51 protein-coding genes, 1 tRNA gene and 1 pseudogene (2 of these 53 cut by a window edge) are annotated in these 56,679 nt (G+C 70.3%); 21 read left to right on the forward strand and 32 right to left on the reverse strand.

Features of this window, described 5'->3' with window-relative positions; translation table 11 throughout:
• On the forward strand, positions 1 to 761 hold the end of the coding sequence (locus ABTX78_RS13690; RefSeq protein WP_352206975.1) for a S41 family peptidase. It extends 2,506 nt beyond the left edge of the window; 761 of the gene's 3,267 nt are visible here — the last part of the coding sequence; the start codon falls outside the window, past its left edge; it ends in the stop codon at positions 759 to 761.
• Positions 762 to 854: 93 nt separating this feature from the next.
• Here the strand turns inward: ABTX78_RS13690 and ABTX78_RS13695 are convergent, their stop codons facing one another.
• From ABTX78_RS13695 to ABTX78_RS13710, 4 genes are all read right to left on the reverse strand, one after another.
• The gene (locus ABTX78_RS13695; protein ID WP_352206976.1) at positions 855 to 1,133 is read right to left on the reverse strand and encodes a hypothetical protein; all 279 of its coding nucleotides are present in this window, start codon (positions 1,131 to 1,133) and stop codon (positions 855 to 857) included.
• A 98-nt stretch (positions 1,134 to 1,231) separates the two neighbouring features.
• Entirely contained in the window at positions 1,232 to 2,113 is an 882-nt protein-coding gene (locus ABTX78_RS13700; RefSeq protein ID WP_352206977.1) for an SDR family oxidoreductase, read from the reverse strand.
• Positions 2,110 to 3,045 carry an alpha/beta fold hydrolase gene (locus ABTX78_RS13705; protein ID WP_352206978.1) on the reverse strand — a complete coding sequence of 312 codons (936 nt, stop codon included), beginning with the start codon at positions 3,043 to 3,045 and terminating at the stop codon, positions 2,110 to 2,112. Before ABTX78_RS13705 ends, ABTX78_RS13700 begins: the two co-directional genes overlap by 4 nt.
• Positions 3,042 to 4,628 (reverse strand): flavin-containing monooxygenase, encoded by a 1,587-nt coding sequence (locus tag ABTX78_RS13710; protein WP_352206979.1) that lies wholly within the window; start codon positions 4,626 to 4,628, stop codon positions 3,042 to 3,044. Before ABTX78_RS13710 ends, ABTX78_RS13705 begins: the two co-directional genes overlap by 4 nt.
• 167 nt (positions 4,629 to 4,795) lie before the next feature.
• Between ABTX78_RS13710 and ABTX78_RS13715 the strand changes: the two genes are divergently transcribed.
• Entirely contained in the window at positions 4,796 to 5,431 is a 636-nt protein-coding gene (locus ABTX78_RS13715; RefSeq protein WP_352207069.1) for a MerR family transcriptional regulator, read from the forward strand.
• A gap of 265 nt (positions 5,432 to 5,696) precedes the next feature.
• Here the strand turns inward: ABTX78_RS13715 and ABTX78_RS13720 are convergent, their stop codons facing one another.
• A complete protein-coding gene (locus ABTX78_RS13720) occupies positions 5,697 to 6,503 on the reverse strand; it encodes an exodeoxyribonuclease III (RefSeq protein WP_352206980.1) in 807 nt (268 codons plus the stop codon).
• Between the two features lie 50 nt (positions 6,504 to 6,553).
• Here ABTX78_RS13720 and ABTX78_RS13725 point away from each other — a divergent pair, with 50 nt between their 5' ends.
• Positions 6,554 to 7,045: a GNAT family N-acetyltransferase gene (locus ABTX78_RS13725; RefSeq protein WP_352206981.1), complete on the forward strand. Its 492-nt coding sequence runs from the start codon at positions 6,554 to 6,556 to the stop codon at positions 7,043 to 7,045.
• Between the two features lie 109 nt (positions 7,046 to 7,154).
• Positions 7,155 to 8,126, forward strand: coding sequence for a trypsin-like serine peptidase (locus ABTX78_RS13730; RefSeq protein WP_352206982.1), 972 nt, complete (start codon positions 7,155 to 7,157; stop codon positions 8,124 to 8,126).
• Between the two features lie 195 nt (positions 8,127 to 8,321).
• Here ABTX78_RS13730 and ABTX78_RS13735 read toward each other — a convergent pair whose 3' ends face one another.
• A complete protein-coding gene (locus tag ABTX78_RS13735; protein ID WP_352206983.1) occupies positions 8,322 to 10,535 on the reverse strand; it encodes an MMPL family transporter in 2,214 nt (737 codons plus the stop codon).
• Positions 10,536 to 10,772: 237 nt separating this feature from the next.
• Between ABTX78_RS13735 and ABTX78_RS13740 the strand changes: the two genes are divergently transcribed.
• Both ABTX78_RS13740 and ABTX78_RS13745 read left to right on the forward strand, forming a co-directional pair.
• Positions 10,773 to 11,342: a hypothetical protein gene (locus ABTX78_RS13740; protein ID WP_352206984.1), complete on the forward strand. Its 570-nt coding sequence runs from the start codon at positions 10,773 to 10,775 to the stop codon at positions 11,340 to 11,342.
• A 15-nt stretch (positions 11,343 to 11,357) separates the two neighbouring features.
• Positions 11,358 to 11,930 (forward strand): hypothetical protein, encoded by a 573-nt coding sequence (locus ABTX78_RS13745; protein ID WP_352206985.1) that lies wholly within the window; start codon positions 11,358 to 11,360, stop codon positions 11,928 to 11,930.
• A 602-nt stretch (positions 11,931 to 12,532) separates the two neighbouring features.
• On the opposite strand, the gene ABTX78_RS13750 is transcribed toward ABTX78_RS13745, so the two are convergent.
• The 14 genes and pseudogenes from ABTX78_RS13750 to galU form a co-directional block, all read right to left on the reverse strand.
• A complete protein-coding gene (locus tag ABTX78_RS13750; protein WP_352206986.1) occupies positions 12,533 to 13,222 on the reverse strand; it encodes a contact-dependent growth inhibition system immunity protein in 690 nt (229 codons plus the stop codon).
• Positions 13,223 to 13,234: 12 nt separating this feature from the next.
• Complete coding sequence (locus ABTX78_RS13755; protein WP_352206987.1) at positions 13,235 to 13,540, reverse strand: RNase A-like domain-containing protein; 306 nt, start codon at positions 13,538 to 13,540, stop codon at positions 13,235 to 13,237.
• A gap of 30 nt (positions 13,541 to 13,570) precedes the next feature.
• The gene (locus tag ABTX78_RS13760; protein WP_352206988.1) at positions 13,571 to 14,242 is read right to left on the reverse strand and encodes a hypothetical protein; all 672 of its coding nucleotides are present in this window, start codon (positions 14,240 to 14,242) and stop codon (positions 13,571 to 13,573) included.
• A gap of 35 nt (positions 14,243 to 14,277) precedes the next feature.
• On the reverse strand, positions 14,278 to 16,014 hold the full coding sequence (locus tag ABTX78_RS13765) for an RNase A-like domain-containing protein (protein WP_352206989.1): 1,737 nt from the start codon (positions 16,012 to 16,014) through the stop codon (positions 14,278 to 14,280).
• Positions 16,014 to 16,316: a WXG100 family type VII secretion target gene (locus ABTX78_RS13770; protein ID WP_352206990.1), complete on the reverse strand. Its 303-nt coding sequence runs from the start codon at positions 16,314 to 16,316 to the stop codon at positions 16,014 to 16,016. The genes ABTX78_RS13765 and ABTX78_RS13770 overlap by 1 nt, the downstream gene beginning before the upstream one ends.
• Positions 16,317 to 16,331: 15 nt before the next feature.
• The gene (locus ABTX78_RS13775; protein ID WP_352206991.1) at positions 16,332 to 16,733 is read right to left on the reverse strand and encodes a WXG100 family type VII secretion target; all 402 of its coding nucleotides are present in this window, start codon (positions 16,731 to 16,733) and stop codon (positions 16,332 to 16,334) included.
• A gap of 165 nt (positions 16,734 to 16,898) precedes the next feature.
• Positions 16,899 to 18,694 (reverse strand): annotated as a pseudogene (locus tag ABTX78_RS13780) (UvrD-helicase domain-containing protein); the annotation flags it as partial.
• Between the two features lie 342 nt (positions 18,695 to 19,036).
• Positions 19,037 to 19,110 (reverse strand) — tRNA-Ala (locus ABTX78_RS13785).
• Positions 19,111 to 19,180: 70 nt separating this feature from the next.
• A complete protein-coding gene (sepX, locus tag ABTX78_RS13790) occupies positions 19,181 to 20,281 on the reverse strand; it encodes a divisome protein SepX/GlpR (RefSeq protein ID WP_352206992.1) in 1,101 nt (366 codons plus the stop codon).
• 136 nt (positions 20,282 to 20,417) lie between these two features.
• Positions 20,418 to 21,047: a GNAT family N-acetyltransferase gene (locus ABTX78_RS13795; protein ID WP_352207070.1), complete on the reverse strand. Its 630-nt coding sequence runs from the start codon at positions 21,045 to 21,047 to the stop codon at positions 20,418 to 20,420.
• Positions 21,044 to 21,571: a MogA/MoaB family molybdenum cofactor biosynthesis protein gene (locus ABTX78_RS13800; RefSeq protein WP_352206993.1), complete on the reverse strand. Its 528-nt coding sequence runs from the start codon at positions 21,569 to 21,571 to the stop codon at positions 21,044 to 21,046. Before ABTX78_RS13800 ends, ABTX78_RS13795 begins: the two co-directional genes overlap by 4 nt.
• 23 nt (positions 21,572 to 21,594) lie before the next feature.
• A complete protein-coding gene (moaC, locus tag ABTX78_RS13805; protein ID WP_352206994.1) occupies positions 21,595 to 22,074 on the reverse strand; it encodes a cyclic pyranopterin monophosphate synthase MoaC in 480 nt (159 codons plus the stop codon).
• Positions 22,075 to 22,145: 71 nt separating this feature from the next.
• Entirely contained in the window at positions 22,146 to 23,447 is a 1,302-nt protein-coding gene (gene glp / locus ABTX78_RS13810; RefSeq protein ID WP_352206995.1) for a molybdotransferase-like divisome protein Glp, read from the reverse strand.
• A 4-nt stretch (positions 23,448 to 23,451) separates the two neighbouring features.
• A complete protein-coding gene (galU, locus tag ABTX78_RS13815; protein WP_352206996.1) occupies positions 23,452 to 24,354 on the reverse strand; it encodes a UTP--glucose-1-phosphate uridylyltransferase GalU in 903 nt (300 codons plus the stop codon).
• Positions 24,355 to 24,448: 94 nt separating this feature from the next.
• Here galU and ABTX78_RS13820 point away from each other — a divergent pair, with 94 nt between their 5' ends.
• Positions 24,449 to 25,042: a 5-formyltetrahydrofolate cyclo-ligase gene (locus ABTX78_RS13820; protein WP_352206997.1), complete on the forward strand. Its 594-nt coding sequence runs from the start codon at positions 24,449 to 24,451 to the stop codon at positions 25,040 to 25,042.
• Here ABTX78_RS13820 and ABTX78_RS13825 read toward each other — a convergent pair.
• Complete coding sequence (locus ABTX78_RS13825) at positions 25,023 to 27,860, reverse strand: penicillin acylase family protein (protein WP_352206998.1); 2,838 nt, start codon at positions 27,858 to 27,860, stop codon at positions 25,023 to 25,025. The genes ABTX78_RS13820 and ABTX78_RS13825 overlap by 20 nt on opposite strands.
• Positions 27,861 to 28,126: 266 nt before the next feature.
• Here ABTX78_RS13825 and ABTX78_RS13830 point away from each other — a divergent pair, with 266 nt between their 5' ends.
• Complete coding sequence (locus ABTX78_RS13830) at positions 28,127 to 29,575, forward strand: potassium/proton antiporter (protein WP_352207071.1); 1,449 nt, start codon at positions 28,127 to 28,129, stop codon at positions 29,573 to 29,575.
• Positions 29,576 to 30,018: 443 nt separating this feature from the next.
• On the opposite strand, the gene ABTX78_RS13835 is transcribed toward ABTX78_RS13830, so the two are convergent.
• Positions 30,019 to 31,170 (reverse strand): baeRF10 domain-containing protein, encoded by a 1,152-nt coding sequence (locus ABTX78_RS13835; RefSeq protein WP_352206999.1) that lies wholly within the window; start codon positions 31,168 to 31,170, stop codon positions 30,019 to 30,021.
• A 622-nt stretch (positions 31,171 to 31,792) separates the two neighbouring features.
• On the opposite strand from ABTX78_RS13835, the gene ABTX78_RS13840 reads away from it, so the two are divergent.
• The 5 genes from ABTX78_RS13840 (at position 31,793) to mscL (ending at position 35,995) form a co-directional block, all read left to right on the forward strand.
• Positions 31,793 to 33,061: an MFS transporter gene (locus tag ABTX78_RS13840; protein WP_352207000.1), complete on the forward strand. Its 1,269-nt coding sequence runs from the start codon at positions 31,793 to 31,795 to the stop codon at positions 33,059 to 33,061.
• Between the two features lie 68 nt (positions 33,062 to 33,129).
• Positions 33,130 to 33,480: an FmdB family zinc ribbon protein gene (locus ABTX78_RS13845; RefSeq protein WP_352207001.1), complete on the forward strand. Its 351-nt coding sequence runs from the start codon at positions 33,130 to 33,132 to the stop codon at positions 33,478 to 33,480.
• A 148-nt stretch (positions 33,481 to 33,628) separates the two neighbouring features.
• Entirely contained in the window at positions 33,629 to 34,468 is an 840-nt protein-coding gene (locus tag ABTX78_RS13850; protein ID WP_352207002.1) for an S-methyl-5'-thioadenosine phosphorylase, read from the forward strand.
• A 678-nt stretch (positions 34,469 to 35,146) separates the two neighbouring features.
• Positions 35,147 to 35,359: a hypothetical protein gene (locus tag ABTX78_RS13855; protein ID WP_352207003.1), complete on the forward strand. Its 213-nt coding sequence runs from the start codon at positions 35,147 to 35,149 to the stop codon at positions 35,357 to 35,359.
• Positions 35,360 to 35,521: 162 nt separating this feature from the next.
• Positions 35,522 to 35,995, forward strand: a complete 474-nt coding sequence (mscL, locus tag ABTX78_RS13860; protein WP_352207004.1) for a large conductance mechanosensitive channel protein MscL — start codon at positions 35,522 to 35,524, stop codon at positions 35,993 to 35,995.
• Between the two features lie 73 nt (positions 35,996 to 36,068).
• Here the strand turns inward: mscL and ABTX78_RS13865 are convergent, their stop codons facing one another.
• Positions 36,069 to 36,275 carry a hypothetical protein gene (locus ABTX78_RS13865; protein ID WP_352207005.1) on the reverse strand — a complete coding sequence of 69 codons (207 nt, stop codon included), beginning with the start codon at positions 36,273 to 36,275 and terminating at the stop codon, positions 36,069 to 36,071.
• 443 nt (positions 36,276 to 36,718) lie between these two features.
• Between ABTX78_RS13865 and ABTX78_RS13870 the strand changes: the two genes are divergently transcribed.
• From ABTX78_RS13870 to ABTX78_RS13880, 3 genes are all read left to right on the forward strand, one after another.
• Positions 36,719 to 37,924, forward strand: a complete 1,206-nt coding sequence (locus ABTX78_RS13870) for a low temperature requirement protein A (protein WP_352207006.1) — start codon at positions 36,719 to 36,721, stop codon at positions 37,922 to 37,924.
• Positions 37,921 to 38,976, forward strand: a complete 1,056-nt coding sequence (locus ABTX78_RS13875) for a P1 family peptidase (protein WP_352207007.1) — start codon at positions 37,921 to 37,923, stop codon at positions 38,974 to 38,976. The genes ABTX78_RS13870 and ABTX78_RS13875 overlap by 4 nt, the downstream gene beginning before the upstream one ends.
• A gap of 133 nt (positions 38,977 to 39,109) precedes the next feature.
• Entirely contained in the window at positions 39,110 to 39,895 is a 786-nt protein-coding gene (locus ABTX78_RS13880; protein WP_352207008.1) for a DUF6227 family protein, read from the forward strand.
• Between the two features lie 33 nt (positions 39,896 to 39,928).
• Here ABTX78_RS13880 and ABTX78_RS13885 read toward each other — a convergent pair whose 3' ends face one another.
• From ABTX78_RS13885 to ABTX78_RS13900, 4 genes are all read right to left on the reverse strand, one after another.
• On the reverse strand, positions 39,929 to 42,046 hold the full coding sequence (locus ABTX78_RS13885) for a PTS fructose transporter subunit IIABC (protein WP_352207009.1): 2,118 nt from the start codon (positions 42,044 to 42,046) through the stop codon (positions 39,929 to 39,931).
• Positions 42,043 to 42,996, reverse strand: a complete 954-nt coding sequence (pfkB, locus tag ABTX78_RS13890; protein WP_352207010.1) for a 1-phosphofructokinase — start codon at positions 42,994 to 42,996, stop codon at positions 42,043 to 42,045. Before pfkB ends, ABTX78_RS13885 begins: the two co-directional genes overlap by 4 nt.
• On the reverse strand, positions 42,993 to 43,754 hold the full coding sequence (locus ABTX78_RS13895; RefSeq protein ID WP_352207011.1) for a DeoR/GlpR family DNA-binding transcription regulator: 762 nt from the start codon (positions 43,752 to 43,754) through the stop codon (positions 42,993 to 42,995). The genes pfkB and ABTX78_RS13895 overlap by 4 nt, the downstream gene beginning before the upstream one ends.
• 259 nt (positions 43,755 to 44,013) lie before the next feature.
• Positions 44,014 to 45,525, reverse strand: a complete 1,512-nt coding sequence (locus tag ABTX78_RS13900) for an MFS transporter (RefSeq protein WP_352207012.1) — start codon at positions 45,523 to 45,525, stop codon at positions 44,014 to 44,016.
• A 63-nt stretch (positions 45,526 to 45,588) separates the two neighbouring features.
• On the opposite strand from ABTX78_RS13900, the gene ABTX78_RS13905 reads away from it, so the two are divergent.
• A complete protein-coding gene (locus tag ABTX78_RS13905) occupies positions 45,589 to 46,548 on the forward strand; it encodes a helix-turn-helix transcriptional regulator (protein WP_352207013.1) in 960 nt (319 codons plus the stop codon).
• Between the two features lie 1,037 nt (positions 46,549 to 47,585).
• Here ABTX78_RS13905 and ABTX78_RS13910 read toward each other — a convergent pair.
• Positions 47,586 to 48,581 (reverse strand): sigma-70 family RNA polymerase sigma factor, encoded by a 996-nt coding sequence (locus ABTX78_RS13910; protein WP_352207014.1) that lies wholly within the window; start codon positions 48,579 to 48,581, stop codon positions 47,586 to 47,588.
• Positions 48,582 to 48,729: 148 nt separating this feature from the next.
• Here ABTX78_RS13910 and ABTX78_RS13915 point away from each other — a divergent pair, with 148 nt between their 5' ends.
• Both ABTX78_RS13915 and ABTX78_RS13920 read left to right on the forward strand, forming a co-directional pair.
• Positions 48,730 to 49,278 (forward strand): GNAT family N-acetyltransferase, encoded by a 549-nt coding sequence (locus ABTX78_RS13915; RefSeq protein WP_352207015.1) that lies wholly within the window; start codon positions 48,730 to 48,732, stop codon positions 49,276 to 49,278.
• Positions 49,279 to 49,326: 48 nt separating this feature from the next.
• Positions 49,327 to 50,367, forward strand: coding sequence for a questin oxidase family protein (locus ABTX78_RS13920; RefSeq protein WP_352207016.1), 1,041 nt, complete (start codon positions 49,327 to 49,329; stop codon positions 50,365 to 50,367).
• Between the two features lie 58 nt (positions 50,368 to 50,425).
• Here ABTX78_RS13920 and ABTX78_RS13925 read toward each other — a convergent pair whose 3' ends face one another.
• Positions 50,426 to 51,208, reverse strand: a complete 783-nt coding sequence (locus ABTX78_RS13925; protein WP_352207017.1) for a dioxygenase family protein — start codon at positions 51,206 to 51,208, stop codon at positions 50,426 to 50,428.
• Between the two features lie 93 nt (positions 51,209 to 51,301).
• Between ABTX78_RS13925 and ABTX78_RS13930 the strand changes: the two genes are divergently transcribed.
• Complete coding sequence (locus ABTX78_RS13930; protein ID WP_352207018.1) at positions 51,302 to 51,826, forward strand: MarR family winged helix-turn-helix transcriptional regulator; 525 nt, start codon at positions 51,302 to 51,304, stop codon at positions 51,824 to 51,826.
• Positions 51,827 to 51,904: 78 nt separating this feature from the next.
• Here the strand turns inward: ABTX78_RS13930 and ABTX78_RS13935 are convergent, their stop codons facing one another.
• Complete coding sequence (locus ABTX78_RS13935) at positions 51,905 to 53,422, reverse strand: MFS transporter (protein ID WP_352207019.1); 1,518 nt, start codon at positions 53,420 to 53,422, stop codon at positions 51,905 to 51,907.
• 280 nt (positions 53,423 to 53,702) lie between these two features.
• Complete coding sequence (locus ABTX78_RS13940) at positions 53,703 to 54,353, reverse strand: TetR/AcrR family transcriptional regulator (RefSeq protein ID WP_502993866.1); 651 nt, start codon at positions 54,351 to 54,353, stop codon at positions 53,703 to 53,705.
• Between the two features lie 297 nt (positions 54,354 to 54,650).
• Here ABTX78_RS13940 and ABTX78_RS13945 point away from each other — a divergent pair, with 297 nt between their 5' ends.
• Complete coding sequence (locus ABTX78_RS13945) at positions 54,651 to 55,937, forward strand: M6 family metalloprotease domain-containing protein (protein WP_352207021.1); 1,287 nt, start codon at positions 54,651 to 54,653, stop codon at positions 55,935 to 55,937.
• Between the two features lie 23 nt (positions 55,938 to 55,960).
• Here the strand turns inward: ABTX78_RS13945 and ABTX78_RS13950 are convergent, their stop codons facing one another.
• Positions 55,961 to 56,679, reverse strand: the end of a protein-coding gene (locus tag ABTX78_RS13950; protein ID WP_352207022.1) for a class I adenylate-forming enzyme family protein. The gene runs 961 nt beyond the window's last position; the window shows 719 of its 1,680 coding nt (coding positions 962–1,680); the start codon falls outside the window, past its right edge; it ends in the stop codon at positions 55,961 to 55,963.

Genomic DNA, 56,679 nt, shown 5'->3' on the forward strand with positions numbered 1-56,679 from the left:
AGCTGACGTTCTGCCCGGCCCACAACGAGGAACGCTCGCGCCGGGTGGCGATCGTGCCGCTGATCGACGAACGCCCGCTGCGATACCAGTACTGGGTGGCCAAACGCCGTGAAGTCGTACGCGAGTTGAGCGGCGACAAGTGCGGCTACCTCCACATCCCCGACATGGGCGGCTCCGGCTGGGCGCAGTTCAACCGCGATCTGCGCCTGGAGGTCTCCCGGCCCGCGCTGATCGTGGACGTCCGCGGCAACGCCGGCGGGCACATCAGCGAGCTGGTGGTGGAGAAGCTGACCCGGAAGATCATCGGCTGGGACCTGACACGGGACGCTCAGCCGGTCTCGTACGCCTCCAACGCGCCGCGTGGCCCCGTGGTCGCGCTGGCCGACGAGGCGACCTCTTCGGACGGCGACATGATCACGGCGGCTTTCAAACTGCTCGACCTGGGCCCGGTGGTGGGCAGCCGTACCTGGGGCGGGGTGGTCGGCATGACCGGCCGCCACCGGCTGGGAGACGGCACGGTGATCACGGTGCCGATGAACGCGGCCTGGTTCGACGCCTACGGCTGGTCGGTCGAGAACCACGGGGTGGAACCGGACCTGGACGCCTTGCGCTCGCCGCTGGACTGGGCGGAGGGCCGCCATGTCCAGCTGGACGACGCCGTGCAGCTGGCGCTGGAGATGCTGACCCGCCGGCCGGCGGCGGAACCTCCCGGCTACGACACCGTGCCGGACCTCCGCCGCCCCAAGCTCCCGCCCCGCTGAGGCAGTTGGACACCGGGGCGCGGGTGAGGGCGGGCACGGCACGCAAGAGGCGCATCCACTCGCGCGGATGCGCCTCTTCAGTCACGCGCAGCGTCAGGCGTCGTCGTCCTGACCGAACTTCTGCTGCTCACGCATGGGCTCCTCGCGGGGCGTCCGCTCGCGCATGGGCTCCTCACGGGAGGTCCGCTCGCGCGGCTCCTCGTTGCCCTGCGGCCGACGACGCTCCTGCGGCTGCTGCTGACCCTGCGGGCGCCGGCGCTCCTGACCCTGCTGACCGCGCTGGGACGCCTCGTCCTTCGCGCCGGCCGGGGCCTGCTTGGCCTGGTTCTTGAGCTCCTGCGCCTTGTCCTTGAACTGGTCCTGAATGCCCATGCTTGTTCACTCCTAGAGGGGTGTGAGGGAGAGCGGGGACTGGTGTGCCCCCTGGGCCTCGACCAGCGTGGCACGCACGGACACGCTGCGCATTTCGATCAACTACGCTGCGTACGCGCCGCCTCGTCGGCCGCCCCTCCGGCACCCACAAGGCCCTTGGCAACACTGGCCAGACGCGGTTCGAAGCGCTTCATCTCCCGCTGTCCCACGAGCCCGATCACCGGCGGGAGATACCCGCGCAGCGACTGCATTCCGCGCAGCCACCACTGTCCGTAGACATGCGCGGAGCGCCGTTCGATCCCGGCCACGATGCGGTCGACCGCGGGGCCCAGCGGATAGGTGCGGTTGGAGGGCCACGGCAGTCGCTGCCGCAGTTCGCGCATCACGTCGTCCTGGTCCGCACCGCGTACGAGATCGGTGTCCGTCCAGGACAGATACGCGACGCCGACCCGCACCCCGCGGTAGCCGACCTCGGCCCGCAGGCTGTGTGCGAACGCCTCCACGCCGGACTTCGACGCGCAGTACGCCGTCATCATCGGCGCGGGTGTGACGGCCGCCAGCGACGCGATCTGGAGGAGGTAGCCGCGACTCTCCACGAGGACCGGCAGAAATGCCCGCGCGGTGACGGCACTTCCGATCAGATTGACCTCGATGACCCGGCGCCAGGCGACGGGGTCGGAGTCCATGAACGGCCCGCCCGCGGCGACCCCGGCGTTGGCGACGACGATGTCGACCTTGCCGAAGCGCTCCTTGACCTCCCGCGCGACCCGCGCCATCGCCTCGTGGTCGGTGACGTCCGCGTACCAGTGGTCGCTCTCGCTGTGGAGCCGCGCCGAGACCTTCTTCAACTCGTCGGGCTCCAGGCCCACCAGGGCGACCTTCGCGCCGCGCGCCGACAGCTTGCGGGCCAGCAGCTCACCCACGCCGCGGGCGGCGCCGGTGACGACGGCGACCTGTCCCTCCAGGCTCGTCCTGCTCATGCGACCTCCTCCTTCGCGCTCTTGATGTCCCCGGACGCGCTCTGGGCGTCCGCGGAGGAGTCGCTGACCCCATGGGCACCGGCCAGTTCACGGATCTTCGCGGTGACGGCCGCCGGGGCCTCCACCGGTGTCATGTGGCCCGTGCCGTCGAGCTCCACCAGCTCACGGCAGTCGGGCAGATTGGCGGCGATCCGCCGGGCGTGCACCATCGGCGTGAGCCGGTCGGCGGTGCCCGCCAGCACGACGGTGGGGACGGACAACTGCCGTACGCCGTCGTCGAGGTCGAGGCCGGCAAGCACCTGCGACCAGGCCACCCGTGCGGCCCGCGCGCAGGCGTGGACGATCCGGGCGCACTCCTTGACCTGCCCGGGAGTGGCGCCCGGCCCCATGGTCCCGTACTTGAGGAGCCGCCGGGACAGGGGCGTCACCGGCCCGAGCGGGGCGCGCGCGCCGAGCACCATGCCGGTGAGCCGGGTCCGCAGCGGACCGCGGCGCATCGGCAGCACGAGCGACTCCTCGACCAGCCGGGAACTGCCCGTGCTGCACAGCAGGACCGCGGCGGCGTGCTCCGCGAAGGCGGCCCGTCCCGCCGCCGCCATCAGCGTCATCCCGCCCATCGAGTGCCCGACGAGGACGGCCTTCTCGCCGGGAGCCAGCGCGGCCGTGAGCACCGCCTCCAGATCGTCGGCCAGTACGTCCGTGCTCACGGCGGCGGCAGCGGTACGGCCGTGGCCGCGCTGGTCGTAGACGACGACCCGGAAGTCACCGGCCAGCTCCCGGATCTGCGCGGACCAGAACTCGGTCGAACACGTCCAGCCGTGGGCGAGGACGACGGCGGGCGCGCCGTCGGGGCCGTACAGCTCGGCGTGGATGCGCGATCCGTCGGCCGAGACGGCGGTCAGGGTGCGGCTCGCGGTCGGTATGCGGCTCATCGCACGGCCTCCGGCTGCTCGGTCACGACGTCACCGGCGGACCCGGACACGCCGGTCGCCGCGGTTTCGCCGGCGGGCGCCGGCGCACCGGCGGGCACAGGCGCCCGCAGGATCTCGTACTCGGCGAGGTCCACCTCCCGCGTCGCCTGCCGGAACTCACGTGTCGTCCCGGGCCAGATGGTGGTGTTGCGCCCGCTCGCGTCGAGGTACCAGCTGGTGCAGCCGCCGGTGTTCCACACGGTGCGCTTCATCCGCTCCTGCACCCGGCGGTTCCAGGCGCCGACCGCGGACGCCCGCGGGGTGAGCGCCTTGCGTCCGCCGAGGATGTGCAACTGCCGCAGATAGTCGGCCATGTAGGAGAGCTGGGACTCGATCATCAGAATCATCGAGGAGTTCCCGAGGCCCGTGTTGGGGCCGATGATCGTCATCCAGTTGGGGAAACCGGCGGCGGTGGCGCCGCGCAGCGACTGCATGCCGTCCTTCCACGCCTCCGCGAGCGTGATGCCGTCCGCCCCGACGACCCGTTCGGCGATCGGCAGGTCGGTGACATGGAATCCGGTACCGAAGATGATCACGTCGGCCTCGGTCTCGGTGCCGTCGGCCGCCACCAGAGTCGAGCCGCGCACCTCCGCGAGCCCGGACGCCACGACCTCCACATTGGGCCGGGCCAGGGCCGGGTAGTACGTGCTCGACAGCAGGATCCGCTTGCAGCCGATGCGGTACGACGGGGTGAGCCGGGCCCGCAGCGCCGGATCCTTGATGGACCTGGCGATGTTCGCCTTGGCCAGGGACTCGACGAGCCCCAGCTCGTTCGGCCGCTTGGTGAACGCCTGGACCTGCAACTCCCGGATGCCCCACAGCAGTCCGCGCCGCGCGGACCCGGTGAACGGCAGCTGCCGGTGCAGCCAGCGCTCGGCCCCGGTGATCTTCCGGTCGACACGCGGCATCACCCACGGCGGGGTCCGCTGGAAGAGCGTCAGCTTTCCGGCCTCCGGCTGGATGGCGGGGACGATCTGGATCGCGGACGCCCCGGTCCCGATCACCGCCACGCGCTTGCCGCGCAGGTCGTGGTCGTGGTCCCAGCGGGCGGAGTGGAATACCTGGCCGGGGAAGCCGGCGAGCCCCGGGATGTCGGGGACCTTCGGGTCGGACAGCGGTCCGGTCGCGGAGACGACGACGTCCGCCGTGAAAGTGCCCTGCGACGTCTCGATCGTCCAGTGCAGCTTCTCGTTGTCCCACGTCATCATCCGCACTTCGTGGCCGAGGCGGAGGTGGGGACGCAGGTGGAAGGTGTCCGCGACGTGTTCGAGGTAGGCGCGGATGTGCTCCTGGCCGGAGAAGGTGCGCGGCCACTCGGGGTTGGGCGCGAAGGAGAACGAGTACAGATGCGAGGGCACGTCACAGGCACAGCCCGGATAGCTGTTGTCCCGCCAGGTCCCGCCGACGGAGTCCGCCCGCTCCAGGACCACGAAGTCGGTGATCCCCTCGCGGCGCAGCCGGACAGCGGCTCCCAGGCCGCCGAACCCGGATCCGATCACCGCCACCCGCACATGTGCGTGCGCTGCCTGCTTCCCCTGGCCCATGCCGCCGCCTCTCGCTTTACGTCACAACCCGCCCCGAACCGCGCCAGCAATCACTGGCACAGTTGGGAGAGTAGAGCAGCGGCATACCGAGCGGTAGGGGTACGGCGCGACAAGTTACCGGCGGTACAACATAGGCTTCCCCTGTGGCTGAAGTACGCGAGTACCGCATGGAGGAGCTGGCCTCGGAGGCCGGCATCACGGTGCGCACCCTGCGCTTCTACCGCGAGCGCGGGCTGATCCAGCCGCCTCGCCGGGAGGGCCGTATCGCCTGGTACGACGAACACCACCTGGCCAGACTGCGCACGATCGCCGCGCTCCTGGAACGCGGACACACCCTGAACGGGATAGCCGACCTCGCCACCGCCTTCGAGAGCGGACGGGACGTCGGGGAGGTGCTCGGTCTCGGCGAACCCACCGAGGAGACACCGGTGCGGCTGAGCCCCGAGGAACTGGCCGACTACTTCGAGGGCGAGGTCACCCCGGAGAACCTCGCCGCGGCCCTGGACCTCGGCTATCTCGCCACGGACGGCGACGAGATCGTCCACATCAGCCGCCGCCTGCTGGATGTGTCGGCGGCGCTGGTACGGGAGGGCGTACCACTGGCGGCGGTGCTGGACGCCGGCCGCCGGGTGCGGACGCACGCCGAGGCGCTGGCGGAGCTGTTCGTGGAGGTCCTCAGCGCGCACACGGCCGCGTCGGACGTGGAGAAACTGCGCCCGCTGGCCAAGAGCGTGGTGGATGCGGAACTGTCGATGGCCCTGGACCGGCGGCTGCGCGAGACACCGGGTCCGGCGGCGGGCTGAGGCGAGGCGACGGGGCGGCGCGCAGGCCGGGCCGGAACGAGCCGAGCGAGCCGAGCCGCCGGCGCGCCGGGCCCGATCCGCCCGCCCCGCTGAGGAGTTCGAGCCGGGCGGCGCGCAGAGCACCTTGAGCCGGGCCGCGCGCAGAGCACCTTGAGCCGGGCCGCGCTGAGCCGAACAGCCTGGGCGCGCCGAACCGGACCGACCCGAGCCGGACCGACCCTGGCGGCCTGAGCGCTCAGCCCTGGTCCGGCCGGCAGAACCCCCGCTACCCGAGCGCCGACTCGTACGCCACGCTCACCGGCGCGTGGTCGCTCCACCGCTCCCCGTGCGACGACGCCCGCTCCACCCACGCCTTCACCGCACGCCCCGCCAGCCCCTGCGTCGCCACCTGGTAGTCGATGCGCCAGCCGGAGTCGTTGTCGAACGCCCGCCCGCGGTAGGACCACCATGTGTACGGCCCCTCCTGGTCGGGGTGCAGCGCCCGCATCACGTCCACGTACTCCGCCTCGTCGAAGACGCGGGACATCCAGGCCCGCTCCTCGGGCAGGAAGCCGGAGTTCTTCCGGTTGCCGCGCCAGTTCTTGAGGTCGGCCTCGCGGTGCGCGATGTTCCAGTCACCGCACACGACGACCTCGCGCCCGTCCGCCGCGGCCCGTTCCTTCAGTCCGGCCAGATACGGCAGGAACTCGTCCATGAAGCGCGTCTTCTCGTCCTGCTTCGCGGTCCCCACCTCGCCGGACGGCAGATAGAGGCTGGCGACCGTGACACCGGGCAGATCCGCCTCGACGTAGCGTCCGCTGCCGTCGAACTCCTCCGACCCGAATCCGATCCGCACCCGGTCCGGCTCCCGGCGCGTGTAGAGGGAGACGCCGGCGCGGCCCTTCGCGGCGGCCGGGGCGTGCACCGTGTACCAGCCGTCCGGCTGCCGCACCTCCGCCGGAAGCTGCTCCGGCTCGGCCCGCACCTCCTGCAGACAGATCACGTCGGCGGCGGTGCCGGCCAGCCACTCCACGAAGCCTTTTCTGGCGGCGGCGCGGAGCCCATTCACATTCACGGAGGTCACGGTGAGCATCCGGGCACCTTACCCACGACCGCGAAACGGCTGCACGTACGCTCGGTGCCATGCATGTGCGCCCGGTTGCCTTCGACCACCCCGATGCCGCCAAACTCAACGACCAGGTCCAGCTCGAGTACGCCGAGCGGTACGGGGACGAGGGTGATGTGACACCCCTCGACGCATCGATGTTCACCCCGCCGCGCGGTCTGTATCTGATCGCGTACGACGACCGGGACCGCCCGGTCGCCACCGGCGGCTGGCGGTCCCAGGACGCCGTCGGCGGCGAGGGGTACGAGGACGGCGACGCCGAGCTCAAGCGGATGTTCGTGATCCGCGAGGCGCGCGGCCTGGGCGTCGCCCGCAGGATTCTCGCGGCCCTGGAGGCGGACGCCCTGGCCGCCGGCCGGACCAGGATGGTGCTGGAGACGGGCATCGCGCAGCCCGAGGCGATCGCGCTCTACGTCTCCAGCGGCTACACGCCCGCGCCGCAGAAATTCGGCCACTACCGCGAGTACGACAGCAGCCGCTGCTTCGCCAAGGTCTTGTCGCGCTCCTGACAACACACGCTTCCCGTGGCACTCTGCCTCACGCACGCCGATCCGCACCGGCTCATCCCCCACCCTGCCCGCGCGGCCTCACGCGCGGGCACGGCAGAAGGAGACATGCGTGAGACGCCATCGCACCGCCGCCGGGATCCTGTTGACCGTCGGCACCCTGCTCGCAGGCGCCCTCTCGGCCGCCACCGCGCACGCCGCCCCCGCCCCCACGCCCACCGCCTTCACCCAGCAGCACACGAAGGGGTTCTGGACCGCGGAACGGATGCGCGGCGCCACACCGCTCGACCTGCTGCCGCGTGAGCGACGCAGCACGCTCGCGGCCCCGGCCCCGGCCGGCACGCCGACCGTGATCCCGCCGACCCTGCCCACCGGCACGGCATCCGGCGCGTCCGTCCTGTCCTTCCCGCAGCCCGGCGGCCCCTGGACGAGCGGCGGCGCCGTCGTCAAGACGTCCGGCCGCGTCTTCTTCACCCTCCAGGGCCGTACGGCATCCTGCTCCGGCAACTCGGTCACCAGCCAGAACGGCAGCACGGTGATCACCGCGGGCCACTGCGTGAAGTACCAGGGCACCTGGCACACCAACTGGGTCTTCGTCCCCGGCTACGACAACGGCCAGGCGCCGTACGGCCAGTGGTCCGCCAGCCAGACGTTCTCGACACCGCAGTGGGTGGCGCGCGAGGACATCAACTACGACGTGGGCGCGGCGGTCGTCGCCCCGCTGAACGGCAAGACGCTCGCGGCGACGGTCGGCGCGCAGGGCCTGAACTTCAACGGCGGCTACAACAAGCCGATGTACGCCTTCGGCTTCCCGGCGGCGGCCCCGTACGACGGCAGCAGGCTGATCCACTGCAGCGGCAACTCCTCCCGCGACTTCCTCTTCTCGCAGGACCACAGCCTCGGCTGCAACATGACCGGCGGCTCCAGCGGCGGCCCCTGGTTCACGTCCTTCGACGAGGCCACCGGCACCGGACTCCAGGCGTCGGTGAACAGCTTCGGCTATGTCTTCCTGCCGAACCGGATGTTCGGCCCGTACTTCGGCAACGACGCCAAGGCGGTGTACGACAAGGCACAGGTGGCCTGACGGACACGAGCCCCTGCCGGAACTCCCGGCAGGGGCTCTCCCCTGGTACACCGCGTCGGGCGAGGGCTGCCTCGCCCGACGCCGGCGGTCACTCGCGGTCGAGGGCGCCGAGCGGGATGCGGTGCCGGAAGACGGATGTGGACGACCTGTGTCACACCGCCATCATGGCTGCACCCGCAGCAATCCGACTCGGCGTCAGTGCGGTGCCTTGCTCCTGTCCGCATGCTCTCCCTCGGTGTCCACGTGCGGCAGGATCCGGTCCAGCCAACGCGGCGTCCACCAGGCCGCGTTGCCCAGGAGTGTCATCACCGCGGGCACCAGCAGCAGCCGCACCACGGTCGCGTCGATGAGCACGCTCACCGCCAGCCCGAGGCCCATCATCTTGATCACGATGCTGTCGCTGACGATGAAGGCGGCGAAGACGCTCACCATGATCAGCGCCGCACAGGTGATCACCCGGGCGGTGATCTCCAGCGCGTGCGCCACGCCGGCCTTCGCATCGCCCGTGCGCACCCAGGCCTCGTGGACGCGCGAGAGCAGGAAGATCTCGTAGTCCATGCTCAGCCCGAAGACGATCGCGAACATCATCATCGGCACATAGCTCTCGATGGGCACCGTGCCCGACACCCCGAGCGCCGGGCCGCCCCAGCCCCACTGGAAGACCGCCACGACCACCCCGTACGAGGCGGCGATGGACAGAACGTTCAGCACGGCCGCCTTCACCGCGACCAGCACGCCGCGGAAGACGATCAGGATGATGAGGAACGCGAGAGCGACCACCACGGCGATGATCACCGGCAGCCGGCTGGAGACGATGTCGAGGAAGTCGACCTGGGCGGCCGTCGTGCCGGCGACATAGCCCTTGGCCGAGGTGCCCGCGACCGCCTCGGGCAGGACGTCGTCCACGAGGTGGTTGGTCAGCTCGGTGGTCCGCTCGTCCTGCGGCGCTTGCGTCGAGTAGGCCGTGCCGACGAGTACGCCACCGTCCTGCGTCGGCTTCAGCGGAGTGATCAGCGCGGCGTTCGGGACATCCGTGAGCGCCTTCTGCGCCTGGCTCGCGAGCGCCGGCCGGTCGGCCGCGGCGACCGAGGTCTGGTCGATCACGATGGTGAGCGGCCCGTTGGAGCCGGGCCCGAAGGCGTCCGACATCAGATCGAACGCACGCCGGTCCGTGAACGACTTCGGATCCGCGCCGTCCCCGATGTGTCCGAGCTGGATGGAGAAGACCGGGACGGCGAGGACGGCGATGGCGATCACTCCCCCGGCGAGGAACCACCAGGGCCGCCGCTCCACGCGCATCGCGTAGCGGTGCCAGGTGCCGTGCGCCTCCTGACCGGGCTCCGCGTCCGTCTCCGCGATCGGCTTGCGCACGTGGTACTTGTCGATCGCCCGCCCGATGAGTCCCAGCAGCGCGGGCACCAGGGTGAGCGCGCCCAGGACGGCCGAGACGACCGTGACCGCGGCGGCCACACCGAGCAGTGAGATGAAGCTGATCCCGGAGACCGACAGACCCATCAGGGCGATGATGACCGTGCAGCCGGAGACGAGCACCGCCCGTCCGCTGGTGGCGACCGCCCTGCCGGCCGAGGCGACCGGATCGAGACCGTCCATGAGGTTCTGCCGGTGCCGCGTGATCAGGAAGAGCGCGTAGTCGATCCCGACACCGATGCCGATCATGGTGGCAAGCGTCGGCGAGACCGTGGCGAAGGTGAACGCGGCGGCAAGCAGCCCCAGCGCGGCGAGCCCGAAGATCACCCCGACCAGGGCCGTGACCAGGGGCAGTACGGCGGCCAGCACGCTGCCGAACCCGATCAGCAGCACCACGATCGCGACCCCGAAGCCGATCAGCTCACTGGTCCGGTCGTTGGCCTCGGGCCGTGCCAGCTCGCCGAGCTGCCCGCCGTACTCGACTTCCACGCCGGCGGCCCGCAGCGGCTCAACTGCCTCGTCGACATCGTCCAGGTACGACTCCTGCAACGTCGAGGGCTGCACGGCGAAACGGACGGTGATGTAGCCGGTCTCACCGTCCGTGGACAGCGGGCCGACGTTCGGTCCGGGCGGCGGGGGCGGTGGCGTGCTGCCGGCCGGCGGCAACGGGTTCTGGGCGGAGAGCACGTCCGGCAGCTTCTGCAGATTGCCGATCACCGTGGACATCTGCGAGCTGGAGTCGGTGAGCGGTTTCGCGGGGTCGTGCAGCACGATCTGGCTGCCGTACCCGCCGGCCGCGGGATCGTGCGCCTTGAGTACGTCCAGCCCCTCCGCCGACTGGACGCCCGGCAGCGCGAAGTTGTCGGAGTAGTCGCCGCCGTAGGCGTGGTTGAGCGCCTGGAGCCCCGCCAGGCCGGCCAGCCAGATCACGATGACCCAGATACAGCGCCGCGCACACCATTCACCGAGCCGACGCAGCATGGCTTCTCCCGACCGAGCGAGATCAAAGGGACATCAGGCATTAAATAGCCGATTCCGCCGAGAGTGTGGGCGCAACGACGAGGCCCGCCGGATCGCCACGACCGCCCTCCGGGCTGCCCGGACGGCGCCGGTCCGGAGCGATTCAGGAGTAATGGACAGAATTGTGCATTTTGCTCCAAGAACGTGGAACCCGATGGGTAAAGCGGTCCCCCTGGCTGCTCATGAGCGGAGAGTGCCATGGATACGGTGTGGTTGATCGTCATCATTGTGGTTGCCGTGATCGTCGTCGCGCTGCTCGTCATGACCGCGCAGCAGACCGCGCGACGCCGACGCCTCCAGGAGCGTTTCGGCCCCGAGTACGACCGGGCGGTACAGAAGGGCGAGAGCCGTCGAGACGCCGAGCGCGACCTCGCCTCACGGGAACAGCGCCATGAGGACCTGCAGATCAGACCGTTGCCGCCGGCGACCCGGGACCGGTACGCGCGGGATTGGAACGCGGTGCAGGAACGGTTCGTGGACAGCCCCGACCAGGCGGTGGGCGAGGCGGACCGGCTGGTGATCCTGCTGATGGGCGAACGCGGATACCCGACCGAGGGCTACGAGCAGCAGACCCGGGACCTGTCGGTCGATCATGCCCGCACGCTGGAGCACTACCGGACCGCCCATGAGATCAACAGCCGTGTCGGCGTCGGCAACACCTCCACCGAAGAACTACGGAGCGCGATGGTCCACTACCGCGCGTTGTTCGACGAGCTGTTGAGGGACGAGACCGACAGCTCACCCGACACCGGCCGACGACAGCCGTGAGCAAGGGAGAGTGACATGCAGCGAGAAGGCGGACTCGGGCGAGAGAACCCCGGTCGCTTCGCACCGGGCGAGGAGAAGCTGTCCACCGAGGACATAGCGAAGAGGGACACGGAACCGGCGGAGCCGACCCGGCTCGCGGCGCCCTCAGCACCGGTGACTCCCCCGGCGAAGCCGCCGATGCAACCTTCGGCCGAGGAGATGACCGACGCGGGGCCCGCGGAACCCGGCGAGCGCACCGAGCCGGCCACGGAGGACATCAAGGCGTCGGCCACCGAGGAGACCCCGCGGAAGTCGGACACCCCGAGCCATGACGAAGAAGCCGTTCCGCTTCTGGACTCCGGCACGGAAGACGACATGCGCTCCCGCTGGGGTGACATCCAGCAGGGCTTCGTGGACGACCCGCAGGCGGCCGTACGGTCCGCGGACGCTCTGGTCGCCGAGGTCATGCAACTGCTCGCCACGACCTTCGCCGCGCACAAGGAAGGTCTGGAGAAGCAGTGGCACCAGGGCAACGAGGTCGCCACCGAGGACCTGCGGATCGCGCTGCGCCAGTACCGGTCCTTCTTCGACCGGCTGCTGACGACGTGACCCGGCCGGCGCGCGGCCCAGACAGGACCACCGGCCGCCGGGCGGAGGCGAGTTGAGCCGGGCGGGGACTTCGCCGCCGGACAACAAGAGAGAGCCCCAACCGGATCACTCCGGTTGGGGCTCTCAGCTGCGGTGGACCGTTCGCGGGTGGGTCTGACCTGCACATACGGAGGCTATGCGCGAGCCCTTCCCAAGCGTTCGAAGATCATTTCCCAGCCATTTGCATGACACACCTACAAAGGTCCACCCGCTCGTCGGCACGGCGGCGCCCAAGATCCGCAGCGCCCACGGCGCCCTGTTCGGCAAGGGCGCGCACCACCCTGCTCACCGCTGCGTCGATGACCTCGCGTTCTCAGATCCGTAAAGCCGGTGGCCGGCGCTGAAGAGGCACCGAGGAGAAGAGGGACGCCGCAACGGGCCGTCAGCCGCTGGCCGGCCTACGCTGCCGCACGGTCGAACCGCGGACCGACTCCTTCACCGGGGCACTTTTGCCACTCCAGCGGATCCACCGCCCCGGGGACCGCCGGGCCTCGGCCGTGCAACAGGCGGGGTGGTGGGGAGAACTGCCACTCAGGGCGAAGGCCGCGGAAACGGGCATGCGGTCAGCTCGCGGCCGGTCCGGGTCCGTAGTCCGCCGTGAATCCGCCCAGACCGTCCGCGAGGTGGGCCAGCCAGCCGCTCGGGGAGTACGGCTGGGGCGGGTCGACCTCCATGCCCAGCTCCGCCACCGCGAGGGCGTATTCGGACTCTTCGAGGCCGAGGGCGAGCAGTTCGTGGAGCTCGCCCGTGAGGCGGGCAACCAGCCGCGGGTCCGTGGTGGCGGTGTAGTCGCGTACGGCCGCGTCGTGGTCCGGGAACTCGTCCGGCATGTCCTGCGAGAACCAGCCGCCGAGGAACTGGCCGAGCTCGGCGAATCGGGCGTGCCACTCCCAGTGGGTACGAGGGGTGGACGTGGGTGGGACCTCGCCCTCCTCGATGGACCTCTTCAGGTAGTCCGCGATCACGAACAGCCAGTCCTGGATGGCAGATTCGGGCAGTCCGACGTCCGGAACCGGGTAGAATTCGCCGAGGCTGAGGCGCAGCCGGCCCGGTGGGTTGCGGGCGTATTCGCGGAGCTGCTGTTCGGCCGTGGCCAGGGCCCAGGGGCGGGTGTGCCAGGTGTGGCGGAGGTAGGCCTGGAGAGCTTCGCTCGGGTTGTCCGGCTCATCGTCGGCCGACATGCCGGTGTACGCGCTCATCACCTGGTTCAACTCACCGTAGCGGCGGTCGAATTCGAGCGGCTTCATGGACACGGCGCTGGACCTCTACAGGTAGATCGGGACGGTGGTCAGCACGACGAAGCCGTGCGGGCTGTTCGGATCACGCTTGAGGACGACGCGTGCCGCGCGCACATCGACGGGCTCGCGCCCGGCGAGCATCATCGCCTGCAGCAGTACGCGGCCGACGGGCGCCTCGCGGGAGGGCCAAGCGGCCTCGATGGCGAGACGGGCGCGGGTGCCCTGGGCGAGCCAGCGGTGAATGTTCTGCTCGTTGCCGTTCACCACCTGCTGGGTGGCCCAGTGGGCGGTTTCTCGGTCGGGGTAGGTAGCCGAACGGGTCCGCACGGTCATGCGCAGAACCTCCTGTGGGCGGTGCGTGCTTCAGGAACCGGAATGCTCGGTCCGCATGTGGTCGTCGATTCTTCGCGTGATCTGACGCAGTGCGTCGTGCGAAGCCCAGGGAATCCATCGTGTCACGTTGGCGGACAGCGCTGCGGGCTTCGGAAAAAGCACGAGTACTGATTGGGCATCGGCTGCCAGTCGGGAGAACGTCTCGCTGCAGAACGGATGCTCCGCATCGATGAACGCCGCGATCGAGTCGGACAGCAAAGGGTACTCGCCGTCATAAATCCAGTTGGCGCCGAACCCGAAAAGCTCCGGGAAACGGGCTGCCGCCTCCCAGTCCGCCAGGGGGAGATGGGAGAATCCGGCATCCGGCTCCTGGTCGACCATCCTGATCAGGCTGGCCAGCGTGCGCAGGTACTCGTCCCCCGGAACACCGTCTCGCGCCTTGTCCAGCCGTTCGGTGAACGCACGCGGGAAGAATGCCGCGCCCTCCGACCGAAACAGGTCGGCCGTGTGGTCGAGCAGGGCGGCAACGGACGCGACGGGAAACAGCCAGCGCGATGTGTCGGCGGCACACATGGTGCGGACGAAGCGCCTGAGCTCGTCGTCCAGGCCGAGGGCCCCCTGCGACTCCTGGGCACGCAGTGCTGTCTCGACCACGCGTCTGACCGGTCCGTCGTTGAAGAGGGTGCCGGTGTGCGAGATCACGTCGCGATCATCTCCATGAAGAGCGTCCGAAGGTTTCAGGGGGACACGGGGTATGACGTGATCACCACGAAGGGAGGGTCCAAGCCCTTCCTGTACTTCAGGGCGACCTGTGCGGAGTGCACCTCGCTCGCGGTCGCCCCCATACCGTGCGCATCATAGTCGGCGCGCTCAACGGTGCGGCCGGTGACATCCGGGAAGGTGAGGGTCAGCGGCGGGGATATCTTGGAATTGTTCGGGTCCCAGGCGGGGTTGTTCCTTTCCCGCTGCTGCACCCGCTCGATCCACTTCTCGATACGGTCCGCGTTGTCGATGTCGTCGAGCGCGGTCTGGGTGAACCGCTGGGCGGAGCCGAGATCCTTGTACGCCGAAGCGGACGGCGCGTTGTTCTGGTCGCGCAGCCGTTGAGTCAGCTGGTCGTCGGTGAGCCCTATGTGCTTGTCCACACCGTGGCTTCCCCCGATCCCTTCCTGACTCGCGAGGTCGAGCGGATAGAAATGGTCCTTCGGGTTCTCACCCGGAACCATGTATTTGTGCTCGTTCTTGAAGTCGTTCAGTGCCCTGGCGCCGAACGACTCGGCCCGGGCCTCCTCCGCGTGGAACGTGGGCGCGCTCCGGTGCGCCTCGTCCAGCGGCCCCGTCAGCGCGTCCAGCTTCGGCACCAGTGCGTTGACGCGGGAGTTGTACTCGGTGACGATCGCGTTCAGTTTCGCGGTATCGATGTTGAGGACGATGCCCGCACTGAGCTGGGCGGCGCCCTTGGCGACGCCCTTCCCCAGGCCCTTGATGAGCCCCTTGACGTCGTCCATGCCAACGCCGTCCTTGAGGTTCACGTCGATCTTGGGAATAGCCTCCTCGACGGCGTCCCAGTACACGTCCCAGACCTCGCCGTTGAGGTACACGGCCGCCTCGGCGAACTGGTACAGCAGATCGCTGACCTTCTGAGCAGTGTCGAACAGCACCGTCATCACCGGATGCGTGGCGGTGGGCGAGGAGGCCGAGTCATGCTTCCACTCGTAGCCCGCCGTGCTTGTTCCCCACGCCGTCGTGCCCCACAGCGAGCTGCAGAACCGGCGCATGGCATCGTGCCATTCGCTGTTGCTCTGCTGCGTGATGCTGCTCACGTTGCCCGTCAGGCCGCTCTCGGCCATAGAGAGCGTCATGGTCGTCGCCATCCAGGCCTTGGACAGCGCGTTGAGGTAATGCTGCTGCGGGTACGGGTAGACCTCGGCGACCTTGCCCATCCGGAAGGCGTGCTTCACGACCGGACGCAGCACCTCGCGGATCGGCTCCGGCACCCATTCGAGCAGCGAACGGATCCAGCCGTCGCCGCCGTCGTCGTCACCCCACTTCAGGTTTGGTACGGAGCCGTAGTCCGGCACTTTCTCGATGACCTTCGGGAGCGGTTGGGTGACCGCCGTCGTGCGGCCCGTGACGTCGTTGGCCGCCTCGGCCTTGGCGTAGTTGTTGGCCGTGGAGGTAAAGCCGACCGCGGCGCCGCCGATGCTGACCACGCTCTTCGCCCACACCTCAAGGAAGCGGTCGCCCACCTTCACGTAAGAGGTGGCGAAGGCCTGGGGAGCGGTGCCGTAGCCGCCGGCGTCCGGGTACTCCCTCAACTTGTCCAGGAAGTCCTTGGCGCCTCTGTCCATCGGCGTCTGCTGCATCGCCACGCCGCCCGAGACCCGGAACAGGTCCGACGGCTTGACGTCGATGGTGCCGTTCTGGCCCGGACGCTGCGTGCCCTGCTGCGGCCCGGAGTTCGGTCCCGCCATCAGCCGGCACTCCAGCCTCGCAGCACTGCCTGGTGTGCCGCCGCGTAGTTGATGTGCCCCTTGGTGACGACCTCGTGCAGCCACTTCTGCGCCGCCCGCAGGTCCTGGGCGGAGTGGTCCCACTTGTCGAGCTCGTCGACGAAGACCTCGCGGGCCTCGCCTTCCCAGGTGAGGACGATCTTCTCCGCCCGTCCGTACAGCAGATCCAGTTGCTCGTTGAGGTTCTTGAGGATGTCCTCGAGCTCGCCGGACAGACTCTGCAGCGTCGCAAAGTCGACCGTTATGTGTTCGTCGTCCACCATCCTTCTCCCCCGTACTCAGAAATCGGCGATGCTGCTCCGCGGCGCGGCGGCGGCCGGGTTCGGCGTCGAGAGCTCGGCGGCCTCGGCCTTCACATCAGTCCCGGTCTGGATCTTCCGCAGCTGCTCCATGACGTCGAGGTCCTGCTCCGAGAACCCGTCCCTGCTCAGCCGTACACCCTGTTCGAGGCGCTGGATGACCAGGCGGATGCGCACGGCGTCCTCGGCCGCGCCCCGGTGCAGGGCCCGGTACGCCTTGGCCGCGGGCCCGCGCCAGCCCGCCTCGATGCTGTCGACGACGGCGTCCATTCGCTTGACCTGTTTATCCAGGTAAGCCTGCATCGCGTCGAGGTCGTCGGCGAGAGCGGTCAGCCGATCGCCCTTGACCCGCAGTCTGGTCCGTCCGCTTTCACCACTCATGGCAGCCCCCGGTTCGTGGTGGTCAACAGCGCTTTCTCCGCTGCCACTTCCGATATACGCAGCACCCTAGCAATACCGCTTCAGGGCGCGGCAGCGGCGGATTGTCCACCGGCACGGGTCCGCTCACCCGTGGATCGCGGTTGCGCGACCCTGTACCCCCTTGCGTCAGCCAGTCACTTTCGCCTCCGCCAAGAACCGGCTCGGCTCCCCCGTCCACGACACATACAGCCCGTCCCGCGCCCGTGTGCAAGCCACGAACAGCAGGCAGCGCTCGGACAGGAGGTCCGCTTCGTGCTGGAGGCGGTCCACCTCGACAGGTGTCATCGCCTTCGGCGCGGGCAGGGCGTCCGCGTTCACGCCGGTCACGGCGACGCAGCGGAATTCCAGGCCCTTGCACGAGTGCATGGTGCCGACGCGAACGGCGTCCGCCCCTTCCGGTGCGTCGGCCCTCAACCTCTCCGCCGGGATACCGGCGACCGCCAGCTTGGCGAGCGCCTTCTCTACGCCTTTGTTGAAACGGGAGATGACGCAGATCTCGCCCGGAGCCACGCCGTTCTCCGTCCACCCACTGACGCGGTCGACGAGCGCGTCGAATTCGGCTTCCTCCGACGCGGCTGCGTGGATCTCGGGGCCGTTGCCGTGCAGGGCCGAACGATAGCCGAGGAGGGTCTCGTTGCGGGCGTCGTCCTCCAGTTGCTCGAAGGGACGGCCGACGAGGAGGGCGGTGGACCAACTAAGGATCTCGTGTGTGGAGCGGTAGTTCTTCCGCATCTTGGTGGATCGTCCGGCGACCCTGATGCCGAGGGCCCGCAGAGAGACCTTCGTGTCGTAGATGCGCTGATGAGGATCGCCGGCGATGAACAGGTCGTCAGGTCGCGCCGGGACGGCCGCGCGCAACAGCCGCCATTGGGCCGGGTGCAGATCCTGTGCCTCGTCGATGACAATGTGCCGGTACAGCGGACCGTTCGCCCGGAGCAGGTCGGCCGCCTCCGTGCACGTCCCCAGGTAGGTGCGCCGGCCGTCCGCCGCGAGACGGTCGGTGAACTCCCGGACTGTCCGCCACACCAGGGGGCGTTCGGCGGCGGGGAGGCGGCTACCCCGCCCACGCCGGTCGGCGGCCTCGTACTCCCCCTCACTCCGCAGATCCTGGGCCAGGATGACGTGCTTGTACTCCTGCCCCAGGAACTGAGCCGTTCCGGTGAACCCGTGGCCTGGGCGGCCTGCTTCCAGCGGCTCTCTTCTTCGCCACCGCCCAGCGGGCGGCGCGCGGTGGAAACGACGCGGCTGGCGAAGGCGTCGACGGTGGTGATGTCCACGCGGGCGCGCAGTTCCTCATCCTCGATGAGCGTGGCGAGTCCGGTGCGCAATGCGGCGACGAGAGCGTTGGTGTACGTCGTCAGCAGGACGCGGTCGCCGTCGCGGCAGGTGTTTGACGCGGTGCAGGGCGACGACAGTCTTGCCGGTGCCGGGGCCGCCGCTCACCTGGGCCGGTCCCGAGTAGCTGGCCCGGTAGGCGACCTTGTGCTGGGAGGGGTGGAGGTAGACCCGCCAGGCGGCAAACGGGCTGTCGAGGATGTCGCGCAGTTCGTCGGAGGCGGTGACGAGGGCGATGCGGGTGTGGGTGTGGCTGATGGCGGTCGCGTAGTCGGTCGTGTCCACCGGGTCGGACGCGGAGGTGGGGAGGTTGGCGGATACCAGGTCGCGCCAGACGTCCTCCACAGTGAAGCCCTCGGCGAGGTACTCCAGGACTTCCCTCTGGTCCTGCGGAAAGTAGGGGGCGAAGGCCTCCAGTGCTCTTTGCTGGTGAGGACACGGGCCTGGCGCAGGGTGGTCTCGTCGATGCCGAGCGCGGCCAGGTCACCGTCAGAGACCTTGGCGAAAAGCCGCTCGTCGTCCACAACATCAAGGAACTCGAGCAGTACCTGGCCGCCAGCAAGCAGAGCGCGATCACCGGCCTCGACCTCGAGCCGAACGATGTCCTTCTCCCCTACCCGACGATCCACTTGACGATCGCGGCCCGCTCTCAGGTGCTGAGCCGTAGCCCCTGAGTGGGCACGTTCTGGGTAATTGAAGATCGACACGTCGCGAGACCGCAGGAGTCTGACTCCACGCCTGCGGTCCACGCGGCATGTCCGCATCCCAACTCCCGGTCTGTTCCGACGCGGACCGCCGCGCTTCCCGGCGGCCGGCAGGCTGACTTTCACACAAGTAGGAGCTCAAACGCCGAGATCCCGGTCAGACGATGACCGTCTGACCGGGATCTCGTGAACAGTTCGCGAGCTAACCCGCGAACGGCCCTGCGGTGGACCTGTGGGGATTTGAACCCCAGACCCCCTCGATGCGAACGAGGTGCGCTACCAGACTGCGCCACAGGCCCTTGCAACGAGTGAAACTCTAGCATCCCCATCGGGGTGCTTGGAAATCCGTTCCTTCGCTGGTCACGAGGGTCACTCGTTGGCGGCGCGGGGCCGGTCCTCGTCCGCGTACTGGTCGAACAGGGGGGTGCGGCCGCGGTCGCGGGAGGAGCGGCGGGGCTGCGGTGCGCGGCGGCTCGGGGCGGGGTCCGCCTCCTCCGCATGCTCGGCAGCGGGCTCCGCCGTCGAGGAGCGTGCGGAGCTCCAGGTCTCCGGGTCGCTCATGTCCACGCCACTCGTCGCCCGCGGGGCGACGGGCGCGGTGACATACGTCGGCAGGGGCACCGGGACCGGGTCCCAGCTGTCGCCCGTCGCCGGGCCGCGGTCACGCTGCTGGTCCACCCACTCAGCGTGGTCGGTCTGCTCGACCAGCGCCCGGCGGCCCGCCTCCTGCGGCGAGAGCCTGGCGGCGTCGGGCTCCGGGCGGGCTTCGAGGTCCTCGCCCGGCGGGGCGGAGGACGCCGCAGCGGCCTGGTGCCGGCGGGGCCGGTTCTCCCGCAGCCGCTGCGCGGCGATCTCCGCACGGCGCCGGTCCATGACCACCACGAAGCGCCGCCGCTCCTGCGCGCGCAGATGCACGATGTAGGCGCTGAGGAGGACGGCGGGAACACCGGGCGCCCACAGGAAGCCGAGTCCGCCGACAGCCGCCACCACCGCGCCCACCGTGAAGGCCAGGAACAGCATCACGGTGGTGCGTCTGCGACGGGCCAGCACCTTGCTCCGCCGCGCGCGCTCGGCGGCCGGGCCGCTCTGGCGCGGACGGCGGGCACGGGGTGCGGGGACCGGGATCCGGGCTTCGGTGCGGGGCGCGGCGAAGGCCCGGACGTCCACGGAACTCATCGGGTCCGTGGCGACATCCGGGGCCGCGTCGGGTTCGTTGCGCCCTTCGCCCGGCCGCCTTGCCTCATCGGCGTCGCCGTGTGACGACTCCGCCGATTCGGCGGTGCGTTCCCGCAGCTCCCTGGCGTACCGGCGCTCCATCGCCCCGCGTCCGGACAGCAGCCGGATGGCGGTGGAGAAGCGTTCCGTCGGACGGGCTTCGTTCAGCTCGTCCTGCCTGCGGAGCCACATCGGCACCAAGTAGGCGGCCCAGGCCCCGACGATGACTGCGTAGATGAGGCCGCTGCTGCTCACGCATCACACCGTAGAGGGATTCGCGCAAGGGCATCCGCCAATTGGCCCGGTGTGTCGCACGATCCGGCTGATATCACTGACTTTTTTTGCGATTGTTCAGATCAACGCATGGTCGACACCGATCAATTTCGAACGTTTATTTTATTTCTCGCGGTGTTCCCGGTCGCGCCCGGTGCCAGCGGCGGAGCAGTCCGTCGGGCACCTCCTCGGCCGTCAGCGCGAAGACCAGATGGTCCCGCCACGCTCCGTCGATGTGCAAATATCGGGGGCGCAGACCCTCTTCCCGGAAACCGAGTTTCTCCACGACGCGGCGGCTCGGCACGTTCTCCGGCCGAATGCAGACTTCCATACGGTGCAGCCCGACCGAGCGGAAACAGTGATCCACGGCGAGCGCCACGGCGGTCGGCATCACCCCGCGGCCGGCCACCTCACGGTCGACCCAGTACCCGACGTGGCCCGAGCACATCGACCCCCAGGTGATGCCGGCGACCGTCAACTGGCCGACCAGCCTGCCCCGGTACTCGATGACGAACGGCAGCATCCGGCCCGCGTTGGCCTCCGCCCGCAGATGCCGGACCATCTGCCGGTACGTGGGCCGTTGCGTGAGCGGTGCGCCGGGCCCGGGCGGCGGGATCGTCGCCTCCCAGGGCCGCAGCCAGTCACGGTTGCGCCGGTTGACCTCGCGCCAGTTCCGCTGGTCGCGCAGCTTTATCGGGCGGAGAGCGATGTCGCCGTCCGTCAGGATGACCGGCCAGGGCGCGTTCAGGTCGGGCTCCCCGAATGCGGATGGTCCCCGCCGCGGAGCTGGTCGACGGCGTGCGGCAGCAGCGGCTTCAGCACCGCGAGCCCGTCCCGCACCCCGCCGGTCGAGCCGGGCAGATTGACGATCAGGGTGCGGCCGGCGACACCGGCGAGACCACGGGAGAGGGCAGCCGTCGGCACCTTCTCGCGCCCGTACGCGCGGATCGCCTCCGGGATGCCGGGGACCTCGTGATCGATGACGGGCCGGGTGACGTCGGGGGTGCGGTCGGTGGGCGAGATGCCGGTGCCGCCGGTGGTGAGGATGACGTCGTAGCCGGCGGCCACGCCCTCGCGCAGGGCCCGCTCGACCGGTTCGCCGTCCGGGACCACACGCGGGCCGTCGACCCGGAAGCCGAGCGCGGTCAGTCCCTCGACGAGCACCGGGCCGCCCCTGTCCTCGTAGACCCCGGCGGAGGCGCGGTTGGACGCGGTGATCACCAGGGCCCGGCGGACGGCGTCCGGGCCGGGGCCGTGACTGTGGCTGTACACCTCTCCGGCGCGTGCCGCCCGGATCACTGCCGGCTCCAGTCGCCGGACTTGCCGCCGGTCTTCTCCTCCACCCGGACGTCCGTGATCACGGCCGCCTTGTCCACGGCCTTGACCATGTCGACGACCGCGAGCGCGGCGACCGAGACCGCGGTCAGCGCCTCCATCTCGACGCCCGTGCGGTCGGTGGTCCTGACGGTCGCGAGGATCTCGACGGCATCGTCGGCGACGGCCAGGTCGAGCGTGACGCCGGAGAGGGCGAGCGGGTGGCAGAGCGGAATCAGCTCGGGGGTGCGTTTGGCGCCCATGATCCCGGCGATACGGGCCGTCGCCAGCGCGTCCCCCTTGGGGACGCCCTCACCCCGGAGCAGTTCCACGACGCGTGGGGATACCAGGACCCGGCCGCTGGCCCGGGCGGTTCGTGCGGTGACGTCCTTGTCGGAGACGTCGACCATACGGGCCGCCCCCGCCTCGTCGATGTGCGTCAGCCTGCCTTGGGTACTCATGTCGGTGCGCTGCTCCCGTCCGGGCCCTCGGGGCCTGTGTGGGCAGACACGGTACCGCCACGGTAAGCAGGTCAGCCGAGGAGGACCACTTCGACGTCCGCGCCGGGCTGGACCGAGGTGTCCTGCTCCGGGACCACGATCAGGCAGTCGGCGTGCGCGAGGGCGGCGATCAGATGGGAACCGGAACCCCCCACGGGAGTGACGGTGCCCGAGCCGGAGTCGTACGCACCCCGCAGGAACTGGCGCCGGCCGGACGGTGAGCTGAGTGCCTTGTCGGCCTTCAGGGTCGCGCGGGTCGTCGGCCGCCGGACGTCCTCCAGGCCCATCAGACGACGGATCGCCGGGCGGACGAACAGCTCGAAGGAGACGTACGAGGAGACCGGGTTGCCCGGCAGGGCGAGCAGCGGGGTGTGTTCGGGGCCGATCGTGCCGAAGCCCTGCGGCTTGCCGGGCTGCATGGCCAGCTTGCGGAAGTCGATCCCGCTGCCCGGGACGTCCTCGTCGCCCACCGAGGACAGGGCTTCCTTGACGACGTCGTACGCGCCGACGCTGACGCCACCCGTGGTGACCAGCAGGTCCGCACGGATCAGCTGGTCCTCGATGGTGGCGCGCAGGGTCTCGGCGTCGTCCGTGACCGCGCCCACCCGGTAGGAGATGGCGCCCGCGTCCCGAGCGGCCGCGGCGAGCGCGAAGCTGTTGGAGTCGTAGATCTGGCCCTCGCCCAAGGCCTCGCCCGGCTGGACCAGTTCGCTGCCGGTGGAGAGGACGACGACGCGCGCACGCGGTCGGACCCGCACGGTGCCGCGGCCGATCGCCGCGAGCAGGCCGATCTGCGGCGGGCCCAGCACCGTGCCCGCCGCGAGGGCGAGGTCACCGGCCTGGACGTCGCTGCCGCGGGGGCGGACATGGGCGCCGGCCTCGGCGGACCGGTGGACTCGGACCTGACCGCTCGCGCCCTCGGGGGCCTCGCCCGCCGGGCGCATCGTGGTGGCCGCTCCCCCGCCGGTGCCGCCGTCGGTCCACTCGACCGGGACGACGGCCTCCGCGCCCGGAGGCAGCGGCGCGCCCGTCATGATCCGCGCGGCCTGGCCGGGGCCGACCGTGGGCAGCCCGCCACTGCCGGCCGCCACATCGCCGATCACCGTGAGGACGGCGGGGAACTCCTCGGTGGCGCCCCGCACATCGGCCGTACGGACGGCGTACCCGTCCATGGAGCTGTTGTCGAACGGCGGCAGGGCGACCGGGACCGTGACGTCCTCGACGAGGACACAGCCCTGGGCGTCCGGCAGTTGCAGCTCGATCGGGTCGAGCGGGCGGATCGCTGCGAGGATGTCCTCGAGGTGGTCGTCCACCGACCAGGTCGTGCTGCTCACCGTGTTACATCTCCTCGGTCACAAAACTGCGGAGCCAGGTCCGGAACTCGGGTCCCAGGTCATCACGTTCGCACGCCAGTCTGACAATGGCCCGCAGATAGTCGCCGCGATCGCCGGTGTCGTAGCGACGGCCCTGGAAAACGACGCCGTGCACCGGGCCGCCGATCGTCTCGTCCTCGGCGAGCTTCTCCAGGGCGTCGGTCAGCTGGATCTCGTTGGCGCGACCGGGCGCGGTCTCCCGCAGTATGCCGAAGACGGCCGGGTCCAGGACGTACCGGCCGATGATGGCGAGGTTCGACGGAGCTTCGGACGCCTCGGGCTTCTCGACCAGCTTGGTCACCTTGACCACGTCGTTCTCGTCGGTGGCCTCGACGGCGGCACAGCCGTACATGTGGATCTGGGCGGGGTCGACCTCCATGAGGGCGATGACACTGCCGCCCTCCCGCTCCTGGATCTCGACCATGCGCGCGAGCAGTGGGTCGCGCGGGTCGATGAGGTCGTCGCCGAGGAGGACCGCGAAGGGCTGGTCGCCGACGTGCGGCGCCGCGCACAGGACGGCGTGACCGAGTCCGCGCGGATCGCCCTGGCGCACATAGTGCATGGTGGCCAGGTCGCTGGACTCCTGGACCTTCTTCAGCCGGCTCTCGTCGCCCTTGCGGGTGAGCGCCTGCTCCAGCTCGTAGTTCCGGTCGAAGTGGTCCTCCAGCGGCCGCTTGTTGCGGCCCGTGATCATCAGTACGTCGGAGAGACCGGCGGAGACCGCCTCCTCGACGACGTACTGGATCGCGGGCTTGTCGACGACAGGCAGCATCTCCTTGGGAGTGGCCTTCGTGGCGGGCAGGAACCGCGTGCCGAGACCGGCGGCCGGGATGACAGCCTTGCTGATCCTGGGCTTCGGAGGAGTCATGCGCTGCACAATAACCGGTGAGTATGGGCTGAAGATGAGCCTCCGGTTAACTTCCTTCTCATAAAGACGTATACGAGAGGTTTGTGAAGTCACCATGTGCAGGGACTTGTCCGGAAAGAGTGCGGTTCGCCGTGAACTCCTGGACGCACGCGGCCTGCTGTCCCCCGAGGACGTCCGCGCCGCCGCCGTGGTCCTCGCGCGACAGGCGCTCGCCCTGCCCGAACTGGCGGAGGCGGCCACGGTCGCCGCGTACGTCTCGGTCGGCCGCGAACCCGGCACCCGCGCGCTGCTCGACGCGCTGCGCGTCCGCGGCGTCCGCGTGCTGCTTCCGGTCCTGCTGCCGGACAACGACCTGGACTGGGCCGTGTACGGGGGCGCCGGGCGACTGGTGCGCGCCGCGCGCGGGCTGCTGGAACCGGACGGGCCGCGGCTCGGGCCGGACGCCGTGCTGGAGGCCGATGCGGTGCTCCTTCCCGGTCTCGCCGTGGACGGGCAGGGGATGCGGCTGGGCCGCGGGGGCGGTTCCTACGACCGGGTGCTCGCCCGGCTCGCGGCGGCCGGCGCCGATCCCGCGCTGGTGGTGCTGCTGTACGCGGACGAGGTGGTCGCGCACGTTCCGCGGGAACCGCACGACCACCCCGTCCATGCCGTCGTCACCCCCGATGCCGTCAGGCGTTTCGGGGGATGAGCTTCAGGGTGTCCACCGTCTTCGCGGACACCGCCTGTTCACTGAAGGACCAGTCGAGCAGTTCGCCGTCGGCCCACTTGTCCGTCTGATCGGTGTAGTGCGCGCTGTAGGCGTGCCCGGAGGCGCCGGTCAGATTGATCCAGCCCGACTTGTCCCAGTCCCCGACGGTGACGACCATCCGCATCGACGGCACCCAGACCACGTCGTAACCGCCCGCCGCGTTCCAGCCGGTGGCGTTGACTGAGGCCTCGCCGCCGCCCAGGTTCCACGGGCCGCGGTTGAGCACGAACTGGAGGAAGCCCGGACCCTCGGTGCCGAGCGTCTGGTTCTTGAGCGTCAGCTGGTGCAGACGGCCCCAGCTCCAGCGGGAGGCGTCCTTGCCGAGCTCGGCCGTCAGCTCCCAGCGGGCGTCGCTCATCGCCCGGGCGAGCAGCTCGTCACGGGTGTCGGTCGGCTTCTGCGTGCGGGTGCCCGGGGAATGCCACCACGGGTTCTTCTCGTCGGTGAGTATCCGGCGCACCACCTCGAACCAGCGGTCGCCGCCGTCCGGCTGCGCGGTGTCCGTATCGCGCTGGCCGCACTCGCGCACCCGCTCGGTGAGCTCGTCCTCGGGCGCCGTGCTGTCGGCGGGCAGGACGTTCAGGCACTCGCCCTCGACGCGCAGCTCCTTGGGCAGCTTGTTGCCGAAGGCGAGCTTGAGGACGTTGCGCCAGACCGCGTTGAAGTAGGCGGCGGCGCCGGAGTCGGGCTCCTGCGTGTAGCGCCAACCCTCCAGCAGCTTCTGCGCCTCACGGACGTAGGGGTCGGAGACGTCGATCTTCAGCAGATACGGCGTCAGCAGCTCGGCGATCTCGCTGCTGTTGTCCATCTGCATGGTGCGCATGTCTTCGGTGGAGATCTTGCCGCCGCCCTGGATCTTCGTCTCGATGAGGTCGTTGATCCGCTGGCTGCGGGCGCCGTAGCCGTAGTCCTCGGTCAGCAGGTAGGGGTACTTCTCGGCGTCGATGACCGCCTGGTTCGCGGTGACGATGTAGCCGCGCTGCGGGTTCTCCTCGAACGGCAGCTCGTCGAAGGGGATGTAGCCCTTCCACTTGTACGCCGGGTCCCAGCCGGGAGCGGGCACCGAGCCGTCGCCCTTGGCGCGGACCGGGATCTTGCCGGGCGCCTGGTAGCCGATGTTGCCGGCGGAGTCCGCGTAGACGAGGTTCTGCGAGGGGACCTCGAAGTTCTTGACCGCCGCACGGAAGGACTTGAAGTCCTTGGCGCGGTTCAGCTCGAACACCGCGTCCATCGACTTGCCCGGCTGGAGCGCGGTCCACTGGAGCGCCACGCCGTAACCGGTGGCACGGTCGGGCGCGGAGTTGGAGACCGGCGCCTGCTGGCCGACCTTCTCCAGTTCGGTGCTGCGGTCGGAGACCAGCGGGCCGTGACCGGTGGAGCGGACGGTGATCGTCTTGCTCTTGCCCCCGGCGACCTTGATGACCTCCTTGCGGGTGGTCAGCTCCTTCTCCTGGTTGCCCACCAGATAACTGTCGCCGCTGATCTTCTCGAGGTAGAGGTCGGTGACGTCCGCGCCGAGGTTGGTGAAGCCCCAGGCGATGTTCTGGTTGTGACCGATGACCACGCCCGGCATACCGGAGAAGGTGTAGCCAGCGGTGTCGTACTGGCAGGACGCCGAGATCTTCCGGCAGTGCAGGCCCATCTGGTACCAGAGCGAGGGCAGCTGGGGCGCCAGGTGCGGATCATTGGCCAGCATGGGCCTGCCGGTCGTCGTGTACTTGGAGGAGACGACCCAGGAGTTGGAGCCGATGCCGTTGCCGTTCGGCCCGAGCAGCTCCGGGATGGTCTCGAGGGTCTTGGAGAGCGCCGAGAGCTGGGAGTTCAGGCCCTGCGCGGCCTCGGCCGCGCCGCCACCGCCGCCGTTGTCCAGACCGCTGCCGGTGCCCTCACCGGTGCCGCTTTCGCCCGAACCGTCCCCGCTGCCGTCGCCCGTGCCGCCGTCGCCATCGCCTCCGGAAGACCCGTCCGACTCGCCGGAGGGCTCGGCCTCGGGGTCGAACGTGCCCGTGACCGGGTCGATGCCGCCCTTGTCCACGATCGGCTTGTTCCGGTCGTACGGATAGGCCGGATACAGATCCTTGATCTGCTTCTCGTCGAGCCGGCTGGTCAGCAGCGAGCGGTCGATCTCCTCCTGCATGTTGCCGCGCAGGTCCCACGCCATCGCCTTGAGCCAGGCCACCGAGTCGACCGGCGTCCAGGGCTCGGGCTTGTAGTTGTTGGTGAAGGAGAGGGCGGCGTACTCGACGGAGAGGTCCTTGCCGTCCTTGCCCTTCAGATAGGCGTTGACGCCGTCGGCGTAAGCCTGGAGGAACTTCTTCGTCTGCGGCGACAGAATCTTGTCGTACTCCTGCTGCGCGACCTCGCGCCAGCCGAGCGTGCGCAGGAAGGCGTCCGTGTCGACTTGCCCGGAGCCGAACATCTCCGAGAGCCGGCCGGCCGTCATGTGGCGGCGGACGTCCATCTCCCAGAACCGGTCCTGCGCCTGGACGAAGCCCTGGGCGCGGAAAAGGTCCTCGTCGGTGTCCGCATAGATCTGTGGGATGCCGAAGTCGTCGCGTTTGACGTCGACCTGGCCGCTGAGGCCGTCGAGTTCTATCGACCCGGTCGTCTGCGGGAACGAGGCGCGCACCGTACTGATGCTCCAGTACGTGCCGAACCCGATACCCGCCAAAAGCGCCAGCACCAGGACGATCACGAGCAGGCGGGCGCGTCGCCCCTTCTTCTTCTTGGGGGAAGAGGCGGTTGTGTTGGCGGGCATCGCTGTCCTTCGAGGCGCAGGCTGATCCTGGGAGTGCTGGAGCAACCATAGGCGCAGCGTCGAGGCGGTCCGGACGCGGTATCCGTAAGCAGGCCAACGGACCGATCCCTCGAACAGGTGATCCAGCGCGTCAAGAAAACGTTAAAGATTAGGTAAGGTAACGAAGTGTCGCCTGCTGGAGGAGCGCTCCGGCACGTAGGCGCGAGGGGAAGGATCGGCCACTGACTGTCCACCAGCTCAACGAACTCCTGCTCATCTGCTCGCTCATCCTGCTCTTCGCCGTGGCTGCGGTCCGCATCTCCTCGCGCAGCGGGCTTCCCAGCCTGTTGCTGTATCTCGGCATCGGCGTCGCCATCGGCCAGGACGGCATCTTCGATGTCACCTTCAACGACGCCGAACTGACGCAGGTGATCGGCTATGCCGCGCTCGTGGTGATCCTGGCCGAGGGCGGTCTGGGCACCAAATGGCAGGAGGTCAAACCCGCGTTGCCCGCGGCGGTCGCACTGTCGACCGTCGGCGTCGCGGTGAGCGTGGGCGTCACCGCCGCAGGAGCGCACTATCTCGTCGGCCTGGAATGGCGGCAGGCGCTCATCATCGGCGCGGTGGTCTCCTCGACGGACGCGGCGGCCGTCTTCTCCGTCCTGCGCAAGGTCCCGCTTCCCTCCCGGGTGACGGGTGTCCTGGAAGCCGAATCCGGCTTCAACGACGCCCCTGTGGTGATCCTGGTGGTCGCGTTCTCGGCGGCCGGCCCGGTCGACGAGTGGTACGTCCTCGTCGGCAAGATCGCGCTGGAACTGGCGATCGGCGCGGCCATCGGCCTGGCGGCGGGCTGGCTGGGAGCCTTCGGGCTGCGGCGTGTGGCGCTGCCGGCGTCGGGTCTGTACCCGATCGCGGTGATGGCGATCGCGGTGGTGGCGTACGCGGCCGGCGCCATGGCGCACGGCAGTGGATTCCTCGCCGTCTATCTGGCCTCGATGGTCCTCGGGAACGCGAAACTGCCGCACGCGCCGGCCAACCGCGGCTTCGCGGAGGGCCTCGGCTGGATCGCCCAGATCGGCATGTTCGTCCTGCTGGGCCTGCTGGTCACCCCGCACGAACTGATCGACGACTTCTGGCCGGCCGTCGTCGTCGGCCTGGTGCTGACCATGGTGGCGCGGCCGCTCTCGGTCATGATCAGCCTGCTGCCGTTCCGCATCCCCCGCCAGGAACAGGTGCTGCTGTCGTGGGCCGGACTGCGCGGCGCCGTGCCCATCATCATCGCCACCATCCCGATGGTGGCGGCCGTGCAGGGCAGTGACCGGATCTTCAACATCGTCTTCGTACTGGTCGTCGTCTACACCCTGATCCAGGGACCGACGCTGCCGTGGCTCGCGAAGTGGCTGAAACTCGGCTCCACGGACGCCGCCGATCTGGGCGTCGAGTCGGCGCCTCTGGAGCGGCTGCGCGGACATCTGCTCTCCGTGTCGATCCCGGACGAGTCGAAGATGCACGGCGTGGAGGTCGCGGAGCTGCGGCTGCCCGCGGGCTCCGCGGTCACCCTCGTCGTGCGGGAGGGCACGAGCTTCGTACCGCTGCCCTCGACCGTTTTGCGGCGGCGCGACGAGTTGCTGGTCGTGGCGACGGATCCGGTCCGGGACGCGGCGGAGCGACGCCTGCGGGCGGTCGGCCAGGGCGGCAAGCTCGCGGGGTGGCTGGGGACGGGCGAGCTCAGCTGACGGGCGGGTCGCCGGCGGAGCTCATCGCCGGGGGGGACGGTTCGCGGATCTGCACCGGACATGGCCGGACAGCCCGGTCCGACATCTGTGAATCCGGCGCCTGCGAGTGGGGGATCCGCGATGCCGTGAGCACTGTCGGCGGATCATGACCACCGCCCGAACAGATCCGGCGATCATGAGCATTGGTCACGGTCAGTAGTTGCTTGAGCGGAACGGGAGCCGGAGACAGCACAAAGGCCCGGTTCGTCGACCCGGGCCCGAGGACATCCTGCACGCAGACGGTCCCCGGAAATTTCTGATCAACCCATTACGCGTTTCCCAGAAGTCGCCGGGGACCTGGCCGGTGCCCGACAGGTACTCCGCATGGAAGTCCTGTCGTGGTTGACCGGTCCTATTTGCAATGATTACTCCGGTTCTGCGAGGTGGTCAAGGGATCCGGCGCACTACTCCGCGCCGGCCTGCTGCGGGGGAAGTTCGAAGCGCAGCAGTGCCCCGACCTGGTGCGCGCGAAGTTCCGTCTCCGGCTCGATGTGCCGGACCTCGCCGCCGTCGTCGATGACGGTCTCGGTCAGTTCGTCGATGATGTCGGGGACCTCGCGCAGCGGCTCCCCGCAGAGCGGGCAGGTCTTTCCCGAGTTCGCAAGCAGCCCGTCCCTGTCACAGACGACGCCGGGGGCGACCGCATCCTCGTCCACCGCCAGCGTCCGGATCGCGGCCAGCGACGCGCCCCACAGCGTCTCGTCGAGCCCGACGGCGCAGGGCCGCCGGGCCGCCGTGGCTTCGAGGATCTCGCCGACGAGCTGTCGCTGCTCCTGGTGTGCGTGGCCGGAGACGAGCTCCTGCACCTTCTGCTTGATGTCCGCGGGCGTGGCGGTCTCGCGGTCGACGGTGAAGCTGCCGATGAGCCGGTCCCGCAGGTCGCGCGGGAGAAATTCGATGAAGACCGGTACCTCGTAAGAGTGGCCGCCGACGACGAGCAGGTCGAAGCTCCCGGTCCCGAACAGCTGCTTCAACTCGCCGATGAGCCGCCGGTAGTGCCGTTTGCTGAGCTCGTCGGCCTTGTTGCGGACCCGGTCCTCGGCGAGCCCCGCGGCGTAGTCGGGCTTGCGCAGCGTACGGTCGCGGATCGTCTCCAGCTCCCGGGCCTGGTCGATGTAATGCTCCCAGACCTGGCCGGTGCCCTTGTCCACGATGACCGCGCAGGTGCGGTAGTACTCATCGAGCACGCCCAGCATCGGACGGACGTACGGACCGGCGTCCACCACGATGCGTTCGCGGGTACTTCGCGGCAGCCACACCTGCTCGTAGACACCGTTGCCGCTGCACGAGAAGACGGCGACAGCGCCCGGCCTGTGGGGCTCCTCCTCGAGCGATTTCTCGATCTTCGCGATGTCGTCGCGGAGCGAGAGCCGCGCGGCGTGCTCAAGTGAGCGATCCTCCGCGAGGGGTCGGATGCGGTCCAGCAGACTCGCCACCCGGGTCAAGAACGCGCGGCGGCCCGTCCTGTCCGGTTCCGCGGGGACGTAGAGCGAGACCAACGGAAGTCCGTTCCCGTCCAGCCGGAGAATTCGATCGACCTGGTCTTGCGTGATCATCACCGCTCCTCGCGCTCCGTGAGCTCGCTCCCCCGTTCCAGGTAACGCGGTGGGCGCGGGAGCAGCAACCGCAGCGTGACTCAGTACGGGCACCCCTGGGCTGCCCCGGGCCGGGCGGGTCAGGCACCGATGCCTTGGGAACGCGAACTCACGGGGCCGAGTCGCGCGCCGCCGGACCAGGATGGCCGGCGCCATGGCGAAGATCAGCCCGGCCAGGATGACGAGCTCGACTCCCTGGGGATTCCACGTGAACGACCGCTCGGCCTCGGCGGCGGGCGGAGCGCGGGGGCTCCGCTGAACGGCGGGGCCGGAGCTGGGGACGGGGGCCCGGCCGTCCCTTTCGGCCGGCCGTCGGCGCCGCTTTTCGTACGCCCGATTAATCCCAGGTGTACATCCGAGAGTGTGGCGCATTTCCCAGGCGCAACGCCCCGCATCACCTGTACCATGAAGGCACACTTGATCGACCAACTCTGCCTGACGCAGAGCTGGCGCGACCGTATGGCGGCCGGGCGTGCCCCTTCCATGGGCCCCGGCATCTACCGCAGTTCCGCGCAAGAGGACAGCTCTCGGCGGCTCCCGTACATCCAGGGGAGCGCTACCAGGCGGCAGAAAGGCACGGACCGTGGCATCCACGGTCACCACCGGCAAGCGCCCGGGCTACGGGCAGCTGCTGCGCACTCCCGGCGTCTGGACCTTCCTGCTCCCCGGCTTCGCCGCGCGACAGCCCTTCGCGATGCTGACCATCGGCATCGTCCTGCTGGTCCAGCACACGACCGGTTCGTACGGCAGCGCCGGAGCCGTCGCAGCCGTCACCGGTGTCTCCATGGCACTGTTCGCACCGCAGAGCGGCAAGCTCGCCGACCGTTTCGGCCAGCGTGCCGTCCTGCTGCCGGGCGTCCTGGTGCACGCCGCGTCCGTCGCGGCCCTCACCTCTCTCGCGCTGGCGGACGCTCCCTTGTGGGCGCTGTTCGCCGCCGCCGTTCCGGCCGGCGCCTCGGTGCCGCAGGTCGGCCCCATGGTGCGTGCCCGCTGGGCCGCCAAGCTCGAACGTTCGCCGCTGATGCCGGCCGCCGCGGCCTTCGAGTCCGTCACCGACGAGTTCACCTTCGTCGTCGGACCGGTCCTGGCGACCGCGCTCTGCACCGGCGTCCACCCGGCGGCCGGCCTGATCGCGGAGGCCGCACTGACCCTGGCCGGCGGCCTGCTGTTCGCGGCCCAGAGCCGTACGCAACCGGCCGTCCGTCCCCTCACCGCGGACTCCGCACCGCGCGTCTCCGCACTGTCCGTGCCGGGCGTACGGGTCCTCGCGGTGGCCTTCCTCGGCATCGGGTCGGTCTTCGGCGGCATGCAGGTCTCGCTGACCGCCTTCTCCGAGGAGATCGGCAACCCCGGCGCGAACGGACTGCTGTACGGCGTCTTCGCGGCCGGCAACATGCTGGCCGGCATCGCCTGCGGCGCGATCGCCTGGAAGAGCAGCCCGCGCCGCCGCATGATCATCGGCTACACCGGGCTCACCCTGGCGGCCTCCCTCCTCTGGTCGGTCCACTCGGTGGCCCTGCTCGGCGGACTCGGGCTGATCGTCGGCCTCTGCATCGCTCCCGCCCTGATCAGCGGCTACACGCTGGTGGAACCGCTGGTGCCGGCCACGGCCCGCACCGAGGCCTTCACCTGGCTCACCGGCGCGGTGGCACTCGGTCAGGCGGCGGCCGTCACGGTGGCCGGACGACTGGCCGACGCGCATGGCGCGAGCGCCGGATTCGTGGTCCCGCTGGCGGGCACCGCACTCGCCCTCGTCACCCTGCTGGCCCTGCGTTCTCGGCTCTCGCCGAAGAAGCCGGGACGCATCATGGCGCGTGGCGTCGGTCACCGAGTGCCGATGGCGGTGGACTGATCCAGCGGAATACGTCACTATGGACCGTCGTTAGCACTCATTGAGTGAGAGTGCCAGGAGGAAGACCAGTGCCGACCTACCAGTACCAGTGCACCGAATGCGGCGAGGGCCTCGAGGCGGTGCAGAAGTTCACCGATGACGCCCTGACCGTGTGCCCCAACTGCGAGGGACGCCTCAAGAAGGTGTTCTCAGCCGTCGGCATTGTCTTCAAGGGTTCGGGCTTCTACCGCAACGACAGCCGCGGCTCGTCGTCCAGCAGCTCGCCGTCGTCGACCTCGTCCTCGTCGACGGGCACGAAGACCTCGGAGTCGAAGACGTCCGACTCGAAGACGGCGTCTTCGTCGTCGTCCTCGTCGTCCTCGTCGGGCTCTTCCAGCAGCTCGAGCTCGTCGTCGAGCTCCGGCAGCTCGGCCGCCTGACCCACAGATTTCGTGCCGAGGACCCCGCCGTTCCGAACGGCGGGGTCCTCGGCGTACCCGTGCTTGCCCGAGGCGCGTCTTCGGCGACCATGGGCTTTGACCCACGGCCCTGCCCTCGGGCCTCCGCCGCGTCGATAGTGTGATCGGTATGGCGAACGCGAACGCAGAGATCGGCGTGATCGGCGGCTCCGGCTTCTACTCCTTCCTGGAGGACGTGACCGAGGTCGAGGTCGACACCCCGTACGGCAGTCCGAGCGACTCCCTCTTCCTCGGTGAGGTGGCCGGCCGCAAGGTCGCCTTCCTTCCCCGGCACGGACGCGGGCACCATCTCCCGCCGCACCGCATCAACTACCGCGCCAATCTGTGGGCCCTGCGCTCGGTCGGAGCACGGCAGGTGCTCGGCCCGTGCGCGGTGGGCGGGCTGCGCCCGGACTACGGGCCCGGCACGCTGCTCGTCCCGGACCAGCTCGTGGACCGGACGAAGGCACGCGAGCAGACGTACTTCGACGGACTCCCGCTGCCCGACGGAAGCATCCCCAACGTCGTGCACACGACCTTTGCCGACCCCTACTGCCCCGCGGGACGCGCGGTCGCTCTCAAGGCGGCGCGCGGCCGCGAGTGGGAGCCGGTGGACGGCGGAACACTGGTGGTCATCGAGGGACCGCGCTTCTCCACGCGTGCGGAGTCGAAGTGGTTCGCATCGGCGGGCTGGTCGGTGGTGGGCATGACGGGACACCCGGAGGCCGTGCTCGCCCGGGAAATGGGCCTCTGCTACACGTCGTTGGCGCTGGTCACGGACCTGGACGCGGGCGCCGAGACCGGCGAGGGCGTCTCCCACACCGAGGTGCTGCGGGTCTTCGGCGAGAACGTCGGGCGGCTGCGCGAGGTGCTCTTCGACGCGGTGGGCGCGCTACCGGCGAACGAGGACCGGGACTGCCTGTGCGCGCACGCGCACGACGGCTGGGACCTGGGGATCGAACTGTCCTGAGGGCGGCGGGGATTGGCCTGCCAGGGGTGATGCGTCGTGGTTGATGCGCGGTGGCCGGGGCTAGCCGGGGGCGGGCGTCCGCCGGGGCGGGGGCTCGCTGGGTAGGGCTGGCTGGGGGTGGGCGTCCGCCGGGGTGGGGCTCGCTGGGGCGGGTCTCTCTTGCGCGGGTCACTGAGGCGGGTCGTCGGGGCCGGTCGCTGGGGACGGTCGTTGGGGACGGTCGTTGGGGGCGGGTCGCCCGCCGGGTGAGGGAGTTGTCCACATGCGGTGGGCCGTCCACAGGCTCCGGCGGGAGGCGCGTGAGGGGTGGATCGTGAGGACCGTTCGGTCCTTCGACTCCTCTCTTTCTCACGACAGGTGGTACGTGCCATGTCGCTCCTGCCTCCCTCTTCCGCGCCCGCTCCGATGAGCGTTCCGCCCTTCGCTCCGCTGCGTGTGCGCGGCGGAGCACATCGCCTGCGGCGGGCGATGTGTCGCCGACGAAGGGCGCTTGCGGCGGGTCTCGCCCTGACGGCGGCGGCCCTTGCCGCATCGGGCGCCCGGGGAGCGGACGCACCCAGCGGCGGAGCCCATGCGGCGACTCCCCCGCGAGCTCCGAAGCCCGCCGCCGAGATGGTGTCCGCCCCCGTCCGGATCGCGGATGCGGCGACCGTGCGGCTTCTGCGGCCGGGCGACAGGGTGGATGTGATCGCTGCGCCCAACTCCCCCGTGGGGCAGGGGACACCGAATGCCCGGGTCGTCGCCACCGGTGCCCGAGTGGCCGAAGTGCCCGGCCCGGTGGACACCACGACCGACAGCGGTGCCCTCGTCGTACTGTCCGTCCCACGGACCACCGCCGCCGAACTCGCCGGCGCGGGCACGACCTCCCGGCTGGCGGTGACGGTGTGCTGACCGCGACCAGACCGACGCGAGCCCCGTGGCGGATCATCAGTCGCACTGGCGTGCCGTCAGGCCACCTCCCCTCCCCCGGCGATTGGACAGTACGACCGGGCGCTGCCGTAGGTTGCGGAGGGTTTGTTTCGGAGACCCGCACATGCGAAGAAGGGTTCATTGGTGAGCGAGAAGAAGGTCAGCGTCCTGGAGGGCTTCAAGGCCTTCCTGATGCGCGGCAATGTCATCGATCTGGCTGTCGCGGTCGTCATCGGTGCGGCATTCACCCAGATCGTGAACGCCGTGGTGAAGGGCGTCATCAACCCGCTGGTCGGCGCGTTCGGCACCAAGAACCTCGACTCCTACAGCTCCTGCCTCAAGGGAACCTGCCGGCAGGTGAACGGCGAGATCGACGGCATCAAGATCATGTGGGGTTCCGTCCTCGGCGCGACGCTCACCTTCCTGATCACGGCAGCCGTCGTCTACTTCCTGATGGTGCTGCCGATGGCCAGGTACCTGGCCAGGAAGGCGGAGCGGGACGCGGCGAAGGAAGGCGCGAAGGAGATCGTCGAGCTGAGCGAGCTGGAGGTGCTCAAGGAGATCCGCGACGCCGTCGTGGCCCAGTCGCAGCGCGGTTCGGGGCACGACCGCCCTTAGGCCCGTTCCACATCGCGGAGCAGCCGACCGACCCACGCCGGTTCGGACGGAGTGGGCTCGGAAGGGGCAGGACTCAGATGTGGTGGGGCGGCTTCTCATCGAGGAAGCGCGCCAGATCATCGCCGCTCCCACCGCGCCCGGCAGGCCGCTCGCCCCACCCGCGGTCCGTATCGTCCGCGGACTGCTGGTCCAACGGATCGTCGAAGTCGATCCTCGGCTTCGGGGGATTCTGCCGGGGCTGCTTCGCGTCTCGCGGTCCGTGGGCGGGGGCGGCACTCATGCCTCCAGGGTACGGCGACGGCCCGGCCCCTCCTCGCGGCAGAGGGGGGACCCACGACCACGGCTCACGCCGGGTCCGCGACCACGGCCCAGAACCGGTCTGGGGTCGCGACCCTCACCTGATCCGTGGTTGCGTTCCACACCCGGTCCGTTGTCGCGACCCCAGACCGGTCCGTGGTCGCGACCCGAACAGTACGAACCGGTCGGGCCCAGCTCGTCATCCCGGACCCGGCGCTGCGCTCCGCAGCGGCGCTCGCAGCACACGGACCGGCTGCGGTCCGTCCGCACCCGGCTCCGCACCCCTGGCCGCGCCCGGGTCCGCCCCTCGCGTGCCACCCCGCGCACCGGCGCCGCACCCTGAAGGCGCAGGTCCGGACGGCCGCCCCGGGTCCGGGTGCCGCGCCTCTGGGTGCCGGGGCGCGCCCGCTCTGCTGTGCTGGGTACATGACGTCCTCAGCCACCGGACCCGGCTTCGCGCCACTGCGGCGTATGACCCCCCGCAGTCGCGACGAGGAGCACCGCCAGGCCACACCGCTCGAGCTCTTCTTCGATCTGTGTTTCGTCGTCGCGGTCGCCCAGGCGGGCCTTCAGCTCGTCCACGCCCTCGCCGAGGGCCACCCCGGCACCGGCGTCATCGGCTATGCCTACGTCTTCTTCGGCGTGTGGTGGGCATGGATGAACTTCACCTGGTTCGCCTCGGCGTACGACTGCGACGACGTGCCTTACCGGATCGCCACGTTCTTCCAGATCGCCGGGGTCCTCGTCTACGCGGCCGGGGTGCCCCGCGCCTTCAACGACAACGACTGGACCGTCGCCGTCGTCGGCTACCTGATCATGCGGGCGGCTCTGACGACGCAGTGGCTGCGGGCAGCCGCGGCCGAAAGCGGCCCGGCCAGGAGGACGACGCTGATGTACGCGGTCAGCCTGGTGGTGTGCCAGGCGGGCTGGGTGGTTCTGCTGTTCGTGCCCGACGACTGGAGGCGCTGGCTGTTCCTGGTCGTCGTCGTGGCCGAGCTGCTCATCCCGATGATCGCCGAACGCAACCATCAGACGCCGTGGCACGCGCACCACATCACGGAGCGGTACGGCCTGTTCACCCTGATCGTGCTGGGCGAGACGATGGCGGCCAGCACCGTCGCCGTGCAGTCCGCGCTGGACGAGAACGAGGCCCTCGGGAAACTGCTGCCCATCGCGTGCGGCGGGCTGCTGATCGTCTTCTCCGCCTGGTGGATCTACTTCGCCGTGCCGGCCCACGAACGTCTGGTCTCCAACCGGCAGGCCATCCCCTGGGGTTACGGGCACCTCCTGATCTTCGGGTCGGCCGCCGCGATCGGTGCCGGCATCGAGGTGACGGTCGAGCACGCGATCGGCAAGGCGCACATCACCTCCTTCGCGGCGGCGGCGGCCGTCACCGTTCCGGCGGCGGTGTTCCTCTTCATGGTCTGGCTGCTGCACGCGCGCTACTTCAAGCGCGGCAAGGCCCAGCAGCTGGACCTGCCGGTGGGCGCGGTCCTGATCCTCGCCTGTACGTTCGCGGGGGATCGCGCCGTCCTGCTGGCGGGGCTGGCCGCGGCGGCCACAGTGGTAGTGGGCGTGGTCCTGAGCACGAAGCACCCGGACGCCTATCCCCGTGATACGCAAGGGACATGACCCAGTCAGCGGACAGGACCCGCCACGACGCACTGACGGATGTGGCCGGGCTGCGTGTCGGCCACGCGCGCGTGGCGGGCGACCGCGCGCTCAGCGGCACCACCGTCGTTCTCGCTCCCGAGGGCGGGGCGATCGCGGCCGTGGATGTACGGGGCGGCGGCCCCGGCACCCGGGAGACGGACGCGCTCGACCCTCGCAATCTGGTTCAGCGGATCGAGGCCGTCGTCCTGACCGGCGGCAGCGCCTTCGGGCTGGACTCGGCGGCCGGTGTGATGGCGTGGCTGGAGGAGCGGGGGCGGGGCGTTCCGGTCGGCGCACCCGGCCAGGTCGTTCCGGTGGTGCCGGCCGCCTGCGTCTTCGACCTGGGCCGCGGAGGCGACTGGAAGGCGCGGCCCGATGCGTCGACGGGGCGGGCGGCCGTCGAGGCCGCCGCCCGCACCGAGACCGGCGAACCGGTCGCGACGGGCGGCGTCGGGGCGGGCACCGGCGCCGTGATCGGCGGCCTCAAGGGCGGCGTCGGCACGGCGAGCACCGTGCTCGACTCGGGCATCACCGTCGCGGCCCTCGTGGTCGCGAACGCGGTGGGCTCGGCGGTCGATCCGCTCACCGGCGTGCTCTACGGGCAGTACATCGACGGCCCGGTGCGGTATCCGGCGGCCGAGGTGCACGCGGCCGCGACCCGGCGGCTGGAGGAGGCGCGGGCGGCGAGCGGCCCACCGCCGCTCAACACCACTCTCGCCGTCGTCGGCACCGACGCCGTCCTGACCCGTGCCCAGGCGCAGAAGCTCGCGGGCACCGCGCACGACGGCATCGCGCGCGCCGTACGGCCGGTGCATCTGCTCAGCGACGGCGACACCGTCTTCACGCTCGCCACCGGTGCGCTGCCACTGGAGACGGCGAATCCCCTCGCGCTCAACGACGTTCTCGCCGCCGGCGCGGACGTCGTGACACGGGCCATCGTGCAGGCGGTCCTCACGGCACAGGGCACCGAGGGACCGGGCGGGGTCTTCCCCTCGTACCGGGAGCTGTACGACATCGGCCGACCTAGGTGAATGACGGCCCGTCGAGTGCGGGGAACTTCACAATGAGCCCCTTCGTTTTCCCGAACGCAGGACACGTTGTCAGACCCAGGGGCTACGTTTAGCAACCACCAAGTGACTTGCGGCGACGGCCTGGAGACCCACCTTGAACGATCCGTACGAGACAACCGAGGCGCACCTCGAGCGACTCCTCGGTCGGGCGCTCAACTCCTTCGATCTGCCCGACGCGACGGTCGGGCGGCTCGACTCGGCGCTGGCTCACGCGAGTTCGCTGCACTCCTCGCACCACAGCGCGGTCCTGGACCGCGTGACGTACCGGCATGCGTATCTGCTCAGCGACGGCAGTTCGCTCGTCCTGTGGGAGCTCGTCCACAGCACCGGGCGAAGCGGCTCCGAGCAGCACGAGCTCTACACCGAGGAGTCGGAGGCGCGGCTCGCCGCGTCTCGGCTGCCCTCGGGCTTCCCCGGGTTCGCCACCGCGGACGGCGATTCCGGTTCCGGGGCGGCCGAGCTCGGCATCGGTGACCTGGGCGCGAACCTCGACGCCGACTTCGAGCTCCTGGCCGCCCTCATGACCGCGCCCCCGGCCGCGCTCCCCCGGATGTACGTCCCGGACAACTCCGCGGATCACGCCCGCCGGGTCCTGCGCCGCGCCGAGAACAGCGACCGGCCGGGCGAGGAGACCGCGGGGCTGCTGCGCGCGGCGTTCGCGCACCACATCACGCAGGTCTTCGGCCGTCAGTACCGGGTGGACGGCAAGGACGCGGGCTTCACGCTGTACGAGCACGCGTTCCTGCTCCTCGACGGCACCGAGACGAGCCTGTGGGAGGTGGAGCACACGGCCACCCCGGACGGCCGCCACATGTGCGAGGTGTACGGATCGGAGCACACCGCGCGCGAAGCCATGGAGCTCCGCGCGCGGGTGCGCTGACCGAGCCTGTTACCCAAGGGCCCGGTGCGGCTGTCAGGCGGCGGCGAGGACCTTGGTCTCTTCTTCGGCCTGCGCGGGCGCCTGTTCCGGCTGTGCCTTGCGGAGTCCCTTGAGCAGGATGACCATCGCGGTGCTGACGAGCGTGCCGGCGAGGATCGCGACGAGGTAGAGGAACGGGTTGCCGATCAGCGGCACCACGAAGATGCCGCCGTGCGGGGCGCGCAGTGTGGAGTCGAAGGCCATCGACAGCCCGCCGCTGACCGCGCCGCCCGCCATCGCCGCCGGGATCACCCGCAGCGGGTCGGCCGCGGCGAACGGGATCGCGCCCTCCGTGATGAATGAAGCGCCCAGCACCCAGGCGGCCTTGCCGTTCTCCCGCTCCGTCCTGGTGAACAGACTCCTGCGTACGACGGTGGCGAGGGCCATCGCCAGCGGCGGCACCATGCCGGCTGCCATCACCGCGGCCATGACCTTCAGCGACCCCTCGTTGGGGTTGGCCAGCCCGCCGACCGCGAAGGCGTAGGCGACCTTGTTCAGCGGACCGCCGAGGTCGAAGCACATCATCAGCCCGAGGATGACGCCCAGGATCACGGCGTTGGCGCCGGAGAGGCCGGACAGCCAGTCCGTGAGCGCCTTCTGGAGCTCGGCGATCGGCTTGCCGACGACCAGGAACATCAGGAAGCCGACGACCGCGGACGAGACGAGCGGGATCACGACGACGGGCATGATGCCGCGCAGTGGAGCGGGGATCGGGATGCGTTGGATCGCCATCACGGTCGCACCCGCGAGGAGGCCGGCGATCAGGCCGCCGAGGAATCCGGCGTTGATGGTGAGGGCGATCGCACCGCCGACGAAGCCGGGAACCAGACCGGGGCGGTCGGCCATGCCGTAGGCGATGTAGCCGGCCAGGACGGGCACCAGGAAGCTGAAGGCGAGCCCGCCGACCTGGAAGAGGAGGGCGGCCCAACTGGTGTGGTCGGTCCACGCGAAGTGTTCGGCGACGGACTTGGCGTCGGAGATCTCGTAGCCGCCGATGGCGAAGCCGAGAGCGATGAGGAGCCCGCCGGCGGCGACGAAGGGCACCATGTAACTGACGCCGCTCATCAGCCACTTGCGCAGCCGGGTGCCGTAGCCGTCGCCGGGTTCTCCGGCGGAGTCGGCGGGCGCGGCCGTGCCCGCCGCGCTGACCTCACCGCGTTCGGCCTTGCCGCGTACCTCGTCGACGAGTGCTGCCGCCCTGCTGATGCCGGCCTTCACGCCGACGTCGACGGTGGGCTTCCCGGCGAAGCGGGCCTTGTCCCGTACGGGCACGTCGTGGGCGAAGATCACACCGTCCGCGGCCCGCACGGTCTCGGCGTCGAGCCGGGTGAATCCGGCGGAGCCCTGCGTCTCGACGTCGATGTGGACGCCGGCCGCCTCGGCCGCCTTCTGGAGGGATTCGGCGGCCATGTAGGTGTGGGCGATGCCGGTGGGGCAGGAGGTGACGGCAACGATCCGGAAGGGCGCGTCGTCGTCCCGGGCCGGTGAGGCCACGGCGGACGCGGTCGCAGCGGTTACGGCCGGGGCCGCAGCCGCAGCCGCTGCCGGTGCGGCTGCTGTCTGCGCGGTCTCAGCGGGTACGGCCGGGGTGGCCGCCGCTGCCGGTGCGCCTGCTGCCTCCGGTTCGGCCCGCGACGCCGGCTCGGCGGCCGGCGCGGCGTCTGCCGACGGGGCATCGCCGCGGATCAGGGAGGCCGCCGCGCTCGCGTCCGCCGTCGTCCGGAGCGCCGAGGTGAACGCCTCGTCCGTCAGCCGGCGGGCCAGCGCGGACAGGATCGTCAGATGCGCGTCGTCCGCGCCCGCCGGGGCCGCTATCAGGAAGATCAGGTCCGCCGGGCCGTCCGGTGCACCGAAGTCGATACCCGCGGCACTGCGGCCGAACGCCAGCGTTGGCTCCGTGACATGCTCGCTGCGGCAGTGCGGGATGCCGATGCCGCCGTCCAGACCGGTCGGCATCTGCGCCTCGCGCGCGGCCACGTCCGCGAGGAACCCCTCGAGGTCACTGACCCGGCCGAGTGCCACCATCCGTACGGCCAGCGAGCGGGCCGCGGCCTCCTTCGTCGTCGCGGCCAGGTCGAGGTCGACCAGGTCCGCGGTGATCATCTCGCTCATCGCGGGCTCCCTTGCTCAGTGAGTACTCGGTCCAGGGGGATGTCCACGGTCACCGTGACGGCGGACGGTTCGAGGTCGGCCGGGGTCGGCATCACGCTGCCCGGCAGCTGCACGGCGGCGGCGCCGTGTGCGACCGCGGCGGCCAGTGCGCCGGGCCCCTCGCCGCCCGCCGCGAGGAATCCGGCGAGAGACGCGTCGCCCGCGCCGACGTTGCTGCGGACGGCGGCCACGGCCGCGCGGCCGAACCAGGTGCCCGCAGCGCAGGACAGCAGTTGGCCGTCGCCGCCCAGGCTGGCCAGTACCGCCCGCGCTCCCAGCTCCCGTAGTTCCTCCGCCGCCTTGACCGCGTCGCCGACGGTGGCGAGGGGGCGGTCGACGGCCTGCGCGAGTTCGTCGGCGTTGGGCTTGACGACGTCGGGGTGCGAGCGCAGCGCCGCGAGCAGGGAGGGACCCGAGGTGTCGAGGGCCACCCGGGCGCCGGCCGCGTGCGCGCGGGCGACCAACTCGGCGTACCACTCGGGCCGGAGGCCCCTCGGCAGGCTGCCGCAGCAAGCGATCCACGACGCCGACGCGGAGTGCGCCGTGGTCATGGACAGAAGTGACTCGGCCTCTGCGGCGGACAGTTCGGGGCCGGGCGCGTTGATCTTGGTGAGGGTGCCGTCCGGTTCGGCGAGCGCGATGTTGGAACGCGTCCCGCCGGTGACCGGAACCGCGGCGACCTCGATGCCCTGCCCGGCGAGCAGTTCGGCGACGAGCGTGCCGGGCGCCCCTCCGAGGGGCATGACGGCGACCGTGCGGTGACCCGCCGCCGCGACGGCCCGCGAGACGTTGACGCCCTTGCCGCCGGGGTCCATCCGCTCGGCGGTGGCGCGCAGCACCTCGCCGCGGTCCAGCACCGGGACCTCGTACGTACGGTCCAGCGACGGGTTCGGGGTGACGGTGAGAATCATGCGCGTACCACTTCCGTGCCCGCGGCCTCGATCGCCGCGGCGTCCTTCGGGGCGAGCCCGCTGTCGGTGATGAGCAGGTCGACGTCGGTGAGGTCGCCGAAGCGGGCGAAGTGCTCCTCGCCGTGCTTGGCCGAGTCCGCGAGCAGCACCACGCGCCGGGCGGCGGAGACCATTGCGCGCTTCACGGAGGCCTCCGCCAGATCCGGGGTGGTGAGGCCCTGGTCCGCGGAGAAGCCGTTGGCGCCGAGGAAGACGACATCGGCGCGGACCTCTCCGTACGCGCGGAGCGCCCAGGCGTCGACCGCCGCGCGCGTACGGTGCCGGACCCTGCCGCCCACCAGGTGGAGGTCGATCCCGGGATGGTCCGCGAGCCGCGCGGCCACCGACAGGGCGTGGGTGACGACGGTGAGGGAGCACTCCAGCGGGAAGACTCCCGCGAGGCGTCCCACGGAGGAGCCGGCGTCGAGGATCACGCTGCCGTCGGCGGGCAGTTCGGCGAGGGCCGCCTGTGCGATGCGGTCCTTCTGGTCGGCGGCCGTCGACTCGCGCTCGGACAGATCGGGCTCGAAGTCGAGCCGCCCGGCAGGAATGGCACCGCCGTGCACACGACGCACGAGCCCCGCCCGGTCGAGGGCCTTGAGGTCGCGCCGGATGGTCTCGGCGGTGACCTGGAACTCCTCGGCGAGGGACAGCACGTCGACACGGCCGCCGTCGCGAGCGAGACGCAGGATCTCCTGCTGGCGCTCCGGTGCGTACATGTGGTTTTACATCCGTTTCATGCCCGACCCTGTGGTTTTAAGAGGAGAGTACGCCTGGATTTCGCCAAAGTAAACAGATACGGGCGGCGGACGGGCACGTTCGGGCTGTGCGGTCCGGTTTGCGCCCGGGACGAGAGCCGGGGTCGGGCCGCGGTCGGGGTCGGGTCGGGGCCCGGCAGGCGCGGGCAGCGCAAGGGCCCGGGCCGGGATTCGTCCCGGGCCGGACCCTTGCGTCTGCGGGTACGCCTGAGGCTGAGGCTCATTGCGTCAGTGCGGGCTCCCGCTCCGGCACCGCCGTCTCGCCGCCCGTTTCCGCGCCCTCCAGAAGCTGCTTCGGCCGCGCGGGCAGTGCGAACATCACCACGAAGATCAGGCCCAGCACCGCGACGGCCCACCACAGCGAGTTCTGGAAGGCTTCCCCGAACGCCCTGCCCACCGCGCTCGGCGCGATCCTGTCGTCGATCGAGCCGAAGAAGACCACCGAGACCAGCCCGAGCCCCAGCGCGTTGCCCATCTGCATCGTCGTGTTGATCAGCCCGGACGCCGAACCGGCGTGCTCGTGCGGCACGTCGGAGAGCACCGCGTCCGTCAGCGGCGCCACGATCAGGCCCATGCCGAGGCCCATCACGACGAGCGGCAGCATCATCTGCCAGGAGTGGATCGCCGTGCCGTACCGCCCGGCCTCCCAGATGTAGAGCAGCATTCCCGCGGCCATCGTGACCGCGCCCGCCTGGAGCACCTTGCGTCCGAAACGCGGGACCAGCTTCTGCACGGAGATACCGGCCGCCGCCGACACCGCGATCGAGAACGGGACACCGGTCAGGCCCGCCCGCAGCGGGCTCCAGCCCAGGCCGATCTGCATGTAGAGCGTCCAGACCAGGAAGAAGACTCCGCAGACGATGCCGAACGTGAGCTGCACGGCGATGCCGGCCGCGAAACTCTTCACCCGGAACAGCGACAGTTCGACCAGCGGTGAACCGTCCCTGCGCGTCTTGTGCTTCTCGTACGCCACGAACGCGCCGAACACCAACAGGCTGCCGGCCATGCACAGATGACCCCACAGCGGCCAGCCCAGCTCACGGCCGCGGGTCAGCGGGTAGATCAGCATCAGCAGGCCGAGCGTCACCAGCACGACGCCGATCAGGTCGAGCCGCAGCGCCCTCGGGGCGCGGGACTCGGTGATGTACTTCCGGCCGAGGATCAGGCCGGCGATGCCGACGGGCAGGTTGATCAGGAAGATCGGCCGCCATTCGAGGCCGAAGAGGTTCCACTGGGTCAGCAGGGCGCCGAGCAGCGGACCGGAGACCGCGCCGAGACCGATGATCGCGCCGAACATCCCGAAGACCTTGCCGCGTTCGTGCGCCGGGAAGGTGGCGTGGACGATCGCCAGGACCTGCGGCACCATCAGGGCCGCGGTCGCGCCCTGAAGGAGGCGCGAGGCCACCAGCATCTCCTCGTTCGCGGCGAAGCCGCAGAGGGCGGAGGCGGCTGTGAAGCCGGTGATGCCGATGAGGAAGAGCCGCTTGCGGCCGTAGATGTCGCCGAGCCGGCCGCCGGTGATCAGACCGGCGGCGAAGGCGAGCGCGTATCCGGCGGTGATCCACTGGATGGCGCCGAACGACGCTCCGAGGTCGCGCTCGATGCTGGGGATCGCGATGTTGACGATCGTGACGTCGACCAGATCCATGAAGGCCGCGGTCATGACGATGGCGAGCGCGATCCAGCGCCTTCGGTCCGAAGCCGTAGCGGGTACGGCGGGCTGTGAACTCATAAGACGAAAGGTAAAAGCGATATAGGTCAGCTCATGTCCTAGATGCGAGGCATCCTGAACGACATGACGGACACTCCGGCACGACTGCTGAATCTGCTCTCCCTCCTTCAGACTCCGCGCGAGTGGCCGGGCAGCGAGCTCGCCGAGCGCCTCGCCGTGAGCCCCCGGACGATCCGGCGGGACATCGACCGGCTCCGGGACCTGGGGTACCCGGTCGAGGCGACGATGGGCGCGGTCGGGGGGTACCGGCTGGTGGCGGGCGCCGCGATGCCGCCGCTGCTCCTCGACGACGAGGAGGCGGTCGCCATCGCGGTGGGGCTGCGGGCCGGTGCGGGCCATGCGATCGAAGGCATCGAGGAGGCGTCCGTACGGGCGCTGGCCAAACTGGAACAGGTGCTGCCGTCGCGGCTGCGGCACCGCGTCACGACGCTCCAGGCCGCGACGATTCCGCTGACGCGGGGTGACGGCGCGACGATCGACCCGCAGACGCTGACGGTGATCGCGGGGGCGGCGAGCGGGCGGGAACGACTGCGGTTCGGCTACCGGGCGGGCGACGGCACGGAGACGAAGCGCTTGGTGGAGCCGTACCGCCTGGTCTCGACGGGGCGGCGGTGGTACCTGGTGGCGTACGACGGGGGGCGGGAGGACTGGCGTACGTTCCGGGTCGACAGGGTCTCGGAGCCGTTCGCGACGGGGGCGAGGTTCGAGCCGAGGGAACTGCCGACGGGCAGCGCGGAGGCACTGCTGGGAGCGACGATGTCGCGGCAGCCGGAGCTGGAGGTGGACGTGAGCTTCGATGCGCCGGCGGAGTTCGTGGTGGCGAGGCTGCCGGAGTCACTGGGCTCGCCGGTACCGACGCCGGGGGGCGGATGCCGGCTGCGGACGCGCTCGGTGGACTCGGTGGAGTGGCTGGCGCTGCGGCTGGCGCTGGTGGACTGCGAGTTCAGGGTGAACGGGCCGGGGGTGCTGGTGGAGTACGTGACGGATCTGGGGAGGCGGTTGGTGAGGGCGTCGGAGGGGTGAGGGGTCTGCGGGCGGGGGGCTTGGGCCTCGGGCCCCTGTCCGGTGCCGGTGCTTGAGCCTCGCGTCCTTGTGCGGCGGCGGGGCCGGGAGCCGGGCGGGGCGCTTGGGCCTCGGGCCCGTGTCCGGTGCCGGTGCTTGAGCCTCGCGTCCTTGTGCGGCGGCGGGGCCGGGAGCCGGGCGGGGGGCTTGGGCCTCGGGCCCCTGTCCGGTGCCGGTGCTTGAGCCTCGCGTCCTTGTGCGGCGGCGGGGGCCGGTGCAGGTGCCGGTGCTCGAGCGTCGGGTTCTTGTTCGGCGTCGGGTCCGGGTGCCTGGGCCTCGGGTGCTTGTCGGGCGTCGGGGCCGGGGGCCCTCCGGGCTCGACTCCTCGGGGTCGGCGGCGTACAGGTCCTTGCATTGAGCACCCGGGTGTTGCCGCCGATCCCCTGCGGGGCCGACCCTGCACGCCCCCTCCCAAGCGGTCGAGGACGAGACCCCGATGCAGTGCGGGCACAGGCGAGCCCCAGCCTGTTCGGGGAGACTGGGCCTCTTGCACGAACAGCCGCGGTCGGCCTCGCGCGGCGCGAAGCTGCGGCAGCCCAGGGGGCACCCGCACCGAACAGGTGCGGCGAGCCCCGCCTGGAGCGGAGCAGGCAGGTGCGGGCACACGCGAACCCGAGCTCGGCCTCGCCTGGCGTGAGGCGGCCGCTGCGTGGCGCAAATCGACGGCTCAAACCGCGCGGCGCGAAGCCGCCGCCCGTGGGGTCGCGCAGCCACACATCAACGTCTTCCCCCCAACCCGCAAGGGCGGTCGGGCCCTGCGGTGCGAAGCCGCCGCTACCGGGCAGGTGCGTGGCGCAGCCCAAGCCTCACGGCTGAGGGCATGGGGCGCAGCTCCACAACACCCACTCCCCCGCACCGAACAGGTGCGATCAGCCCCCGCGGCGCGAAGCCGCCGCCCGTGGGGCACGGGGCACCAACCCCGTCGGACAGACGAGGACCCCGACACCGGGGGGGGAGGGTGCCGGGGTCCGTATAGGGGCGGGGTGTCCGCCGGAACGTCAGGCCGCCGCGTCGAAGCCCGTGTCGCGCGCCATCCGCTTCAGTTCGAGCAGCGCGTGCTTCTCGATCTGGCGGATCCTCTCGCGCGTCAGGCCGTGCTCCTTGCCGACCTCCGTCAGCGTCCGCTCGCGGCCGTCCTCGATGCCGTACCGCATGCGGATGATCGACGCCGTACGGTTGTCGAGCTTGCCGATCAGGTCTTCCAGCTCCTCGCTGCGCAGCAGCGTGAGCACCGACTGCTCGGGGGAGACCGCCGACGTGTCCTCCAGGAGGTCGCCGAACTGCGTCTCGCCCGCGTCGTCCACCGCCATGTTGAGGCTGACCGGGTCGCGCGCCCAGTCGAGGACGTCGATGACGCGCTCGGGCGTGGAGTCGAGCTCCTTCGCGATCTCCGTGGCTTCCGGCTCACGGCCGTTCTCCCTGTTGAACTCGCGCTGCACCCTGCGGATGCGCCCGAGTTCCTCCACCAGGTGGACGGGGAGACGGATCGTGCGGGACTGGTCGGCTATGGAGCGGGTGATGGCCTGGCGGATCCACCACGTGGCGTACGTGGAGAACTTGAAGCCCTTCGCGTAGTCGAACTTCTCGACCGCGCGCACCAGGCCGGCGTTCCCCTCCTGGATCAGGTCGAGCAGGGGCAGTCCGCTGCGGGGATAGCGACGGGCGACAGCCACGACGAGCCTGAGGTTGGAGCGGATGAAGACGTCCTTGGCGCGCTCGCCCTCGGCCACCAGTGCCTCGAGCTCCTCGCGCGTGGCTCCGTCGGCTTCGCTCTCCACCTCTTTGTCGAGGATCTGCCGGGCGTACACACCCGCCTCGATGGTCTGGGACAGCTCGACCTCCTTGGCGGCGTCGAGCAGCGGCGTCCGCGCGATCTCGTCGAGGTACATGCCGACCAGGTCGCGGTCGGCGATCTCCCCGCCTGCGCGAACGCTGCTTGCCCGGTCGGTCCCACTGGTCTCGGACTGACGGCGGGCGACGGCACGGGTTGCCATGCGAGCTCCCTTACTGAGTAGGTCGCGACACCCTCTCGGGTGCCCTGCATCCGAAGGAAACAACGACTGGAATCCGGACAGAATTCCCCGGGGCTGCGCGGATTTTGGTGATCTTGCAGTACCCTGTCCGGCCACCACCGGAGGACGAATGCCGCAGGGACGTACAGAAGTGCAGGTCAGGCCCGGGAGTGAGGCCGATCTCGCGGCCCTCACCGAGCTGTACAACCACTACATCCGTGAGACGGCCGTCACATTCGACACGGCCTCGTTCACCCCCGAGCAGCGCCGCCCCTGGCTGCGCTCCCACCCTGAAGACGGCCCGCACCGTCTTCTGGTTGCTCACGATGCCGCGAATGCCGGGACGTCACCCGGGGAAAGCCTGCTCGGTTACGCGACCAGCAGTCCCCTGCGCCCCAAGTCCGCCTACTCCACGTCGGTCGAGGTGAGCGTCTACTGCGCGCCCGAAACCGCGGGCCGCGGCATCGGCACGCTGCTCTACACGGCGCTCTTCGAGGCGCTCGCCGGTGAGGATCTGCACCGGGCGTACGCCGGGATCGCCCTGCCGAACGAGGCCTCGGTCCGGCTGCACGCCCGTTTCGGTTTCCGTCATCTCGGGACGTACGAGGAGGTGGGCCGGAAGTTCGGCCGGTACTGGGATGTGGCCTGGTACGAGAAGAAGCTGGGCCCTCAGGACTAGGTCGCCGGACCGTTACGCCGCCGGAGTGCCGACCCTAGGGTCTCGTTCATGGACACCACCGGCGACACCCCCGGCACCCTCGGAGACACCACCGGCACCCTCGACGAAGCACTGGAGCGGCTCCACTCGTCCGGCCCCGAGCGCGACGGCTGGCTGAGCAATCACGGTCCGATGGCCGTCGAGGCGCTGGTGCGGCATGGCAGGTCGTCGTCCGTGCACCGCTGGCTCGACCACTACGGCAGCAAGCTGGAGGACATGCCGGAGCCGAGCACCCCCGTGACCGCGTCCGACTGGCGGGAGGCACTCGGCGATCCGCGCCGCATCGCCGACTGGGCCGTGTACTTCGAGCGCGAGACCTCCGAACGCCCCTGGCGGGACGTACTCGTCGAGTGGTGGCCGCGGTTGCTGCCCGGCATCGCGGGCGGGGCCACGCATCCGGCGATCCGGGTGGGCCACGCCGTACGCACCCTGCTCGGCGGAGAGGAGACTCCGCCGCGGGTGACCGAGCTGGCCCATGCGCTCGGCTACTGGGCCGCCCGGCATCTGCCGCTGCCCGAGCTGCGCGCCCTGCCTCCGGAGGCGACCGCGGCGGCCGCGCTCGACGCCGTTCCGGCCGTGCCCGATCAGAGCGGCGGCATCCGGGACCGGCTCGGCCGGCTGACCGCCCTTCCCGCCTGGCCCGGTGCCACCGCAGACCCGGAAGCGGCCCGCGCGCAGCTCGTCGAGCTCGTCACGGCCGCGACCCATCGCTACGCGAGTCACGGGCACGGCGAGCCGGTCATGCTGGTGCACGCGGCGACCGCGCCCAACGCCGTGCTGCGCACCCTGCCGGCGCTCCCCCGCGAGCTGTGGGTGCCGAGCCTCGCGGCGGCGTGGGCGGCGAGTGCCGCGGTCACGGCCGCGTGCACACCGGCCGAGGCCGCCGCGTACCGGCCCACGACCGCGAGTCCGGAAGAGATCTTCGAGCGGGCCGCCGCGCACGGCGACGATCACACGATCAAGTTCACCGACACCGCCCTGGACATCGGTGATCCGATCGCCCTGGCCGCGGCCGTCCGTTCGATCGAGCTCAACGAGCCCTTCCTCTGAGGCGTCTGAGGCGTCTGAGGCCTCTGAGGCGGCCCTCCGGGCGCGCGGCGGGCAGGGGTCAGCCGAACTGCACGGACCGCTTCGCCAACCCCATCCAGAACCCGTCGATCACGCTCTTCCCGGTCGCGAGATCACCCTCGGAGGCTCCGAGGGTGACGAAGAGCGGGGCGAAGTGCTCGGTGCGCGGATGGGCGAGCTTCCCGGCCGGGGACTTGTGCTCGAAGTCCAGCAGCGCGTCCACGTCGGCGGCCGCCAGTGCCCGCCGGCCCCAGTCGTCGAACTCCGCCGACCAGCCGGGGATGCCGCCCTGCCGCAGCGCCGCCAGATTGTGCGTGAAGAACCCGCTGCCGACGATCAGTACGCCCTCGTCCCGCAGCGGCGCCAGCCTGCGCCCGATCTCCATCAGCTTCTGGGGATCGAGGGTGGGCATGGAGATCTGGAGGACGGGGATGTCGGCACCCGGGAACATCTCCACCAGCGGCACGTACGCGCCGTGGTCGAGCCCGCGGTCCGGGATGTCCTGCACCGGCGTCCCGGCGGTGCGGAGCATCTTGCGTACGGAGTCGGCGAGCGCCGGTGCGCCCGGCGCGTCGTAACGCACCTGGTAGTAGTGCTCGGGAAAGCCCCAGAAGTCGTACACCAAGGGCACGGACTCGGTCGCGCCGAGCGCGAGCGGGGCCTCCTCCCAGTGGGCTGAGACCATCAGGATCGCGCGCGGGCGCGGCAGGCCGGCGGACCACGCGGCGAGTTCGCCGGGCCACACCGGGTCGTCGGCGAGCGGCGGGGCGCCGTGCGAGAGATAGAGGGCGGGCATCCGCTCCGTGACTGGCGTGGCGTTCATGAGGCGACTCCCGATCTGCTTGAAGTTTCAAGCTACACCACAGCCTAAATCCATATTGTTCAAGTTTCAAGAACTGAGGCGTACCGTGGAATAGTGGAATACATGAACACGGCATCCACCGGTGGCGGCGAGAGCGGACCGCGTTGGCTCAACGACGACGAACAGCGCGTCTGGCGCGCCTATTTGCACGCCACCATGCTGTTCGAGGACCACCTCGACCGCCAGTTGCAGCGGGACGCCGGTATGCCGCACGTCTACTACGGCCTGCTCGTCCAGCTCTCCCAGTCCCCGCATCGCCGCAAGCGGATGACGGAGCTGGCCATCGACGCCAAGATCACCCGCTCCCGCCTCTCGCACGCGATCGCACGGCTGGAGAAGAACGGCTGGGTGCGCCGCGAGGACTGCCCCTCCGACAAGCGCGGCCAGAACGCCGTACTGACGGACGCCGGCTTCGAGGTTCTGAAGGAGGCCGCACCCGCCCATGTCGAGGCGGTGCGCCAGGTCCTGTTCGACCGGCTCACTCCCGACCAGGTGGGCCAGCTGGGCGAGATCATGCGGATCATGTCCGACGCGCTCCAGCCGCAGGAGTCCGGCGCGGACCTCCCCTGGCTGCGCTGATCCGCGTACGCGTCGGCGAAGGGCCCCGTCCGGGTTCACCCCGGACAGGGCCCTTGCCGTACGACTTCTTCGCGTGGGTCAGTGCGCGACCACGGGGATCCTGACCTCGTCCTCGACACCGTCACCCGAGGCGGCGGCGACCGAACCGGCGTCCGGACGCCCGGTGTTGATCAGCGTGAATGCGATGGCCGCGGCTGCCACCAGGATGCCGACCGCCCACCAGATCGCGGACGAGAAGCCGTGCACCAGGCCCTGCATCTGCAGGAGCTGCGGGTTGGTCGCTCCCGCCGCGTGCGAGGCGATGTACGAGCTGGTGGCCGAGGCGGCGATGGTGTTCAGCAGCGCCGTACCGATCGCGCCGCCGACCTGCTGCGAGGTGTTGACCATCGCGGAGGCGACACCGGCGTCGGCCGGGTTCACACCGTGCGTGGCCAGGGACATGGCCGGCATGAACGCCGTACCCATACCGAGGCCCAGCATCAGCTGCGCGGGCAGGATCAGACCGGCGTACGAGCTGTCGATCTCCAGCTGCGTCAGCAGCAGCATGCCGAGTGCGGCAAGGACGAAGCCCGGGCCCATCAGCAGCCGCGGAGCCACGCGGGTCATCAGACGGGCGCCGATCTGCGTCGAGCCCGTGATCATGCCCACGATCATCGGCAGGAAGGCGAAACCGGTCGAGACCGGGGAGTAGCCCTTCACGACCTGGAGGTAGAAGGTCAGGAAGAGGAACAGCCCGAACATCGCGATGATGGCGAGGCCGAGCGACAGGTAGACACCGCCGCGGTTGCGCTCCGTCAGAACACGCAGCGGCAGCAGCGGGGCCTTGACCTTGGCCTCGGTGACGACGAACGCGGCCAGCAGCACCGCGGACGCGACGAACATGCCCACGGTCAGACCGTCGGACCAGCCGGCGGACTCGGCGCGGGTGAAGCCGTACACCAGGGCCACGAGACCCAGCGTGGACAGGACGACACCGGGGATGTCGAGCGAGGAGCGATTGCGGGAGCCCGCGGGCTCCCGGATCACGAAGTACGCGCCGACGGCGGCGACGATCGCGAACGGGATGTTGACGAAGAAGGTCCAGCGCCAGTTCAGGTACTCGGTCAGGAAGCCGCCGAGAATCAGGCCGACGGCACCGCCGCCACCGGCGATCGCACCGTAGATGCCGAACGCCTTCGCGCGCTCCTTGGCGTCGGTGAACATCACCGCCAGCAGGGAGAGCGCGGCCGGCGCGAGCAGTGCGCCGAAGGCACCCTGCAGTGCGCGGGAGCCGAGCAGCATCGCCTCGCTGGTGGCGGCGCCACCGAGCGCGGAGGCCGCGGCGAAACCGAGCAGGCCGACGACGAAGGTGCGCTTACGGCCCCACAGGTCGGCGATACGGCCACCGAAGAGGAGCAGTCCGCCGAAGGCAAGGGCGTAGGCCGTGATGACCCACTGGCGGTTTCCGTCGGAGATTCCCAGGTCCTGCTGGGCGGTGGGCAGCGCGATGTTCACGATCGTCGCGTCGAGTACCACCATCAGCTGGGCGAGGGCGATGAAGACCAGAGCTTTCCAGCGCTTCGGGTCGGCAAGGGATATGTCGGGTGTTTTTGGCATGGGAAGGGCCACCTATGGGTGCGAAGAAGTCATAACGGACGTGGTCAATGCCCCGCGCACGCGTCGCCGTGTACGAGCCGTCGTGTCGGGTGAAGCCGTCGTGTACGAGTCGAAGCCGTCGTCTGTAGGACGTGAGGTGGGCACACGATTCATCGGTCTCGGGCACCGGGCTTCGGACGCGGTCCGGGCGATCTCCCCCCCCGGCGCCGGACCCGACCTCGCTGTCGTGCCCCGCGTCCCTACTGCCTCACGAACTCCGTTGTGTCACTGCGTCATTGCGTCATTGCGTGGTTCGCAAGTCCTCCATGGTCGCCGCCTTTCCGGGCAGTTCGGAGCGAGCGGGTGCTTCGAGTCCGTCCAGAAAGAGCTGCAGATGGCGGTGGACGTAGCGGTCGATGCCCAGGCATCCGATGCCCGGCAGCGGCCGCGTGAGCTGGGAAAGGGCCACCAGCAGATCGCCGACGGCGACATCGGTACGCATCCGGCCCGCCGACTGCGCCCGTTCGATGAGCCCCAGTACGGACTCCTCGAGACGTTCGCGTCCGGCGCGCAGATCCGGGTGGTCCTGGTCGAACCCGCCGGCGAGCATCGGGCACAGCGCCCCGATGCGTTCGTCGGCTGCCGCGTGGACGAACCGGCGCACGGCGGCGAAGGGATCCTTCTCCTCCGCCACGGCCTGGTCGACGCGGTCGCACGTACGGGACATGACGGAGATGACGACCTCTCGGACGAGTCCGGAGCGGTCGGGGAAGTGTCGGTAGAGGGTGGCGTTGCCGACGCCCGCGCGGCGGGCGATGTCGTCGAGCGGGGCATCGGCCCCGAACTCCACGAACATTTCGCGCGCTGCCGAGACGATCCGCTCCCGGTTCCGCAGGGCGTCCGCCCTCGGCCGGGGGGTGCGGCGCGTTTCGGTTTCCACGGCGGGGGTCACAACTCCACCTCTCAGGCGTCTGTCTCGTATCGAGCTCGGGTCCACCGGTCGTATCCGCCTCACAGCACTGCGTAAGCGGGGACCGCTTCCCCGTTTGGCGGGGACAGACATGCAAACGGGGAAACGATCCCCGGTTATTTCCCGACCCTGATGTGATCTGAGTCACATCCAGGAAGGCGCCCCGGAGATCCCACGATCGGCCCACCCGGCGAGCGGGTGCGCACCGGTCGTCACAGGCTGATCGCACAGAGCGCAGCCAGGGCCCGGCCTGCTGCCGTGGGCCCGAAGGCGATTTGCATGCAGCACACGCGCCAGCGGATATGCAGGACCGGCAGATCCCGCCGGCTCGGCGGACTGGCCGCCCTCGCGGCCCTCGCGCTCGCCGCCCTCACCACGGCCAGTGCCACGCTCCCCGTCCCCACCAAGGCGTCGGCGGGACCGGTGGCGACAGCCGACGAGACCGGGCTCGGACCGTGCCGCATCCCCACCACGCTCGGCATCCAGATGTCGGAGGGCATACCGACTCCTCCCGGGTACTCCCCCTCCATCGGCGAGATTCGCGCCCTCAACCTGATGATCGACTTCTCGGACGCCGTCGGTGAGGGGCGGGCCGTCGACCGGCTCGCCGAGTTCTTCCCCCAGACCTCCGACTGGTTCAGGACCAGCTCGTACGGCCGCCTCAGCTACACCCCGCACGCGCCGGTGACCGAGTGGCTGCGGATGCCGATGCCGTTCGCCGCGTACGGGATAGAGCGCGGATCGCCGTACGAGCCTGGCTATCGCGACCTCGTCGAGGACATCGTCTCGGTGGCCGACCCGAAGGTGGACTTCAGCGCGTACGACCTGGTCAACATACTGGTCACACCCAATGCCGGGCCCTCGGCGCTGGACACCGTGCTCTCCGTGACCTTCTCCGGGAACCACGACGCCCCGATCGCCGACGGCGTGCCGCTCGCCAACACGTCCTTCGTCTACAGCCGGCAGGACGACGGCTCCGGCTCGTACGCCGAAACCGGCTACCGGGTGCTCCCCCATGAGAACGGCCATGTCTTCGGCCTGCCCGACCTCTACACCTCCGAGGGCGGCGGCTCCGTCGGCCACTGGGACATCATGAGCGAGGACTGGGGGGCCAACAACGACCTGCTCGGCTGGCACAAATGGAAGCTGGGCTGGCTCGACTCCCACCAGATCGGGTGCGCCGCCACCCCGGGCACGTCCGAGTACTCACTGACCCCGCTGGCCACCGCCGGCGGCGCCAAGATGGCGATTGTGCCGATCACCGAGGACGCCGGCTACGCCGTCGAGGTCCGGACGCGTGCCGGCAACGACGAGGCCGTGTGCGCACCGGGCGTACTGATCTACCGCGTGCACACCGACGTGGACACCGGGCTGGGTCCGGTGACGGTCTCGGACAGCAGCCGGGACAGCGGCGGCTGCACCCGGCGCCCCAATGTGCACGCGGAGCTCTCCGACGCTCCGTACCAGGCCGGGGAGTCCTTCGTGGACAAGAAGAACGGCATCAGGATCTCGGTGATCCGCGCGGACAGCGGCGGTGTGCACACGGTGCGCGTCACCCGCTCCTGACCCGCCACGCGTCCCGGGCCCGCTCACGCGCCCCCGCGTACGTACTCCTCCACCGGTCCGCGCAGCTCCCGCTTGAGGATCTTGCCCGTCGGATTGCGCGGTACGGGCTCCTCCCGCAGCAGCACATGCGCCGGCACCTTGAAAGCGGACAGCTCCTTGCCGACATGCTCCTTCAGTTCCTCGACGGTGACCCTCGCCCCGTCGCGCACCTGGACGACGGCGGCGACCTCCTCACCGAGCACCGGATGCGGAACACCCAGGACGGCGGCGTCGGCGACACCCGGATGGGAGTGCAGCACCGCCTCCACCTCGACGCAGTACACGTTCTCGCCGCCGCGGATCACCATGTCCTTGATGCGGTCGACGATGCTGACCCGCCCCTCCCGCACGGTCGCGAGGTCCCCGGTCCGGAACCAGCCGTCCCGGAAGGCGGCCGCGGTCGCCTGCTCGTCGCCCCAGTACCCGCGGACCAGGGACTGACCGCGCAGCCACAGTTCGCCGACCGCCCCCTCGGGCAGCGCCTCACCGGCCGGACCCGCGATCCGCACCTCGGTGGCGGGCGAGGGCCGGCCCACACTGCCGGGGTGCTCGCGATAGGCGTCACCGAAGTTGGCGAGCACGCCACCACTGGTCTCGGTCAGGCCGTAGCCGCTGCGCGGCTCGATGCGCCGGCCGTGGCGGGCGGACAGCCGCGTGAGGAGATCGGGCGGTGCGGCAGCGCCCCCGGTACTGAGGTGCGAGA

This window comes from Streptomyces sp. NPDC096193, assembly GCF_040302905.1.
In the GTDB taxonomy this organism is placed as follows: Bacteria; Actinomycetota; Actinomycetes; order Streptomycetales; family Streptomycetaceae; genus Streptomyces.

Coding starts and splice junctions, on each gene's coding strand:
- ABTX78_RS13820 (WP_352206997.1), top strand. CDS start 24,449: ATGTGCAGGGACTTGTCCGGAAAGAGTGCGGTTCGCCGTGAACTCCTG.
- ABTX78_RS13735 (WP_352206983.1), bottom strand. CDS start 10,535: ATGCTGCGTCGGCTCGGTGAATGGTGTGCGCGGCGCTGTATCTGGGTC.
- ABTX78_RS13935 (WP_352207019.1), bottom strand. CDS start 53,422: ATGCCAAAAACACCCGACATATCCCTTGCCGACCCGAAGCGCTGGAAA.
- ABTX78_RS13900 (WP_352207012.1), bottom strand. CDS start 45,525: ATGAGTTCACAGCCCGCCGTACCCGCTACGGCTTCGGACCGAAGGCGC.
- ABTX78_RS13700 (WP_352206977.1), bottom strand. CDS start 2,113: ATGAGCAGGACGAGCCTGGAGGGACAGGTCGCCGTCGTCACCGGCGCC.
- ABTX78_RS13770 (WP_352206990.1), bottom strand. CDS start 16,316: ATGGTGGACGACGAACACATAACGGTCGACTTTGCGACGCTGCAGAGT.
- ABTX78_RS13710 (WP_352206979.1), bottom strand. CDS start 4,628: ATGGGCCAGGGGAAGCAGGCAGCGCACGCACATGTGCGGGTGGCGGTG.
- galU (WP_352206996.1), bottom strand. CDS start 24,354: ATGACTCCTCCGAAGCCCAGGATCAGCAAGGCTGTCATCCCGGCCGCC.
- ABTX78_RS13945 (WP_352207021.1), top strand. CDS start 54,651: ATGCAGCACACGCGCCAGCGGATATGCAGGACCGGCAGATCCCGCCGG.
- ABTX78_RS13915 (WP_352207015.1), top strand. CDS start 48,730: ATGCCGCAGGGACGTACAGAAGTGCAGGTCAGGCCCGGGAGTGAGGCC.
- ABTX78_RS13740 (WP_352206984.1), top strand. CDS start 10,773: ATGGATACGGTGTGGTTGATCGTCATCATTGTGGTTGCCGTGATCGTC.
- moaC (WP_352206994.1), bottom strand. CDS start 22,074: ATGAGTACCCAAGGCAGGCTGACGCACATCGACGAGGCGGGGGCGGCC.
- ABTX78_RS13895 (WP_352207011.1), bottom strand. CDS start 43,754: ATGTACGCACCGGAGCGCCAGCAGGAGATCCTGCGTCTCGCTCGCGAC.
- ABTX78_RS13910 (WP_352207014.1), bottom strand. CDS start 48,581: ATGGCAACCCGTGCCGTCGCCCGCCGTCAGTCCGAGACCAGTGGGACC.
- ABTX78_RS13755 (WP_352206987.1), bottom strand. CDS start 13,540: ATGACCGTGCGGACCCGTTCGGCTACCTACCCCGACCGAGAAACCGCC.
- ABTX78_RS13835 (WP_352206999.1), bottom strand. CDS start 31,170: ATGATCACGCAAGACCAGGTCGATCGAATTCTCCGGCTGGACGGGAAC.
- ABTX78_RS13695 (WP_352206976.1), bottom strand. CDS start 1,133: ATGGGCATTCAGGACCAGTTCAAGGACAAGGCGCAGGAGCTCAAGAAC.
- ABTX78_RS13875 (WP_352207007.1), top strand. CDS start 37,921: ATGACCCAGTCAGCGGACAGGACCCGCCACGACGCACTGACGGATGTG.
- ABTX78_RS13715 (WP_352207069.1), top strand. CDS start 4,796: ATGGAGGAGCTGGCCTCGGAGGCCGGCATCACGGTGCGCACCCTGCGC.
- ABTX78_RS13725 (WP_352206981.1), top strand. CDS start 6,554: ATGCATGTGCGCCCGGTTGCCTTCGACCACCCCGATGCCGCCAAACTC.
- ABTX78_RS13705 (WP_352206978.1), bottom strand. CDS start 3,045: ATGAGCCGCATACCGACCGCGAGCCGCACCCTGACCGCCGTCTCGGCC.
- ABTX78_RS13850 (WP_352207002.1), top strand. CDS start 33,629: ATGGCGAACGCGAACGCAGAGATCGGCGTGATCGGCGGCTCCGGCTTC.
- ABTX78_RS13865 (WP_352207005.1), bottom strand. CDS start 36,275: ATGAGTGCCGCCCCCGCCCACGGACCGCGAGACGCGAAGCAGCCCCGG.
- ABTX78_RS13720 (WP_352206980.1), bottom strand. CDS start 6,503: ATGCTCACCGTGACCTCCGTGAATGTGAATGGGCTCCGCGCCGCCGCC.
- ABTX78_RS13905 (WP_352207013.1), top strand. CDS start 45,589: ATGACGGACACTCCGGCACGACTGCTGAATCTGCTCTCCCTCCTTCAG.
- ABTX78_RS13885 (WP_352207009.1), bottom strand. CDS start 42,046: ATGAGCGAGATGATCACCGCGGACCTGGTCGACCTCGACCTGGCCGCG.
- ABTX78_RS13920 (WP_352207016.1), top strand. CDS start 49,327: ATGGACACCACCGGCGACACCCCCGGCACCCTCGGAGACACCACCGGC.
- ABTX78_RS13775 (WP_352206991.1), bottom strand. CDS start 16,733: ATGAGTGGTGAAAGCGGACGGACCAGACTGCGGGTCAAGGGCGATCGG.
- pfkB (WP_352207010.1), bottom strand. CDS start 42,996: ATGATTCTCACCGTCACCCCGAACCCGTCGCTGGACCGTACGTACGAG.
- ABTX78_RS13925 (WP_352207017.1), bottom strand. CDS start 51,208: ATGAACGCCACGCCAGTCACGGAGCGGATGCCCGCCCTCTATCTCTCG.
- ABTX78_RS13745 (WP_352206985.1), top strand. CDS start 11,358: ATGCAGCGAGAAGGCGGACTCGGGCGAGAGAACCCCGGTCGCTTCGCA.
- ABTX78_RS13870 (WP_352207006.1), top strand. CDS start 36,719: ATGACGTCCTCAGCCACCGGACCCGGCTTCGCGCCACTGCGGCGTATG.
- ABTX78_RS13765 (WP_352206989.1), bottom strand. CDS start 16,014: ATGGCGGGACCGAACTCCGGGCCGCAGCAGGGCACGCAGCGTCCGGGC.
- ABTX78_RS13825 (WP_352206998.1), bottom strand. CDS start 27,860: ATGCCCGCCAACACAACCGCCTCTTCCCCCAAGAAGAAGAAGGGGCGA.